The following is a 56,800-nucleotide window of genomic DNA, read 5'->3' on the forward strand; positions in this document are numbered from 1 at the left end:
GCTCTTATTTCACCATAAAACTGCTTTAACGTCTTACCGTCCGGTCTTACCCGGGATGTAGCATCCGTCGCAATGATTTCCGCTTTGGTTTCCATCAATGCATCAATTTCGGCCATGGTGGGAGTGATGTAGACATCGTTTTGTCCATACACCTGTTTAATGATCCCTATGACTGGAAGGTCCACATTTTTCTTGATTTCCATTATGTCAGCTACAGAGTTTGCGCGAATGCACTTCGCACCGCCTTCCTTGGCAGCAATGGCCATGCGCCCCATAATAAACGAGCTGTGCAGCGGCTCATTCTCCAATGCTTGACATGATACAATTAAGCTTTTGTGAATTTTATCCAGCACCTGTTGCATGTTTAACACGTCCTTATCGTTATCTATGTTCTTAATGACCCAAGTATTCTTCCACTTCATTTTTGATGATCGTCACTTGGGGACCGTATACTATTTGAATGCCATTTCCTTTTTTTACGACACCTTTTGAACCGGTTTGTTTAATGACGTCTTCTTTCACCAACGATTCATCCTTTACAGTGACGCGCAGACGGGTTGCACAGCAGTCGACTATATCGATATTTTCCTGTCCGCCTAAACCATTGACGATGGTTTGGGTTCTCTCTGATGCGGTTACTTGTGTAACGGCGGCCTGTTCATCATTTTCACGGCCGACCACTTTCAAATTCTTCTTCCTGATCAAGAATTTAAAAGTGAAGTAGTATAGGAAAAACCATGGAATGCCGACGAACAGTACATAAATCCAGTTTGTTTTACTGATACCCTGGAGTATCCCGAATAAAGTAAAATCAATAAATCCTCCAGAAAAGGTTTGACCGATCGTTATATTGAATATATCTGCCATCATGAAGGCAAGTCCGTCAAACAAGGCATGAATAACATAAAGGATCGGGGCGACAAATAGGAAACTGAATTCAAGCGGTTCGGTGATGCCTGTTAAGAAAGAGGTCAAGGCAGCTGAAAGAAGCAGGCCGGCCACGACTTTCTTATTTTTAGGTTTAGCGCAGTGATAAATGGCCAGTGCAGCGCCGGGTAAACCAAACATCATCGTGATGAACCGGCCGGACATGAACCGGGAAACACCCTCATAGTACTTGACGGTAGTCGGATCGGCCAATTGCGCAAAGAAGATATTTTGGGTCCCGCTTACAATCTGCCCTTTTATCTCCATCGTTCCGCCTAAAGCCGTTTGCCAGAAGGGAAGGTAGAAAATATGGTGCAACCCTAAAGGCCCGAGCATCCGTAATATGAATCCGTAAAAGAAAGTCCCGATTGTACCTGTGCTCGTTACCAGCGCACCTAATTGGTTTATGAAAAGCTGGAAATAAGGCCACACGATAAAAAGAACGGCTCCAACCAAGATGGACGCGAAGGAAACGATGATCGGAATGAAACGGGAACCACCGAAAAACCCTAAAACTTGCGGAAGCTGAATTTTATTATATTTATTGTGTAAAAGTGCGGCAACGATACCTACTACGATACCGCCAAACACACCGGTCTCCAGTGTTTGGATCCCGACCGCCATTCCCTGTCCGGCACCTGCCAAATTCTCTTTGGCAAGTTCGCCGTTTATTTGAAGCAGTGCATTTATTGAACTGTTCATGACGAAGTAGCCAATCATGGCTGCCAGCGCTGCGGTCCCTTTATCCGAACGTGCCAATCCTACTGCAACACCTACGGCAAAAATGACCGGCAAATTGCCGAATACGATGCTTCCTGCAGAACTCATGATCGTGAAAATGGCCTGCAGCCAAGCAAAGTCTAAAAAAGGATAAGCCTCAACTGTATTTGGATTGGAAAGAGCACCGCCAATTCCCAGCAATAAACCGGCCGCTGGCAAAACGGCAATCGGGAGCATAAAAGACTTACCGAATTGTTGCGCTTTCTCAAAAGCTTTCTTCATAATAATTCCTCCCTCATTTAACGAGCCTTTGATACTCTCTATTTTTGATCGCTCTATACTAGCTATATTAAATCCATATGATAGCGTTTTCAATACGGTGCAAGGTTATATCAATTGTTTTCAATCTTGCGCTTATTTCTCTGAAAAAGTTTTCATTAATAGAAGTGCTGGATTGGATATTAAGTTATATAAGTATATTGAAATTCCCACATGCTTATTTTTATAATTCGTGTATTGGAGAGTAAATGTGCTATTTAATTAAAAAAAACATTTTTTTTGTGTGAAATCCGAATATTATCTTGTGCAAAAAAGAAAAAGTATATATAATTACTTCAAACGATAGTTTGGCAGGTGATAGTCATCTTACCGATAAACTCTAACGAAACGAAGAAAGTGCTTTCTCATATGTATAATGAGGTATCGAAGGAATTGTTCGGCTTTGGTACGACGCTGCTGAAGGTCACTGTTGAGCAGAATGTGATTACATTCCAGGCCAAACATCGACGTGCCCCGCGCTCTGAAGCTTTGGAAGGGGAAGTTCCCAGCCTGAAGCAGGAGGTTGACTTCCATATGTCCCTGCTTTATAAAAAGAAACTGAAACAAAAGCTGGAAACGCAAACGAATTGGGATATTGAAGCTGTCCTGAGGGATTATGACTCAGCGACGCAGCTGGCATTCACCAATATTGTATTGAAGGAAAAAATCATCTAATCATATAAATGGATTTCACTTCGGATTTATCTGGAGGGAACGCCACTGGAGAACCAAAGGATAAGTTTTATCTTTGTTTACAAAGAAAAGACAATCTTGGGTAGAATTTCTATTCTATTTAAGATTGTCTTTTTTTTACATTTATATTAGTAAAAAGGAAAATTTAAACAATATAATTTTGGAGGTTTGAATGATGAAGAAAATATTGATGATGTTATCGCTTTTCACATTAGTTTTAGCTGCATGCTCTTCAAAAGAGGATGGTAAGGAAAAACCAGCCAAATTAGTCGTTTCCACTTGGGGATTCGCCGATGATTTCTTCCGTCCGGAAGTTTATGAGCCATTTGAAAAGAAGCATAATGTAAAGATTGTTGTTGATTCAGGAAATAATGCAGATCGATTGAACAAAGTACGCCAAGCGAATAGCGATGTGGATGTTATCTATTTATCCGACTACTATGCACAGCAGGGCATCGATGAAGGGTTATTTGAGAAAGTGGACCATAGCAAAATTCCGAATATTGATAAGATATACGACAAAGCAAAAGCGCCGAATGGCGATGACTTTGGACCAGCCTATACGATTGCACAATTTGGCATTGCCTATAATCCCGATGAAGTGAGTAAACCGATCACCTCTTGGAAAGATCTTTGGAGCAAGGATTTGGCAGGGAAGATCACGATCCCATCCATCACTTCAACAACTGGACCGATGTTTTTGGATGCCGCTTCAAAAGTTAGCGGAAGTGAAGAGTTCAATGAAGATAAAGCCTTCAATCAAATGAAAGAAATCATGCCGAATGCGGTTAAGGAATATGGGCAAACATCAGAGTTCGTCAACATGTTCTCACAAGGGGAAATCGCTGCAGGCCCGATCATGGAAATGTATTTTGGCGATTTACAGGAAGCCGTTCCCAATGCCAAGTTCATTTCCCCTGAAGAAGGCGGCTACGCAGTGATGAATACGGTGAATATTGTTAAAGCCAGCGATCAAAAAGAATTGGCCGGCGAATTCATGAATTACATCTTAAGCAAGGAAGTTCAGGAAAAATCAGCGAAAGCGAAAGTGGATTCTCCTGTCAATACGGAAGTCAAGCTCTCTGAAACGGAAGCGAAAGGCTTAACCTATGGAGATGACGTCATTAACAGCCTGCGTGTATTGGACATGAAGTTTGTAAATGAAGACTCTAAACAATGGATCGATCGTTGGAACCGTGAGCTTACACACTAAGAAAGAAACGAGGTGTGCTTGATGAAGAAAAAAATGATTCTTGATGTGGATACTGGAATAGATGATGCGATTGGGATCATCCTTGCTGTGAAAAGCCGTCAATTCGACATATTGGCGGTAACGACAGTGAACGGGAATGTATCACTTGATACGGCCACCTTGAATACATGCAAAATATTGGATTTATTGAGTGAACAGGACATTTCAGTCATAAAGGGGGCAGATAGCCCAATTATCAGGAGCCCCTTTTTTGAACACCGGGTCCATGGCGAAGACGGGATTGGCGGAGCCTTGAAGGATGTGCCAGTCAAAAAGCGGCCTGATGATGGATTTGCTTCTGATTTCATCATCAATTCCATTTTGAATTTTCCTGGTGAAGTGACGCTTGTCATGACGGGACCTCTTACGAATTTGGCATTAGCGGTGAAAAAATGTCCGCAAATCACCAAGCTCGTTAAAGAAGTCATTTTCATGGGCGGAGTCGTTCAAGGTGTCGGCAATGTCACGCCAACCTCCGAATATAACACGTATGTCGATCCTGAAGCAGCCAAAATCGTTTTACAGGCGGGATTCACGTCCATCACGCAAGTTGGTCTTGATGTCACGAGAAAGGTTCTATTGGGTGAAGAGCATATCCAATTGATTCAAAACCTTGAACTTGCCGACTATATAAGGGAAAGTACTTCAGATTATCGGAAAAGGTATTTTGAACGTAACGGTATATGGGCATGTGCGATGCATGATCCATTGGCTGTTGCCATTGCTTTGCAAGAAGATCTTGTCACCAGAGAAGAATATTATGTGGATGTTGAAACAAAGAGTGAGCTTTGTGACGGACAGATGGTTTGCGACTTTCAAAATAGGCTGATGAAGCCGCCAAATGCGCATGTTTGTCTGGATGTCGATGCGGAAGCGTTTTTCGACCTGTTCATTCGCATAATCAATTCATAAATCATACGAACAGGGGGTTCCGAGGTGAAAAAACGCTATCTATACCTGTTGCTGTTTCCAGGCGTTCTATTTTTAACGGTTTTCATGATCATTCCAATCCTAATGACGATTGGCACGACATTTTTTAATGAAAGCGGCGGCTTTTCCATACAAGGGTATCTTGATTTTTTCCAAGATCGATACTTTATTGAAATTCTGCTGACGACACTTAGGGTGAGTCTGTTCACGACAATCATTTGCATTCTATTAGGATTTCCAGCAGCTTATTATATTTCAAAACTGAAACAACGAAAAAAAGCCATCATGCTTTTGCTGACGATCTTCCCGCTATTGACAAGCCCTGTGGTCCGCTCATTCAGCTGGATGGTGATCATCGGTAAAAATGGTGTGGTGAATAAATTGCTCATGGGCATGGGCTTGATTGAAAAGCCGCTTGATATTTTGTACACCCCTACGGCCATCATCATCGGATTGGTCCATTTATTCCTGCCATTGATCATCGTGACGCTGGTGGGTGTGATGGAGAACATCGAAACGGACTTATTAAAAGCGGCGGAGAGCCTTGGAGCATCAAGGTTGGCCGTATTCTCAAAAGTGGTCATCCCGCTTTCGGTCCCAGGTTTGGTCATTGGCAGCATCCTTGTTTTTGTAGGGAGCTTCACGGCCTATACAACGCCTGCTTTATTAGGCGGGAAACAACGGGTCATTTCAACATTTCTTTATCAAAACGCGATTACATTGAACGAATGGCAAGTGGCATCGATTGTCGCTACCATCATGATTGCGGTGACAGTCCTTATCATATCGATCATGAATGGTTTGGCAAAAAAATTAAATCCAAAGGGGTAGAGGTGTATGCAGGAAAAAAATCGAGGATTGGCCCTGTTTACTCTCCTGGTGTTCCTTTTTTTACTAGGGCCTTTGCTTATCATATCCGTTACGTCATTCGAAGGCGGAAATATTTTGAAGTTCCCGCCAGAAGAGTTTTCTTTAAGATGGTATGAAAATATTTTTAATGTGGAAATGTTTTTGGTCGCTTTTAAAACGTCCATCCTTGTTTCACTGGCAGGCAATCTTCTGGCACTGTTACTGGGAGTGCCGGCTGCCTATGCATTAAGCCGGTTTGATTTCAAAGGGAAAAGCGTGATTAATGCATTTTTCGTTTCTCCCATTTTAATACCGGGAATTGTGCTCGGCTTTGCGTTTTTACGTTATATTGTGGGGGCTTATCAGCTTCCGATTTATGCGGCACTGTTTGTGGGACATACTGTTATCATGCTGCCGTTCATCATCCGCGTGATTTCTTCAAGCTTATCAAACTTTGACTTTTCCATTGAAGAAGCGGCGGAGAGTCTCGGCGCCAGTAAACTGGGCACATTCTTTACAGTCGTCCTTCCGAATATAAAATCAGGAATTCTTGCGGCAGTCATGATCGCCTTCTTGGAATCCTTCAATAATGTAGACATTTCAGTTTATATGACAGGCCCTGGAGTAAGCACGTTTCCGATTCAAATGCTGACGTATGTAGAGAACTACTTCGATCCTACCATTTCGGCCATTTCCGTATTACTCATGTTCATAACGGCTTTCTTCATGTTTATAGTAGAACGGCTCATGGGATTGTCTTATTTCACAAAACGATAAGGAGGTAATGATGGATGGCTTTATTCACTTTACAAGATATATCTGTAGCATATAACAAACAGAATATATTAAAAGATTTCAATCTTGAGATTGAAAAAGGGAAACTGGTATCCCTTCTTGGCCCGAGCGGCTGTGGGAAAACGACGACCCTGCGTTTAATTGCCGGGTTTTTACAGGCGAACGAAGGAAAGTTTTTATTCAAGGAAAAGGACTATACGAAAGTGCCCGTCAACAAGCGGAATTTTGGCTTTGTGTTCCAAAACTATGCATTATTTCCGCATTTGTCGATATTCGATAACATTGCATTCGGTCTCCGTCTCAGAAAGATTTCTAAAAGTGAAATCGAAAAAAAAGTAATGAATGTGCTTGAGATCGTTAATTTAAAAGGGTTTGAAAAGAGATATCCCCAAGAGCTTTCCGGAGGCCAAAAGCAGCGGGTTGCGATTGCAAGGGCGCTGGTGATTGAACCGGACATCCTATTATTTGACGAGCCATTGAGTAATCTTGATGCCAACTTAAGGGTGAATATGAGGGTCGAGATCCGCCGTATCCAACAAGAGCTGGGAATTACAACCGTATATGTTTCCCATGACCAGGAAGAATGCTTCTCGATATCCGACCAGGTGGCGATCATGAATAAAGGGATCATCGAGCAGCTTAGTGATCCTGCGACCATTTACAAATATCCTGAAACCAGATTTGTCGCAGACTTCATCGGCTTCAAGAACTTCATTGAGTTCGATAAGCGGACAGATCATGACGGTAAAATTGAACTGAACAAATCCGGATACTCATTTGTGCTGAACAAGGATGCCCAGATGACCAATGCAACGGGAAAAGTGGGCGCCATCAGGCCGGACGATCTGTTGATCAAGGAAAAAGATAACACTGGAGCTGTTCAGGAAAATAGTTTATCTGGCCGGGTTAAGGTAAGTACCTATCTGGGAAGAAGCTATCAATATGTCGTTGAAACTCCAATAGGGGATTTCACCGTGAACAAGGAAATGGCGGAATCCTATCTGACGGGTCAGGAAATCATCCTTGAAATTCCGAAAAACCAGATGGTGCTTGTTGACTAGCTTAGGAGGGTAAGTTATGCGAATGGATATGGTTGTAAGAGATATCAACGTGTTTAACAGCTATTTTAAAAGATTTATTAAAGGGAATGCTGCCATCAAGGATGGAAAGTTCTATTATATCGGAGACCGGGAATTGGATGCCTTCGAGTCGGATCGAATCGTCGATGGGCAGGGGAAGTATATGATTCCAGGCCTGATCGATATCCATCTCCACATTGAAAGTACGATGGTGACGCCTGCGACTTTTTCCTACGGGTTAATCAAGAATGGCGTGACGACGATCGTGCCGGAACCGCATGAAATGGCCAATGTTTTCGGAATTTCCGGTGTGAAGGAAATGATCAAAGCTAGTAAAGATTGCGTAGCGGATATGTTTTATGCCATCCCGAGTTCCGTTCCTGCCACATCGATGGAAACAACAGGCGGTTCTATCGAAATAGATGATATAGATGAATTGATGCAAACCGAGGACATTAAATGTCTTGGCGAGATCATGAATTACTATGAGGTCATAACCGATCCGGATTGCAAAACGAATCAGATTTTGTCCCATATCCGTTCTCGTTATCCAGATCTGATCATAGAAGGGCACGTTCCAAAGCTGCTCGACTTGGACTTGCAGAAGATTGTTTATGCCGGAGTGAATTCCGATCATACGCACCAGACCGTGGAAGGGATGGATGCGAGGATCGCTGCCGGGATGTTCATTGAGATCCAAGAAAAATCAATGACTGAAGAAGTAATAGATTACTTGAAGGAAAATCAAGTGGATGAGCATTTCTGCTTTGTCACTGATGATGTCATGACCGACTCTTTCCAAAACAGGGGACATCTGAATGTCCTTTTAAAGAAAGCCATTCAAATGGGGATGACACCGGAAAAAGCGATATATGCATGCACCTATACACCTGCACAGCGGATGAGGATGTATGACCGGGGTGCCATTGCACCTGGAAAAACGGCAGACTTCCTGCTGCTATCGGACTTGGAAACATTTGAAATTGAACAAGTATACAAAACAGGTGAGCTCGTTTATGAATCTTCACGGCCATATGTACAAGAAGTGAAAGAAAGACAATTTCCTGAGCATTTCTATCAAAGTGTGAAGCTTGCGGAACTTACGGAAAACGATTTTACCATCACAATCCCGGATAAGCTTGAACGCAGCAAGTGCAGGATCATAAACGTGCAGAATGGTTCTACTTTCACATCTGAAACCCATGATCATTTAGATGGGAAGAATGGTCAATTATGCTGGGAAGAAAGCCCTTATGGTTTAATCGCCACATTCGAACGATATGGGAAAAACGGTAATCGGGCGCACGGATTGATCACCGGCGATGTATTGAAGCGTGGAGCGGTCGCCACAACCTATTCGCATGATAACCATAATCTTTTGGTGATTGGCCATAATAAGCAGGATATGATGATGGCCGCTAACGAAGTCATAAGGAAGCAAGGCGGAGTCTGCTGCGTTGAAGACGGCAAGGTCCTATCCATGATTCCTCTTCCGGTAGGGGGAATCCTTTCCGAAGAGCCAATGGACATCGTATCAAGGCAAGTTCAGCACCTGACAGATGCACTAAAATCGTTAGGCTACGAACACTATAATGTCATCATGTCATTAAGCACCTTATCGCTTCCTGTCAGCCCGGCCCTGAAAATAACCGACCATGGATTGATTAACGTGAATGAAGGGAAAACAGTCCCTCTCATAATGAGTGATGAAGCTTAAACCGCGAAGGGGATTATCCACTGGATAATCCCTATTTTTAATGGCTAAAAGCCTTCTTTTTTTATTTGTATATAATTACCACTATAGGAAATGTGTGATAAAATAGAAGGACAACTGAGGATAGAGTGGTAGGTCACAGTTTTTCTTTTCCACCTAATGATAGATGGGAAAGGAGGTGACCGCTTGATTCATTTCTTATTGAACTTAATTACAGATATGGGTAAAGAGATATTTGTTGCTGTAGCAACCAGTCTTATCCTGTCTATGTTCGCCAAGAAACGGAAAAAGAACCACTCATCCTCCCAAGATGGCAATGGTTCTTCTTCTGACGATTAATTAAGTTAGTTGTGACCAACCACTCTTGCTAGTTGTCAGCCTCATGTTAGCGCATGGGGCTGTTTTCAGTTTATGTTAATATAAGGATAACATACCCCAATTTTAAAGTAAATATTCAGACAATGAAAAGGGGAGCTATTGAAGAGTGAAAAACATGGGCTTGGCTCCATTTTTTTTTGACTAGAATGATCCATTACATCACCACCCAAAATAAAACTTTGGAAAATGGTAAAAAGTAATTGACTCTTTCTTACTTATATGGTATGTTAATTCCAATCTAAGAAAAGGTGTGGTGTTTTATGTCGGGAGTAGGTATCAACTAATTTAGTTGAATAAGGTATTTAATCACTGATATGTCAGTGCATTAAGTATGCCTTTTTTTACAGTGCAATTCTGCATTGTGAATACCTACCTTAAGACTGCTTCCTTTTCCATAAATCGTGTAACATGCAGGTGTTACGGCGAAAAGCATGGTGGGATTTGTCCTATCATGCTTTTTTGTGTACGCAGGTCTATTCGAGCTGCCCAATTTGTTATCGATTTTAGGTCCTTATAAGGCCGTGCCCGCAGGAGCTTTCTACTCAAATGGCTTGTTCATTTGTAAAGGTAGGGGGACTATTGCGGGCATTTTTTGGATTCGGGAATTTATCACTCACTCATTCAAGGAGGATCATGAGATGAATACAATGACTTATGAAAAATTACAATATATCCAACTCAAGGAAATGGTGAAAAATCATTGCGTAAGCGGTTTAGGAAAAGCGTTATTGGATCAGCTTAAGCCGAGCAGCATTTTGAAAGTCGTTAAAAATCGTTTGAACGAGACAACGGAGGCAAGGAACTTACTGAATGCAGAAAGCCATATTCCCTTGAAAGGCATTTCACATATTGGACTCCATATCGACAAACTGGAAAAAGGAATGATTTTGGAGCCGTCAGAGTTAGTGGCGATAGCAGATTTTTTAAGAGGCTGCAGGAATATCAAGAAATTCATGACCGATAAAGAGTTCTTTGCACCAACATTGCATGCCTATGCCCGCTCCATGACTGAATTCAGGAGCATTGAAGAAGAAATCCAATTCACCATAAAAGGAAATGCTGTTGTTTCCGAAGCAAGCAAGGACCTGAAACGGATCAGGAACCAAATCATCAAGACAGAAAGTAAAATAGAGGAACGGCTGAATAAGTTCTTGAAGAGCGGAGCCAATAAAGAGTTCATTCAGGAATTTTTCATCAGTAAAAAGGATGATCGCTACACCATCCCGATCAAAGCCTCCTATAAAAATCAAGTGTCCGGAACGATCGTGGAAGTATCGGCAAAAGGGGCTACCGTGTTCATCGAACCTGCCTCGGTGACGAAATTGAATGTAGAATTGGCCAGTTTAAAAGCGGAGGAATCGATGGAAGAGTATCAACTTTTGGCCACATTATCGGGAACGGTTTTCGAACAGCTGAAACCGATCAAGATAAACATCGAGTTAATCAGTCAATATGACATGATCTTTGCAAAAGCCAAGTTCAGTAAAAGCATGGATGCCATCGAACCGAAAATCAATGATCATGGTCATATTAAATTAAAGGGCTGTAAACATCCCCTTTTGCCGCAGGACAGCGTACCTTTGGATTTTGAAATCGGGAAGGACTATCGCAGCTTGATCATTACAGGCCCTAATGCCGGGGGTAAAACAGTCGTACTGAAAACGATCGGCATCCTTACATTGGCCGTCATGTCAGGGCTGCATGTTGCCGGGAAAGAAGGGACGGAACTTGCTGTCTTCGATCAGGTATTCGTCGATATCGGTGACAATCAAAGCATTGAAAATGCACTGAGCACGTTTTCATCGCATATGAAAAACATCTCGGAAATCATGGGGGCATTAACCAATAACTCCTTGCTGCTGTTCGATGAAATCGGGAGCGGAACGGAACCGAATGAAGGAGCCGCATTGGCGATTGCCATCCTTGAGGGATTTTATCAGAGGGGCTGCATAACCGTTGCGACCACCCATTATGGTGAAATCAAGCGCTATTCGGAAATACACAGTGATTTCATGAATGCGGCCATGCAATTCAACAGTGAAACACTTGAGCCAAAATACAAGCTGCTGATCGGTCAATCCGGGGAAAGCAATGCCCTCTGGATAGCTAAAAAAATGAATGTTCATGAAAAGGTCCTGCAAAAGGCAAAGCTCTATATCGACAATAAAGACTACGACTTGGAGCGTGTCCAGGAAGGTAAAATCAAAAAAGCGAAGCCAGCAGCCGTTCCTAAGGAAGAAACTTATGAATATGAAGTCGGTGACAAAGTGAAGGTAAGCGATCTGAATGGCTATGCAATCGTTTATAAGAAAAAGGATGCATACAATAATGTCACCGTTCTTTTCGAAGATACCTTCAAGGAAGTTCATGCCAATAGGCTCGAGCTGGAAATAAAGGCCGCCGATTTATATCCTGAAGGCTATGATCTCAATACTTTATTTGTCAGCTACAAAGAAAGGAAATTGAACCACGACCTTGAACGGGGGTCAAAGAAAGCGCTAAAGAACGTAGCAGCGGATATCCGGAAGAAGCTTGGTGAATAACCTGATGTAAAAACCAACATCGGCAGGGTATGAGTTCTGTATATTTACAGGGCTCATGCTTTTTTTTGCCTTCCTTTCCCGTGTGGATTGTAACAAGTCAAATTATTACAAGAAAAGATTTTGGCAGGATGATCAATCGTTAGGTGAGGTGGAAAAGTTTGCGGTTTTTCGTAACATGAGTTACAATCAATTACGGATATTAAAAGTCTGTAATAGTTTTAATTATGAGGTGCATCCATGAAGTATTCAAAGGCAACCAATTATGCACTACATACAATGGTGCATTTAACGATGGAACCAAAAGGTCAAGCAGTAAGCGTGGATCAGCTGGCGTACATGCAGGATTTGTCTCCGACGTACTTGTCGAAGATTTTGACGAAGCTTGTGAAGGCTGGATTGATTGAATCCGTTCCAGGGGCAAAAGGCGGCTACAGCATTTCACGCCGCGCGCAGGACATTTCGTTTCTGGATGTTATTGAAGCGGTGGAGGGTCAGTCGGTATTGTTCAACTGTGCGTTTGACCATGAAGAAAGCGAGTGTTTAATTGAGCGCGTGATGGTCGAGGCGGAAGGCAACATGAAGAAAGAACTGGCTGGACGAACGATTCAAAGCATTGCGGAGCAGATAGAAAAAAAACATGGTCATGAGACAAAAAAAGAAAAATAAATTTTTTTTACACGAATTAAGGATATTAAGGGTCTTTAATAGATTCTATAAAGAGGGAGTGTTTCATATGTTGGATTGTGTAATTATTGGCGGAGGACCTGCAGGACTGAATGCCGCATTGGTCATGGGGCGTGCTGGACGGAAAACAATTTTGTTTGATGAGGATAAACCCCGTAACCGGGTGACACAGGAGTCGCACGGATTTATCACACAGGATGGGGTGAAGCCGTCAGAGTTCAAGAAGCGGGCAAGAACGGATGTCCAGAAATATCCGTCCGTCTCCATTAAGGAGGAGCGGGTGGAGAGTATTGAAAAAGCCAGTGGTGTGTTCCGGATTCAAACGAAAGGCGGAACGGATTACATGGCGAAAAAAGTGCTGCTCGCAACAGGTCTTCGGGATGTTTTGCCGGAGATTCCAAGCATAAAGGATGTATACGGAACGAGTGTTTTCAGCTGTCCGTTTTGTGACGGCTGGGAAATGCGGGACCAAGCATTGGCGGTGATTGCAGAAAATGAGCGGGCTTTTCATATGGGGAAACTGCTGTCAAACTGGAGCGGTGATGTAATTGTGTTTACAAATGGCTATCGGATGCTTGATGAGGAGAAGGATATCTTGGCTAGGCAGAACGTGACTGTCGTGGAAGAGAAGATTGAAGGTCTTGAAACGAGAGGAGGGCAGCTGACATCGATCCGGCTGCAAAACGGACAGGAAATCAAAAGAGAGGCAGGGATTGTGGTGACGGACTTGGTACAGTCTGCTCCTTTTGCGGAACAGCTTGGCTGCGAGATCACTCCAAACGGCGGGATAAAAGTGGATTCATTTGGACGAACAACGGTTGAAGGAGTATATGCATGCGGAGATACATCACTCAGCACGCCTTCTCAGCTGGTGATTGCGGCGGCGGAGGGCAATAAAGCGGCCGCTGGACTCATCATGGATTTGGTCGAAGCTGCATTTCTTTTGGAGGCATAGAATCCTTGACTGCATAAGGAAAAAGCTCTTTTCGTAAAGAGTGTTGTTTTTAAAACGAAACGATTTAAGGTTGATTGGAGCGGAAGTTCGAGACTCCTGCGGGAGCAGCGGGACAGGTGAGGAGACTCACCGCCCGCCCCGCGGAAAGCGAGCAATGGAGGGGAAATCAACCACACCGCATTACTTGGTGAATAGCAACAAAGTATGCGAAAACAGCCAAAGAAAAAGAGCTAATATTTGTAAAGGGGATTGAGGCATGACAGAATTCTGGGAAGCAAGTTTTATAGAAAATCAAATGATGTGGGGATTCGAACCTTCAGACTCCGCAATCTTGGCAAAGGACTTTTTCCTTGAGAATAAAGTTAAGGATATATTGATTCCTGGTATTGGATATGGCAGAAACGCAAAGGTTTTTATTGACAACGGAATACATGTAACAGGTATTGAGATTTCAAAAACAGCGATTGATTTGGCAAGGCAAAATGGGCTTAATAATAGTATTTTTCATGGTTCAGTAACCGATATGCCTTTTGATAACAAACGTTATGATGGTATATTTTGTTATGCACTTATTCACTTATTGAATAATCGTGAGAGAGATAAGTTTATTAAAGATTGCTATAAGCAGTTAAAGCCAAACGGATATATGATTTTTACTACTATTTCAAAAGAAGCGCCAATGTTTGGAAAAGGCAAACAACTGGATAAAGACTATTTCGAGATAATGGAAGGGGTAAAAATGTTTTTTTATGATTCCGATTCGATTAAACAAGAGTTTGGAAAATATGGATTGATAGATTCTTCGGAAATTGTCGAGCCTCATAAGAATATGGAACATAAACCTCCCTTTAAATTTATAATGATAAAATGTCAAAAGGAACTATCATAAAAAATCAAAAATAGTGAATTGTTAAGGCTTATGAAGTGATTACGTATTATCCATAAAAAGGGCATGTTTTGATCAATCAAAACATGCCCTTTTCTATTTGCTCCCGGACCGCCCTGCGTTCCAATCAGCGTTCAAATTGTCTACAGTCTGAAGCCTCTCTAAATGACAGGCTTTTTGCGTTATATCGCCAAAAGTCTATTTTACTTAATTCTTTTACTTCTATCATGATATAGATTAATTAGTTCTGCATTTTGCTCCTTCATCTTTTTCACATTCTTATTAATCGTGGCCAATTCCCACAGTACAGCTAATCCAAAGATTAGCATAAGCGTTAATAAATCCATCGTTGCCCTCCTATTGATGTTGTGTACCTTTAATTAAATGACCCTTTTCAATTTCCTTGGATTCAATTCCTCAACTTGGGAAGGCAAGTTTTTTCTTTGATAATAATTGTTTTGAATCAATGCATATATCACTAAAAAAGTTCCCAGTAATTCGAATGATGATAGTGATTTTCCTTGGATAAAAACGATGGCCAATGTGGTTATTGGAACTAAATTGATAAATAGGATCCCATTGATCGGCGTTAAAAGTTTAATGCCTGAATTCCAGCTTAAAAGGGCAATGGCACCGGGGAAAATAATCATGAAAATCATTTCGCCATAAATGGATTGCATAACCTCTGCTGTAGGGGCAGACAGGCCCATTGCAGTTGCGAGAAATGTTATGATTGCTGATACTGCAGTTCCTAAAATGCACGTTAAAGTCGAATATCGGAGTGTTGACCATCCATTGAATTGGTCGCCGCCCATCGTATATATAACCCAGCCTATAACCCCGATGAGAATGAAAAGGATAGGGATGAGGCTATCTTTCAATAAAAATAGGAATGATATGTCGCCATTGGTAATGACGAGAATGGCCCCTATCAGGGCAATGAACATACTGGCGATGGTATACTTCATGGGTCTGGTATTTTTGAAAACCCACAGAATTAAAATTGAAATCATGGGCATTAATGATTCCATGATGGAAGCGATAATTACCCCGTTATGCCCCAGTAAGTCTTGACCTGCGAAAATAAGGAAGTTGTATACAGTGAACGCCATCGTTCCAAAAAACAATAATTTCTTCCCTTTCCCTTCCAGGCTAAAAGACTTCTTTCCCTCCTTAATTAATAGCAATATCGCTAAAATTACACTAACAGCTAAATATCGCAAAAAAGAGAAATAAAATGGATCAATATATATTAAGGCCCTTTCTGCAACTGGAAACATCGCTCCCCAAGAAATGCTGGCTGTCAAACATAAAAGTGCACCGATTAAAACTTGATTTTTTTTCATAAAAGCTTCCCCTCAAAAATAATGATTGATTAAATTCCTATACACACCTTATGATAAAGTCATTATCATGTAAAATGACTTAAAATGAATATAATCATCATTATTAATGATAGTTAAGAAAGGGGGGGCACTTTTATGGAAATGCGGGATTTGCAAATATTCCAGTGCGTCGCTAAATATGGAAGCGTAAGTAAGGCGGCTGTTGAATTGAATTACGTCCAATCCAATGTAACGGCTAGGATTAAGCATTTAGAGCAGGAGTTACGGACGCCTTTATTCAATCGACATAAACGTGGCATGTCTTTAACTGCAGAGGCTAGAAAAATGCTTGAGTATGTAAACAAAATATTGCTTGATGTGGAAGAACTCAAGCAAGTATTCCTGGATAGTGAAACACCTACAGGGATATTGAACATCGGTACAGTTGAAACGGTCAGCGATCTTCCCAAGATCCTAGCCTCTTATTATAAACAGTATCCAAATGTCGATTTATCCATTAAGGCGGGGATAACCGAGGATTTAATTAAAGATGTCATCGAACATAGGCTGGATGGCGCTTTTGTTACAGGACCGATTAAACATCCGCTCATTCAGCCATACGATGTGTGTACAGAAAAACTTGTATTAGTTACAAGAAATGAAACATTTAACCTGGAAGAAATTATAACAGAACCATTTTTAGTATTCAGTCAGGGTTGTGGCTATCGCTCAAAACTGGAACAATGGCTGAAAGAAGAAGAAGTGATGCCCAAAAGGATCATGGAGTTCAATGTATTGGAAACGATCTTAACCAGCGTGACACTAGGCCTTGGCATTACCCTCGTACCACAATCAGCGGTAAATCACCTTACAGCCACTGAAAAAGTGCACGTGCATGCAATTCCGGAAGAATACGGCAATATTTCGACTGTCTTCATTCACCGTAAAGATGCCTATATGACAAACTCCATGCAAAGCTTCTTACAAACCATTGAAGCTCATCATGACAACCGATTTAAGCAAAAACTTGGATCCACTCCTGAGCTAATATGAAGGATATTCTTTACATAGAATGATGGACGATCGCTGAAACCGATTATTAGGCTGCGAAACTATTAGGGGTGGCGAAAACGTATGGATGAAAAAGACTGTTTAATTTTGCAATATTTATATAAGAGTGGTTCAATGAAAGGTTTCTTCTTGAGGAAGAAAATATATGCATCATTTCAAAAGATGTGATACCTGTTGTTAGCCTTCCGGAATTTCCAATGATTAATCGCAAAGAACCGAATGGTTTGCTGAAATATAGAATATATCGCAAATTCCCTCTGAAAAAGGTATTGATTATTGGTGGAATGAAAGGTTTGGATCGCCTCCTCTGGTAATGATGCAAGTGGATAGTTATGGGACATACAAGGAAATGGTCAAAAGAGGTTTTGGTATGCCATTATTCCTCGTGTTTTTTTGCAAAAAGATGATGACTTGTTTTCCCATGATTTTTAAAAATGGTGAAGAACTTAAAAGAAGAACATGGATGCTATACCGAAAATCATCTCTACAATTAGCTAGTTTTCCAAGTTTGTGAGTGAAATTAAAAAGCTATTTTGCTATAGTGAGAAAAACTAAAATGGTTGTTCGCCTTTCAGACTGTAGGCAAACTCGAAGAAAAGCGAGTTTGCCTATAGTTTTTTTCTTTTAAATCGTTCCTGTTGAATGGAATGGAATGTACGAGATTCCTGCGGGGAAAGAGTCCCGAAGAGGCTAGTAAAACCAATAGCCAAACTTTTTTGTTTAGCTAAAGAAAAATTGTATTACTTTTCATCAATTGGGAAAATATATAAGTAATAGCAAGAAGGAGGGAACAGAGATGGAAGTTAATATGAGTGTTGAAGAAGTCGTGAATCAAATTTCTCAATTAGTAGAAAAAGAAGGAAAGCCACCTCGAAAGAAAGAGGTAAAGAAGTCAGATCCGGAGTTAATGAAAAATGCATTGTATTATTTTCCTAATTGGGATACTGCAGTAGAACATAGCATTGGATCTTAACCATAAACGATACATAAATATTTATTTTTCAATTAGTATATATAAGGCAAGGGAAGTTATGAAGGCAGCCAATGGGCGGCCTTTTGAACGTGCGATTCTTTACATTGGAATATCATTTCCGGCAAGCCCGGGCAACGTAAATGAAATCAACTAACTTTGCATATTTTGATTGCTCCTTTATCGGGCGCTTTTCCTGAACCGGAAAGCGTCTTTGTTATGGAAAAAAGGGATATTAAATAATGCCTTATTGTGAAATGATACTTATTAACTTAAGGGTAGTATTTTCTTGAAATTAGTAAATGAATCAATTTCATATTTTCTTTTCGGAAAGAGAGGAGCATCGATCTTTTTTTGGTCTATATAGTCTGATACTTGCAAAGATGCATAGTGTAACTTTTTTACATATGGAGCCGTATAATAATGTGTTAAAACACATGAAAAGAGGGTTCCAATGAAAAAGATATTGTTTATTTTGGCAGCCGTTTTTTTGGTAACAGGACTTAGTGCTTGTAACGGAGTCCAGGAGGAAAATAAGGAATCTCCACCAATTTCAGAAAAGCCAAATGATAAACCTAAGCAAACCGGCGGGCAAGATGAAAATCTTCCAGGTGAATCGGTCGATGATCCGACAAAAGATCGGCCAAATGCGAAAACGGATATGATCATTTTAGAAGGTATGGAAGAATCATTTCAATTCAGGCTTCATCATAGTCAGGCACTGGGATTCTCAACCTACATCGTGGATGACATGGTCGTTGAAGAGGCTAGTTCTGGTGAAGGGGATGCAATGATTGTTATTGCAAATTTTGCAGGCAAGAGAAATGAGGATGCCAAAGTTCAGATATTCTCCAAAAGGGAGGGTACGAATGTGACAATAGAAGAAAAGAAGGAGTTTGCGAGGGAAGTGGTGATTAGCAACGACTTTGAAATTAAACAGCGATCTGATAATAGGCCTAACCGATTTGATTGGTCTGAGGTCGAATTTGACATTAGTCAGCAGGGCAGTAATTCAATATTGGGTACCGTGTCGGTTTTTCAACATGGCGACCGGGTTTACTATGCGATAGTTCAATACCCGGAAGAATATGAAGAAGGCTTCATACCGCGGGTTGTAAAAATGTTTGATGATATCGTTTGGTATGAAGCACCTTGATAAATGAGGATCCGGAATTGGGAATAATTATCGATTTTTCTGGGAGCAGCTCTATGGCTGTTCTTTTTAAGTAGTAGATTGTATGCTTTAAACCAGGTTAGGAAGGAAAAATGATTGGCTTAGAGAATAGTTATGGAAAGGTGACATACATCTCAAAAAAATGAATTTGATTGAAAATAGGTGAAGCAATTGGAGTTGGATACATTATATAAGACATATCAACCTTTTCTTTTTTCCATCGCATACCGGATGCTTGGATCTGTTACCGACGCAGAAGATATCGTTCATGATTTATTCCTGCAGCTTAAGCTTGATACCGAACAAATTAAGGACATGAAAGCATATCTTGCGAAAATGACGACTAATCGCTGTCTGAACTTCTTAAATTCAGCCCAAAAGAGAAGAGAGGTTTACACAGGACCTTGGCTGCCCGAACCTCGGGTAAACGAAACAGATCAGCCTTTAGATAAGGTTGTAACGGATGAAACGGTTGCATATGCCTTCCTCGTTTTGCTGGAACAGCTTTCACCTGTTGAAAGAGCGGTTTTCGTGCTTAGAGAAGCATTCGCTTACAGCTATGAAGATATTGCCGAAATGCTGGAAAAGAATGAAGTGAACTGCAGAAAGATCTACAGCCGGGCTAAGCAGAAATTACAGAATGATCTGCCAGTCCATCCGGGGGATACGAAACATGTCGATCTATTGGCACAAAAATTCATAAAGGCATCTACGACAGGAAACTTTGAGGAGTTTTTGGATATTCTTACAGAAGATGTTGTCCTTGTTACTGATGGCGGAGGAAAAGTGCTATCTGCCTTAAATCCGATTGTAAACAAACAGCGCGTATTCTCCTTTCTTACAGGAGTGTCTGCTAAAGGAAGTTTCATAGGAGAACTTCTTCCGGTGATGGTCAATGGTCAGGAAGGAATTTTGCAAATGAAAGAAGGAAAGCCTGTCAAAGTCATCTGCTTTGAATTGGATTCAAAGCAAAAAAATATCCGAAAAATCTTTATTGTTACCAATCCCGATAAATTAAAACATATTCCTGTTCCATAATAGGGTAGACGGAGGGCTCATAACGGGCTCTCTCTTTTTGTATGTCACAAATCAAAACCCTATTTTGTCTTATAAGTGGAACCAAAAAGATTTAATGGAGGAGATAGACATGGAACAACGCATTAACTACATGAAGACAAATCGGGAAGTGGTCAAATTAATGATGGGATTGGAGGAGTACAAGAAAACAACGGAAATCGATAGCAAATTAATTGAATTGATTAAAATTCGCGCATCTCAAATCAATGGCTGTGCGTACTGCTTGGATATGCATACAAAGGATGCCCGGGCAATGGGTGAAACGGAACAAAGAATTTACTGCTTGAGTGCTTGGCGTGAATCACCATTCTATTCTGAACCGGAAAGGGCAGCGCTGGAATTGACGGAAGCGGTCACGGCCATTTCTGCAAACGGTGTACCTGATGAACTGTATGAGCGGGTCCGCCTTCATTTTGATGAAAAACAATATATCGATCTCGTTACCATCATCATCACGATCAACGGCTGGAACAGATTGGCCATCTCAGCTCAAAACATCCCCGGGCACTATAAGCCCGTAATTCAAAAATAATTTTGGATTAAAATCCCTTGTATGCAACACAAATTAGGATATAAATTAGATGACCATCCGCGAAGCGATTTGGTCCCAGTTTTTACCCATGAATGCTGATTTAACGGGATTCATCTATAAAATCAGCATGAAGTTTAGCAAACTTTTGCGAAACAACCAATGGACATCAAGCATCATTATAAAAGGCCACGTTTTTGTATGAAACGTGGCTTTTTATAATCATTTTTCTTTTTTATAAAAGCGTTCACCTGTTTCAGGATTATAATACACTCTTGTTTTTTCTCCAGTCACAGGGTCCATATTTACTTCATCTGTCGGATGAAATCCATCAGGAACTTTTACACCGTGATTACGTTTAAACCGTTTATCATAGATAAAGTATCCAAGTAAAATGCATAAGATAACTATAACAATTTGTAATATATAGTACCCTATGATGAATTTCATTATATTGCCTCCACAATAACGGCAGTTCCATATGCAACAATTTCACTCATATTTTTACCGATTTCCCCAGAATCATATCTCATCATTACAATTGCGTTTGCGCCCATTTGATTGGCATTTTTAATCATACGGTCCATAGCTTCTTTTCTTGAATCTTCAAGCATAGCTGTATATTGCTTGATTTCTCCGCCTACTAAGGATTTTAACCCTGCCATGATATCGCCGCCAATCCCTCTGCTTCTTACAATTAGACCAAAGGCGGGTCCTTTCACTTCTACAATTTTGTAACCTTCAATATTTTCTGTGGTAACTACCAACATAATAATCGCCTCCATCTTATTTACTTTATTGAAAGTAAGCCCACAATATCTTTTATATCTATGTGCTGTGCAGCCCTATACTCTTTTTTAATATTTCTCCATAAACAGAAGGCATATCTTCAGCTATTGTGTTACCTCCATTTAATAATGATTACCTGTTTATCAAGCAAAAAAATTATACCATTCCTTTAAATTTTAACATAATACAAGCTTCATCCTGTTTAACACCTAGCATATTTCGAATAAACATAAAAAATCCCATTTCGCAGAAAAGAAATGGGATGAAATTTTAAGCAGATGAATTGTGATCTGGAGGTTATGTTATATCCAACTCTTCAAACCGTTTATTTATATAATTACGAACTGCAGAAACATTTATATGCAGATTATCAGGCTATTTCTTTATCCCCGAAGATTTGATTTTTAGTTTTTACAGTGGTATTTTGCAAGGCTGTTTTCGCATACTTTGTTGCTATTCACCAAGTAATGCGGTGTGGTTGATTTCCCCTCCAATGCTCGCTTTCCGCGGGGCGGGCGGTGAGCCTCCTGTGGGGTCTCACCTGTCCCGCTGCTCCCGCAGGAGTCTCGCACTTCCGCTCCAATCAACCTTAAATCGTTTCGTTTTAAAAACAACAATCTTTACGAAAAAAGCCTTTTGCAATAACATAAAACTAATGCACAGAGTCTGTCAGGAACTTCGAAAACCTTGATAAATATCTACATGAGGATGTTGATACTTAAAAAAGCCTTGGTATTCATAGGCTTTTTTTTGAATGATCATACCGGGATTGAACGAACCACTGTAAATGGAGGTTCCTCTGTTGTTTCCATGTTCTTGGATTATCGGTGTAAAAACAAAATTCGACAAGGATTTCATCGCTGGTGTAAGATGAATGAAAAAGCCAGAAATGGGGTGAATGTTTTGGTTGGTTTATTACCGTCGCTGTTTGAAAAAGTGGGAATCATCGTAATCGCCGCATTCCTGCTTTCCTATATGAAACCGTTTCGGCAAATGATAGGCCATGAACATGATTTGTCCAAGAAAATCATGTTTATTGCACTTTTTGGGACGTTCGGCATCATAAGTAACTATACAGGGATCGAAATCGGGAATCATGCCATGCCGGAGTGGGATTGGTCTGGGAATTGGCATGCTGAGATTGCTCCCGAGAACGCGATTGCCAACACAAGGATTATGGGCGTGGCTATCGGCGGTTTGCTGGGTGGACCCTTTGTTGGATTGGGAGTAGGTTTGATTGCGGGCATTCACCGTTATTTTCTCGGGGGTTTTACGGCGGGGGCATGTGCGATCGCTGCGATTTTGGCTGGGGTTTTATCGGGTTTTTTGGGGAAAAGGCGCCGAAAGCATGGGACGATCACCCCTTGGTTCGCCCTTCCCATTTGCATGGCATTGGAAGCGATCCAAATGGGCATCATCCTGATGACGGCCAAACCATTTGAAAGGGCGTGGGAGCTCGTACAAGTAATTGGACTTCCCATGATCATCATCAACGGGTTCGGGACTTTACTGTTCATGCTCATCATTCAGTCGATCACGAGGGACGAGGCACGGACGCGGGCTGTACAAACCAATCTTGCGTTCCTGATTGCGGATCAGACTTTGCCCTATTTCCGGCAAGGTCTGAATCAAACATCATGCAAGAGAATAGCCGAAATCATCTTGGGGCTGACTGAAGCCGACGCCGTGGCCATTACCAATGAACATAGCGTACTTGCCCATGTGGGTGCTGCATCCGATCACCATGTCCCAAAGGTGGGAATAGCGACAGGCTTAACGAAAAAGGCCCTTGAACAAGGGGAAATCATCGTGGCCAAAACAAAAAAGGACATTTATTGTTTCCATGATCAATGCCCATTGGAGGCGGCCGTGGTCCTGCCGTTGCAGGTCCAACAGAAAACGGTCGGGACTTTGAAGATGTATTTCAAGCATCCGGATAAATTAAGCCAAGTGGAACAAGAGTTAGCTGAAGGGTTGGCAAAACTATTTTCCACTCAATTGGAACTCGCTAAAGCGGAAATGCAAACGAAATTATTGAAGGATGCTGAAATTAAGGCCTTACAGGCACAGGTACATCCTCATTTTTTATTCAATGCAATTAATACGATATCCGTTCTATGCCGGACGGATGTCGAGAAGGCAAGAAATTTATTGCAGGAGCTCAGTGCCTTCTTTCGTTCTAATTTACAAGGGGCCCGACAAATTCTTGTGCCGCTGGAAAAGGAATTGGAGCATGTTAACGCTTATTTATCCTTGGAGCAGGCGCGTTTTCCAGATAAATATCATATCGACTACCGCATTGAGCCAAGGCTTAAGGAAGTTCTCATCCCTCCATTCACGTTACAGCCGCTAGTTGAGAATGCGGTACACCATGCATTTCCACCTGTGAAAGGTAAAGGTGAAATCATCATTCACGCATACTTTAAAGACCATTCATTGCAAATTGTTGTGGAAGATAACGGAAAAGGGATTTCGTGCGGGAGAATAGATGAGTTGGGTAAGCATGCTGTAGAATCGACTAAGGGTACAGGAACGGCCCTTCATAATATCAGTGAACGGCTGGAAGGGATCTATAAAGGACAGGCCAGCCTCTCGATCGCAAGTGAACCGGGGCACGGAGCACAAGTGAAAATATCAATACCACTCAACGAAAAAGGAGCATATGTCAACGATGATGAAAGCATTTATCGTAGAGGATGAACCACTGGCAAGAGACGAATTGAAATATCTATTGAAGAGAAGCAGGCAAGTTGAAGTCTTGGGTGAGGCCGAGGGGATAGAAGATGCCATGAGGGAAATCTCCCGCCTTAAACCCGAACTTGTCTTTTTGGACATTGAGCTTGCAGAAGGCAATGGCTTGCATTTGGCTAAGCAATTGGCGGAACTTGACCCTGCACCTTCGCTCATTTTTGCGACCGCTTATGATGAGTTTGCCCTCCAAGCTTTCGAGTTATATGCCTTTGATTATCTATTAAAGCCATTTAATGAAAAAAGGATTCGGCAAACATTGGATAAGCTCATGAAGCAGCGGCAAAGCGAGAAAGGTGAATCCAGGACAGCACCTCCGGCCAGCCATACGGCGGTGGAACAGACTGGTAAATTGGCTGTATCGATAGATGATCGGATCGTTTTGATCGACCGGGATCATATTTTGTTCATAGGACTCGTGGAAGGAAAGACGATCATTAAGACCGAAGAAAATGAATATAAAATCGGTGAGCCCCTCATCGTGCTTGAAAGGAAGCTCGATAATCGCTCATTTATACGGGTGCATCGTGGTTTTATCGTGAATGTCATCCATATATCTGAAATACAGCCTTGGTTCAACTCGACTTATAATCTCATTATGAGTGACGGATCGAACATTCCGGTAAGCCGCACATATGTGAAGGAGCTAAGGCAGCTTATCGGTTTTTAAAAATTTTCATAATTCTGCATTTTATCTTCTTCATAATGCAGTCCATCCCCCGATATCTGCATTATAACTTGAAAACCCATTGAAGCCGCTTTCATTGTGATATCATCATTTTACGATGTAAGAATAGAGGGGGTTCAAATATGAATGCGGTTACAATTGTCATAGGCTCCATTTGTATATTAATGATTGCCTACCGTTTATACGGGACATTCATAGCACTTAAAGTATTAAAACTCGATGATTCGAAGCCGACTCCGGCCCATAAATTAGAAGATGGAAAAGATTATGTTCCAACAAATAAATGGGTGGCATTCGGCCACCATTTTGCAGCCATCGCAGCGGCCGGTCCATTGGTGGGTCCGATCCTTGCTGCACAATTCGGTTATTTGCCAAGTTTATTATGGCTATTAATCGGGGCTGTAATCGGGGGAGCCGTCCATGATGCCGTCGTGCTTTTCGCGTCGATGCGGAAAGACGGCAAATCCCTTTCGGAAGTTGCGAAAGAGGAACTTGGACCTGTAGCAGGTTTCTGTACAGGACTCGCGATGCTTTTTATCATTACGATCACGATGGCAGGACTATCAATGGTCGTGCTGCATGCTTTGGAAAATAATCCATGGGGGACGTTTGCAGTCGGGATCACCATTCCCATCGCCATGGGAGTAGGGCTTTACCATAAAAAAACCGGCAATCTGAAAGGTGCGACCATCGTCGGGTTTGCGCTTATCATGGCCGCGATTTTACTTGGCCCGAACATTCAAGGAACGGCACTTGGTGACTTATTGACACTTGAGGCAAGCACACTTGCCATCATCTTGCCGATCTATGCTTTCTTCGCTGCCGCATTGCCTGTTTGGCTGCTGCTGGCACCACGTGATTACTTGAGTACATTTATGAAAATCGGTGTTTTTGCCGCATTGATTATCGGCGTTTTCGTGGTAAATCCAGAAATCCAGTTTCCTGCGTTTACCGAATTCATTAATGGCGGGGGCCCGATTGTAGCCGGACCCGTTTGGCCATTCATTTCAATAACGATCGCCTGTGGGGCGATTTCAGGATTCCATGCATTTGTCGGATCGGGCACAACCCCCAAAATGTTAAACCGTTGGAGTGATATCAAATCCGTCGGTTTCGGAGCGATGCTTGTGGAATGTGTCGTTGCCATCATGGCACTGATTGCTGCGGTCTCGCTGCAGCCAGGAGATTATTTTGCGATTAACTCTTCACCTGAAGTATTTCAAACATTAGGTATGGAAACCGTGCACCTTAACGAACTTAGTGAAGAAATCGGCATTAATCTGGAAGGACGTACAGGCGGCGCAGTTACACTTGCTGTCGGCATGACCTATATTTTTACCGAAATTCCCTTCTTTGACAAACTGGCTTCGTTTTTCTTCCAATTCGTCATCATGTTCGAGGCGGTGTTCATACTAACCGCAATCGATTCAGGGACACGTGTTGCCCGTTACTTAATCCAGGACTTCTTCGGAGAGTTCTATAAACCATTAAAAAGGGTCGACTGGCTGCCGGGTAACATCTTCGCCAGCGCGTTAGCCTGCTTTATATGGGGATACCTGCTTTACTCTGGGGACATTAGTTCGATCTGGGCACTCTTTGGCGTATCCAACCAGCTCATGGCCTCGATTGGACTCATCATCGGTGCGACCGTCGTATTGAAAATTGCAGACAAACGCTGGTATATGTGGACATGCCTCGTACCCCTTGCCTACTTATATGTAACGGTTAATGTAGCAGGGTATTGGATGGTCAGAAACGTATACCTGAACCCGGACTCTGCAGGATTCAGCATCTTGAACGGAATTTTATCGATCACCATGTTAATCCTGGGCTTGATCATTCTGGTTGCCGCCTTGAAAAAATGGCGGGAACTTTGGAAAATACCACAAGCAGAACTACTGAAAAGAACAGCATGAGCATAAAAAAATCCGGGTGGAAACTGCCCGGATTTTTGTTCGTTGCGAGTGTTAGAAAACCCCCTCAATTTCGTTTGCCTTAACAAAAACCTGAAAAAGGAAAGTATCAATAATCTCAACTTTGTTAATGATAGCAAATGAGGAGGTGTGATAAGATGGCAAAAGATGTTCTATGTGAAGTGAATAATTGTAAATATTGGGATTCTGGAAACAAATGCAGTGCAGATGCTATTTATGTTGTCAGCCATAAAGGGAATCAAGCAACAAATAGCAAAGAAACGGATTGCAAAACATTTGATCCAGAAATTTAAATCATCGAGGGTAACCATCAACTGGTTACCCTTCTTTCTTTTTATTATTGATAATAAAAATCATTTTCATTCAAGATTATAGAAATTCATTTCATTTTTCTTCATGAAAAGGATATTTAGGCGATAAATATGATAGTTTGGGCGATAGTTCGCAACTTTACTCGTGAATTTAGCTGTTTTACTCGTGAAATTGTGCACATTACTCGTGAATTTGGCTGTTTTACTCGTGAATATAGCTATTTTACTCGTGAGATTGAGCACTTTACTCGTGAATTCGCCCATTTCTCGTGAGATTGGGCAATTTACTCGTGAGATTGGGCAATTTACTCGTGAATTTGGCTGTTTTACTCGTGAGATTGAGCACTTTACTCGTGAATATAGCTATTTTACTCGTGAAATTGAGCAATTTACTCGTGAATTTGGCTGTTTTACTCGTGAGATTGGGCAATTTACTCGTGAATTTGGCTGTTTTACTCGTGAATTTGAGCATTTTACTCGTGAGATTGGGCAAATTACTCGTGAATATAGCTATTTTACTCGTGAATTCGCCCATTTCTCGTGAGATTGGGCAATTTACTCGTGAGATTGGGCAATTTACTCGTGAATTTGGCTGTTTTACTCGTGAATTCGCCACTTACTCGATTAGCCCATTACTCGTGAGTTGAGCACTTACCTTTGAAAGAGTCAGCCCATCACCGATCGGAATGAGCACGGATTCCAGTTGAGGGTGTTTGGCGACCGTTTCATTGAATGCCTTCATGAATGCAGTGTGACGTTCAGGTTCAGCATCCGGATATGCGACACTGCCCCTCGCAAGTACGTTATCCATGACGATCAAAGCACCAGGTTCCGCCAGCTTAATGCAATATTGCAGGTAATTTTCATAATTGTCCTTGTCGGCATCTATAAAGAAAAAATCAAATTTCTTGTTATCCTGAACGAGTTTTTCAAGGCTTTGCAGAGCTGCCCCGGTCATATATGATACTTGATCGCCAAAGCCGGCTTTGGATAGATTGCCATAAGCTAACTTTGCGTAATCCTCTTTTAATTCAAGGGAGGTTAATGTTCCTTCGCTGCCGAATCCCCTGGCAAGGCAAATCCCGCTATAGCCCCCAAGAGCCCCTATTTCCAAAACATTTTTAGCCCCTGAAATGGATACAAGCATTGTAAGAAGTTTCCCGGATGAGGGGGATACCGATATGGACGGCATTCCGTTTTCTTGTATGGATGTAATGACTTCTTCCAATAGGGGATCTTTTGTATAAAATACTGAATCGATATAACTGTTAATTTGTTTCATTCATTTCCAATCCTTTCTCATCATTATTGGAGGTTTCTCTTTCTTCACTTTTCTTATCGGTTGTTTCATTTTCTTGTATTTCAAATAATTGAATGAATTCGTTGATTAACATATCAATGGCCTTCAATTCACCGACTAAGATTTGATTAATGGATTGAAACTCTGGTTTATCTAACTGTTCCTTAATGGTTGAACGTTTAATATTCATCATTTCTAAAAAAGCAATGGCCCTTCCGCGGCGAAATGTTTTTGGTCCACGATGGTGTGAGCCGTGGTCTTTTCCTTTGTAATGGCCTTCTTTTTTGAGTTTTTCCTTTCTCATGTTAAAACCCCCTTTTGTGTATACACATGTATACAAAGTGTCGACTGATAATAGAATAGAAAAATTAAAATACCGTTTATAAAAAGTTTGTCTAAATTGTGAATTCGTTATTTAGAGAGTCAAAAAAGTACTTACATTCAAAGAATTTTTTTTGTTATAGTAACAAATAGACCGGTTGGTATGGTGGGGGTGTGCTACGGAAATGGATACAAAATCGTTGATAATCGAGAATGCGACGATTCTTTTCCAGCAAAAAGGATATAAAGGTGTTGGACTAAGCGAAATCTTAAAAGTATGTAATGTTACGAAAGGTTCGCTTTATCACCATTTCCCTAATGGAAAAGAAGAATTATTAATCGCTTGCCTTCATTCCTTGAATGAAGTAATTACGACGGATATCGTGGAAATTTTTGAACGGTATCCGACAACGTTAGAAGCGACAAAATACATGATTGAAAAGTTAATCGTCCATTTAGAAAGGGAAGGGACGATTACGGGTTACACATTTAGCAGCATGGTAAGTGAAATGGCCACATTAAGTGATCCTGTACGAAAGGCTTGCGCCGAACTTTATGTGAAAATTCAAGGGATTTATTTTAATAAGCTTATAGAAGATGGATTTTCAAAAGAGTTAGCTTCCAATATTGCATTGATGATGACAGCCTCCATCGAAGGGGCAATGATGCTTTGTTTGGCCGAAACATCGGCAAAGCCGCTAAAAGTAATTTCGCAAATGTTACCCAATATATTGAAGGAGTTTTAACAAGTGGATAATAAAAATATTAAAACAGGACCGATAATGGCTGCCCTTTTGGTAGCAGGCTTTGTTGGACTATTTAGTGAAACCGCATTGAACATCGCCTTAGGTGAATTGAGCCATATTTTTGGCGTGGATGCGACGACTATACAGTGGCTTGCAACAGGCTACTTTTTAACGCTTGGTATTTTAGTGCCAGTAACAGGAATTTTAATGCAAAAATTCACTACACGCCAAATGTTCATGGCGTCTTTATTTTTTTCGATCATCGGAACGGCCATCGCTGCAGTAGCACCGGTTTTTAGTGTGTTATTGACGGCCCGTGTCATTCAGGCAGCTGGCCTGGCGATCATTTTGCCATTGACGCAAAATGTCATTTTCACGATTTTCCCACCTAATAAACGCGGCGGGGCAATGGGTGTGATGGGCTTAGTCATTTTGGCGGGTCCAGCATTCGGTCCTACATTGGCAGGAATGATTTTAGATACGTTATCATGGCATTGGATATTCTGGTTTACAATTCCATTCTTGCTATTCTCGCTTATCTTCGGCTATCTCTATATCCCGAATGTCAATGAAACTCGACAAGTATCAATCGATATCTTATCAGTTGTGTTATCGACGATTGGCTTTGGTGGGGTTGTATACGGTGTAAGTGTAGGCGGGGATCATGGTTGGGCGAGCATGACGGTAATTGGCACGATAACCGTTGGATTGATTGCCCTAATCCTCTTTGCAATCCGTCAGACAAAGATGGAAAACCCGATGTTGAATTTAAAAGCATTCAAATACCCACTATTTGTGCTAGGTCTTGCGATGAACATGATTACATTCCTCAACATGTTATCGATGCTGGTCGTTTTACCGATGTATATGCAAATGGCGTTATTGGTTTCTGCGTTCGCCACGGGGCTGATCATGCTGCCAGGAAGTCTATTAAACTGCGTTTTTGCTCCGATAATCGGCAGACTGTTTGATAAATATGGGCCTCGTACCGTAATCACACCAGGAACGATGCTGGTTGTCATTGGCTACGGGCTATATGCAATGTATGGAACAGAAACAGCACTATGGATCATGGTTGTTACGCATATCGTGATGATGCTTGGCATTGGCATGGTACTCGCTTCAGTACAAACGAATACATTGAATGCATTGCCAAAACGATTCTATCCGGATGGCATCGCGATTACGCAAACATCACAGCAAGTATCAGGGGCAATTGGGATAGCGGTCATGGTTTCGCTATTCTCTGCGAAGCAAAATGGCTACTTGATAGATGTGGCAAATGATTTACCAGCAGCAGCTGCCTCCGGTTCATCACTTGTATTTAAAATCAGTTTGATCTTCGCCATCGTGAATGTGGTGCTTTCACTGTTCATGAAAAAACCGAAGTAACAAAGGTAAAAAAAACAGATCACCATTCTAGCAGGTGATCTGTTTTCATTTTTGAACTTTACTAAGTAAAGCTAAAAGCTGCTGCTTTTCTGCCTCATTCAAGTTGGCAAACTGTGATGCTTGAAAATGTTCTTGTTTTGGAACAACTTCATGAAAAAACTCTTTTCCTTCCTCTGTCAATGAAAGGTATTTTGTTTTCCATTCCTGTTCCCGTTTAATCAATCCCAACTCTTCCATTTTCCTTAATAATTGAGTGATATTGCCTTTTGTCACAAAAAGCTTGTTTGCCAGTTCTTGCTGAGACAATCGTTCATGTGAACCCACTTGAACCAGGATATCGAATTGGGCTGCCGATAGATTCCATTCCTTTAAATGTTGATTGGATTCCCGGATGCTCTGGTTATATATTCGTGTTATTCGGAACCATAACATTAAACCTAGTCGTTCCTCATTAGATGCTGAGGGATTCGTTGTGTTTTCTTTCATGAATGTCACCTCATTCTTTCTTCGTCACAATCAGTTTATGAATAAACCAATAGGGTGTCAAATGCAAAAACTTCCATCCTCGAATTAAAGAAACCAGTATGATCAATTGATACTGGTTTCTTTGATTCCTTCATTATGTAGTCGTTAGTTTAGCAAAGATGATAAAAAACAGTGTTAATTCGCCTATTATCACAATATTCGGTACCCCGACAAACAAATTAAAAATAAAAAAGATAGCTAAAATCCCTAAAAATAATCCTAAATGATAGATTTGCAACCGCTGGTGCTTATGTCTATATTGATGGAAAACAAAAGTGGTTGACATGAAATAGAGCAATACGGAACCGAAAACAAAATATAAGATAAATGAATAATGGACTTCATGTAAAAACAATAATCTGATGGCTGCTGCAATCATGCTTATGGACATTAAAATAAACAGATGACCGTAAATGATGATTTGGCCGGAAGATTGTACAGACTTGTCGACCTTTTTTTCCATGTTATCGAAATATTGCCACCACATAGCTATTATCAGGGCAAATGAAATGATGGAAAAGGCTATCGAATCCCAATTTCCTTGTTTAGGCTGAATGACCGCAAGAGTGCTCACAAGAGCTTCCCCAAAGAGAATGATGGTAAATAGACCAAAGCGCTCCAACAAGTGGGCCGTATTTGTAGGGACCTTTTCTAAGCACTTTCTTCCAAGGATTGGGATGATGATATCGATCAGGATGCCCAAATACAGCACAGCATATCGAAGCCAGGAATCAAAAAGGACGGAGAACAATGAAATGGCGATTCCAATCCAAAAATACCTTCCCAAAAAGAGTGCTGCCTTTTTTCGAACTCCCTCTTCTATCCGCTGTACAACAAGGTATTGGATGGCAGTCACGGCTCTTAAGCCAATATAACCAATTAAAAAAGAAAGATAATAAGGATCAAAATCAACAGATAAGCTTGATGTCATAATGAGGACAAAGAACATTTGCAATATCAAAAATAGCCGTTGATGAAATACATCCTTACCAAACCGGTTAATAAATATGGTTTGCCCTACCCAAGCCCACCAGATAGGAATAAAAATCAACATGAACTTAAATAAATACTCTGGATGGATATATCCATCTTCAACATGCAGTAAAACATGAGTGGCGCCCGCAACGGCTGCCACAAATAACAAATCATAAAAGAGCTCTAACCATGTAACTTTCTTTTCATCCATTTCCGCACTCCTCCCGATCGCCTTATAGTTTATAGTATGTTGTAAATATTCAGGAAATGGAAGAGGGACTTTGGTGCATTCAATTTAGAATTCATGTTTATTTTAGGAAGTTCTTTTTACCCAGCTATTATGTTTTGCCATATTTAGTGATTAGGAATAACGTCACTTTTTCGACTTTGGTATATTATGGTACTATAGGAGATGATTTCAAAATGGGAGGGAAGTAGATGACCAGAACCATCGGCCTTATTTGTGGCAGTTTACGGGAAAATTCTTATAATCGAATCATTGCTCAATCATTGACAGGGATGGTTGATTCTTATCAATTTCGCTGGATCGAAATTCATGATCTGCCGTTGTTTAACGAAGACTTGGAAATAAGCGGCATTCCAGAAACAGTGCCGTCATTTAAATCAGCCGTTCAGGACGTTGACGGTATCATTATCGTAAGCCCAGAGTATAATTCCGGAATACCAGGCGTATTAAAAAATGCATTGGACTGGGCATCAAGACCACGGGAGTCCGCTGTACTTACCAAAAAACCAGTTGGCCTGATCGGGGCAACTCCTGGGGGAATGGGCACTGCATTTGCTCAAATGCAAATCAGGCAAATACTGGAGGCCATGCAAGTTCATGTTCTTCCATTTCAAAAAATGCTGATATCTCAAGTACATAAAAAGATTGATTCTGATCGGAAAGTTCTTACTGACGATCAAACAAAACGTTATCTTGAGCGTTATTTACAACAATTCATTCATTGGATCGATCACACTCCAGTTCTAGATTAATTAGCCATAGTCAATGAATCTTATTATATATATGATTGACAGGCTATAAGTATATAGATAAACTTATAAATAACAATCAGTTAAGTTATAAACTGATTGCAACCAACGAAGGAGTTGGGGGAATTTCCCTACATATGAACTTTCTTCGATAGCTTTAATAAAAGGGGGACTTTAAAAATGTCTGATCTCTATTCTCGTATTTCCAAAGATGATGCTGCCGTTCTGCTAGTGGATCATCAAACCGGTCTTATTTCAGGGCTAGTGCGTGATTATGGTGTTGATGAATTCAAGAACAATGTTATGGCTCTTGCCAACACCGCCAAGTTTTTTGATTTGCCAGTCATTTTAACAACGAGCTTTGAAAACGGACCGAACGGACCCCTCATGCAAGAATTGGAAGAACTCTTTCCTCACGCACCAAAAATAGCTCGCCCTGGACAAATTAACGCATGGGATAATGAAGATTTTGTTAAAGCAATCGAAGAAACTGGAAAAAAACAACTAATCATCGCGGGCGTTGTTACGGATGTCTGCGTTGCTTTCCCGGCACTTTCCGCTTTGAACGCTGGTTATGAAGTATTCGCTGTCACGGATGCTTCTGGAACAGTCAGCAAACAGGTAGCTGATGCAGCCTTAGCACGTATGGCCCATGGCGGTGTGCAGCTTATGAATTGGTTTAGCGTAGCGTGCGAATTACAACGTGATTGGCGCAACGATGTCGAAGGTTTTGGTGCTTTACTTTCCAGCCAGCTTCCAGGTTATCAAAATATAATCGGAAGCTATAGGGGAGCTCAGCGTGATTTCAGCAAGATATAAAGAATGAAGGAAGGGACATTTTTCCCTTCTCAGACTGTAGGCAAACTTGATGAAAATCGAGTTTGCCTACAGTTTTTTTATGATTAGTAGAATTTTGTCCTCTCCAGGCACTCGCTTTCCGCGGGCGGTCCGGGAGGCTTTGTTTTAAAACTTGGATGGGAATGGACTATGATTTTAAAAACAAGATTCCTTAATGGTTTTTGACTGTTTTATGAAACCCTCAATGGATTTCTGAAATCAACTCCGAACGTTTTTTGAGGGTTTTGTAAAATATGCCATTTTGATTGGCTGAAGAATGCGTATTCCTAATTCCATCGCCAAAGTTTAGCCCCTTTAAAACGGCTCATCATTCCAAACCCTCAGCTACACCCCGCCCCTGACTTCACTATCATGCATTCCAATCTGCCTCGAATTTTATTGTAAATCGCTTACGAAATAAAAAGATGCGGTATTGTGCACAATTGTTTAAAGAGTATATTATTGTGCAGTACTAATGACAACATTCGGACTTAGAAACGCTACATTTTTAATAAGAAGTGAGATATCGTAGAAGCAGGGAGAGGGATTTAGAATGTTTTTAGATGAAAGAAGCGCCAATTTACTAAAACTATTACAGCATTCGCCCATTTCAAAAATGAAAGAACTTGAAGCCCAAACAGGTCTGACGAGAAGGCAAATCCAATATGGTCTGAGCAAAGCGAATGACTGGCTCCAATTTCATGGATATCAACCGATTCAATATAATCGTGAAATGGGCTACTCCTTTTCTGAAACGATCAGGGATGAAGAATTGAATGTAAAACTGACAAAACGCAATTATATATTTTCAGAGACAGATAGGGAAAAAGTATTTTACCTCATGATCCTGTTAAGCCGAGAAGAATTGTCCGTCTATCATTTCCAGGCGATCACCGGGCTTTCACGTAATACGGTGTTGAAGGATTTAAAAAGACTTAAAGAGAAAAACAGGGACATATCGCTCAAAGTCCAGTATTCCAAACAAGATGGCTATGTGGTGATTGGGGAAACCCGAGTAAAGAGATATATCATTGAACGTCTCGTGCATGATGTACTGAACAGTCCCAATAGTGAGTTGATCATGGAATGCATATGGGGAAATCATGAAAAGCAAATCAGCCCGATCCGGATACAGCTTGAAAGGATCGAACGTAAATTGGGCATCACCTTTACGGATGAACGGCTTCATGAACTGAGCTATTTATTTCTATGTACAGATCAGCTCATAGGAAAAGGGGAAGAGTTACAGGCAGACCATAGCTGGGCGCCGTTTGTTGCGACGGAAGAATACAAAATGGTTGAGGAAATGACCAGAACGAATGCCTTTCAATCAGTATGGAGCGAAACGGAAAACTTATACGCAACCTTACATTTATTGAGCATGAATCGAACGAAGGATATTTCTCCTCTTAAGGATGATGAAGCCATTCAACATCTTTTGCAGGAAATCGTGGCAGAGTTCGAGAGGCTGGCATTTGTTCACTTGAAAGACAAAGAACAGCTATGCCAACAATTATACGTTCATTTTAAACCGGCATATCATCGCCTGCGGTATGGTCTCCCGCAAATGAACCCGATGACGGGAAGGGTGCAGAAGGTCTATCCTGAATTGCATCATTTGACAAAAAAATCCCTGTGGGTGCTGGAGAAAGAAATTGGCTGTCCGGTATCGGAAGAGGAAGTCGCATACTTCACCGTCTATTTTGGCGGCTGGCTGCGCAGGCAAGGGACGACATTGGATGATCGAAAACGGGCAATTGTCGTATGCCCGAATGGCATTGGCATCAGCAATATCCTCATTTATACATTGAGGGAATTATTTCCGGATATATTGTTCCTGGACGTTCTGTCCGTTAGAAATGCGGCTGAATACCCACTGTCGTACGATCTTGTTTTTTCAACGGTGCATATGAGAACAAAAGCGGCATTATTCGTTGTACCGCCCATTTTGGAAATGCAGGACAAACATACATTGCGCCAGCAGGTCATGCAGGAATTGTATGGATATACGACGGAAAGTGTGGATGTTGCAGCTTTATTAAAGATCATATCCAAGTATGCAACCATCCATGAACAGGATCAACTTGAAAAGGCTTTGAAGTCGAATGTGTATACCCATACACAAAAAATAACCCAATTTTCTTTAAAGGAGGCAGAGAAGCCTGTGTTAGAAGAACTGCTCAATATGCAAACGATTCAATTACAGCGGCATGTTTCCGATTGGAAAGAAGGCATTCAAGTCGCGGCCAAGCCTCTCGTGGACTTAGGAACCGTAGAGGAACGGTATGTGGATGCCATGATCGAGGCGATAGAAACGAATGGACCATATGTAGTGATAACGCCAGGAGTGGCGATTCCCCATGCACGTCCGGAGCAGGGGGTCAGGTCTTTATCCATGAGTTTGCTGAAATTGGATGAAGCCGTGGACTTTGCGCCGGATAAACCGGTACGCCTGATAATCATTTTGGCGGCCGTGGATAACGATTCGCACCTGCGGGCATTGATCCAGCTCACTCAATTATTGAATGAACCAGCCAATATAGAAGAAATTTTAAGGACTTCAGATAAATCGGTCCTTATGGAGTACGTTCATAAATATTCGAAGGAGGAAGCGGAATGAAAATCATGGTAGTATGCGGAAACGGATTGGGGAGCAGCTTCATCATGGAGATGAATGTGAAGAAAGCATTGACGGAAATGGGTAAGACAGCCGAGGTGGATCATACGGATCTGGCATCCGCAAAAACGGTTCAGGCGGATATTTACCTGGGAGCGGCGGATATTGTCGGTCAGCTGGATGATGGAACCCGGACGATCGTCACACTGGAGAACATGATGAGCATCCCTGAAATCAAATCTAAATTGGAAATGCATGTAGGATAAAAAAAGGAGAGATTGATATGAAGAAAATCATGGTAGTATGCGGAAATGGATTGGGAAGCAGCTTCATCATGGAGATGAATGTGAAGAAAGCGTTGACGGAAATGGGTAAGACAGCCGAGGTGGATCATACGGATCTGGCATCCGCAAAAACGGTTCAGGCGGATATTTACCTGGGAGCGGCGGATATTGTCGGTCAGCTGGATGATGGAACCCGGACGATCGTCACACTGGAAAACATGATGAGCATTCCTGAAATCACATCGAAATTGGCTTCACATCTATAAGAAGTAAACATAAGAAGAGGGGGAGAGGCAATGCTGGAACTTATCATGAATGACATCTTGGGTACACCTTCCATACTTGTGGGGCTGTTTGCCCTCATCGGCCTGCTGTTACAGCGGAAATCCAGTGCGGATGTTGTATCTGGAACGCTAAAAACCGTCATGGGCTTCATTATCATTGGAGCGGGGGCGGCAGTGCTCATTGGTGCCCTTGATATATTCAGTAAAATGTTCGATCATGCATTCAATGTACAAGGCGTCATACCGAATAACGAAGCCATTGTCGCAGCCGCCCAAAGTGATTTTGGGACTTCGACTGCACTAATCATGGTTTTTGGTATGGTTGTCAATGTTTTGCTGGCTCGTTTCACGCCATTTAAATATATATTCTTAACGGGACACCATACCTTATTCATGGCTTGTTTACTTGCAGTCACGCTTTCGGTCGGCGGGCTCAATGGTTTTCCGCTTATCTTGGTCGGTTCCATTCTATTGGGAGTATGCATGGTGATGTTCCCGGCCCTCCTTCAGCCATACGTACGGAAGATTACCGGAAGCGATGATTTTGCCATCGGCCATTTCGGGACAATCGGATATTTTGTATCCGCGACTGTTGGAAAATGGTTTGGAAATAAGGAAAAAACGACAGAGCAAATCAAGGTTCCAAAATCTTTAGGATTCCTGAGGGACACATCAGTCGCTGTATCGCTTACAATGACGATGTTCTTCGTGATCGTCGCATTATTTGCCGGACAGAACTATATTGAAACGGAATTATCCGGCGGTTCGAACTTCATCGTATTCTCTTTCATCCAGGCGATAACATTCGCTGCAGGAGTCTATATCATCCTTGCAGGGGTACGGATGTTAATTGCTGAAATCGTCCCTGCATTCAAAGGGATTGCCGATAAAGTCGCGCCGAATACAAAACCTGCATTGGACTGTCCGACCATTTTTCCATTCGCTCCAAATGCAGTGATCATCGGGTTCCTATTCAGTTTCTTGGCTGGACTATTATCCATGTTCCTCCTTCCGGCACTTGGATTGAAAGTAATCGTTCCTGGGCTCGTACCGCATTTCTTCACCGGTGCTGCAGCAGGAGTATTCGGAAATGCCACAGGAGGCAGACGCGGAGCGATGCTTGGATCCTTTGCCAACGGGCTCATCATTAGTTTCCTGCCGGCAATTCTCCTGGTCTTCTTGGGGGATGTAGGGTTTGAAGGCACCACATTCGGTGATTCGGACTTTGGCGTGGTCGGTCTCTTGATCCTAAGCGTCATGAAACTTTTAGGATTATCCTAAACTGTTATACTGATAAGGTAAAGAAACAAAAATAAATGAATGAATGAAACCAACAGCCTAAGATCTTTATAGATAATGGGCTGTTGGCATTTTCATATCATTCGGATTTTTGAGGTGATTTGCATGACCAACAAAGCAATTGTGCTCGATTTGGATGGCACGACATTGAACGAAAGAAATACTGTGAACGAGACGCTGGAACAATACATAGGCGAACTCAGGGAAAGAGGGAAGCTGATTTTCATTGCAACAGGAAGGACGCTTGAAGAAATGAGGGACGTTTTGCCGTCCGGCATGGAAGTAGATGGAGTGGTGACTGCCAATGGAATGTCCGTATTCATCGGAAAGAAGCAGATAGCCGAACACGCCCTGCCGCTGGATCTTGTGGGAGAATTGGTAGCCAAAGCAGGAGCGGAAGAGATTTTTTACGAAGTTCATCCGAACGATGGAACACGGATGGCATTACTTAAAGATAAAGACTATATGGTTAAACAAGGTTTGATGCCAAAGCCTGAGACAGTCGATGAAAATGAATGGCTATCAAGACAGGATGCAGTGGAAGAAAAAATAAGATGGTCAGAACAACTGGATATAAGCAGCGTAGCCAAAATCTACTTCTTCAGTAATGAAATGAATGCGATTCGAAAATGGAAAGCGGAGTTGGGGGAAATCAAGCAGTACAATGCCTTTACCACAGCTTCCTCCACCCATCATAATGTAGAAGTGACCGTGGAAGGCATCACAAAAGCAACAGGCGTTCAACTTCTGCTGAAGCATTTCCAGCTAGCGCCGGAAAATATCCTGGCAGTAGGCGATGGCGAAAATGACCTCCCGCTATTCCAACTCGCCGGACATTGCGTTGCCATGAAAAACGCCACAGACCTGGTCAAAGAACAGGCCGATGAAGTGACGGAGCATTCATATCGAGAAGATGGACTGTATCGCTTTTTAAAGGGAATGTTTCACTAAGATAACCTGGAAGGCAAAAGATGATCCAATTATGTTTGTGGAATTTGAATGTTGATTGGATGCATTTAGAGTCAGACGATCGGAAGCAAAAAAACATCAGGGGGATTTCACATCCCCCTGATGTTTTTTGTTTATCCATTTATCCTATTTATTCCCTGGAGCAGGTTGGTCGACCCCTTTAATTCTATGGCTATGCCCATCTTCTTCCGTTGTGTAAAAATCGTAATAGTGAACGTGCATTCCATTTCCAACCGGAATGGGTGGTCCCGAATAAGCCTTATAATAATGGGTATGTCCATCCTCAAATAACACATATCCTTCAGTATAATGAATATGTTCTCCCTCTTGTGATGGAATTGGCGGGGAAGTTACATCTAAACATTGATGGACATGGCCGTCCGCTACGGAAGTATAATCAACAGATCCATGATTATGATGTGGTACGAACCCTGATACAAAATCATCTTTTCCTACTTTATTCAATCTCTTCACCCCTTGTATAAACAAACGTTTTATAAACCATATGAAATAAGAAGATTCATAACGTCAAATTTATGTAAAGGGGATTAACACGTGAAAAACCACAATACATGAACGTAAATCCAGAGTTAAAAGCGCTTTAAGTGCCAGGTGGGATCAGTTTAAATGATAAAATAGAAAGACTAATGAATTGAAGGAGGCTTATCATCTTGGAAGCCAAATGTGTTAAATTCTATGAATTCGGGAATCCGCAAAAGGTTTTAAAAGTTGAAAATAAGTGTATTCAAAAACCTTTCGAAGGGGAGGTCCTCGTTCGGATGACTACAAGTCCCATTAACCCGTCTGATTTGCTGCCCATTCGCGGTGCATATTCCCACCGAATTCCCTTGCCTTCCATACCCGGTTATGAAGGGGTCGGCATTGTAGAAGAGGTGGGTCCTTCAGTTTCGAACGAGCTGATAGGCAAGCGTGTTCTGCCTTTGCGCGGTGAAGGGACCTGGCAGGAATATGTTAAAACATCTGCGGATCTGGCCATCGTCATTCCCGATTCGATCGAGGATCATATTGCAGCACAATTATATATAAATCCGATAACCGCATGGCTAATCTGTACAGAAGTATTGGCATTGAAACCGGATGATGTATTACTTGTAAATGCTTGCGGATCTTCCATTGGCCGTATCTTTGCCCAGTTATCCAAGATACTTGGATTTAAGCTGGTTGCTGTAACGAGAAACAGTAAGTATACGGAGGAACTGCTTAAACTTGGTGCTTCATATGTGATCGATACGTCCCGATCATCCTTGCATGATACCGTGATGGAATGGACGAATGGGCGCGGAGCGAAAGCGGCCATAGATTCAGTGGGCGGCATCGATGGTTCAGAGCTAGCTTTTTGTGTTCGGCCTAATGGCATCTTATTAACGATCGGCCTTTTATCAGGACAGTCTGTAAATTGGGCGGAAATTTCACAAAGGACAAAAGTGGATGTTAAAATGTTTCATCTTCGGCATTGGAATCAGCAGGCTTCCGTACAAACTTGGCATGAAACGTTTAACCTTTTGATGGGTTTCATTAATGATAAAAGATTGAAGTTCATGATGCCGGGTTCCTACTACAGCCTTCAAGGTGTGCAAGAAGCCATTCAAGTCGCTAGCAATGGAGGGAAGATTTTCTTAAACAACTGATTTCGCATGAGTCATGCATCTTGGAGCTCTTCCAATAGGTTCCTAAGGTAAATGGAAATGGCCCCTGATAATATGAAATTACTTGATTACCTGTAAGGTGCTAGTTTAGAATGCGGAATAGAACATGTTGCTACATGATACGACTTTGGAGGAACTACTTATGAAAACAATATATGTGAATGCTACATTTTTTACTATGGACAAGGAAAATCAAATCTTTGAAAACGGCATGATGATTGTACAAGATGATACCATATCCTACGTCGGCCAGCATGATGAACAACAATTGGCTGATGCAGACCAAGTGGTCAACCTTGGCGGGAAATGGATCATGCCAGGCCTTGTGAATGCCCATTCGCATATTGTAATGACCCTTTTACGCGGTATCGGGGACGATATGCTGCTGAAGCCATGGCTTGAAACGAAAATATGGCCACTTGAAAGCCAGTTTACAACGGAAATCGCTTCTGTAAGCACTCAGCTTGGCATTATGGAAATGATGAAATCAGGAACCACGACATTTTCGGATATGTTTAATCCTAATGGAATAGATGCAGGTGCTGTCATGGAGACAATAGGCGAAACAGGAATGCGCGGAGCCTTCTCCTACACGATCTTCAGCTTGGGTACCGAAAAAGACCAAAAAGCGAACCTCATGGGGGCAGAAATGTTTTCAAAAAACTATAAAACGTTTGCCGATGGCCGCCTGACTGCCATGGTCGCACCACATAGCCCTTATGCCTGCACACCTGAAGCGATCATGGAAAGTGCACGGATTGCAAAAGAGAATGATTTGATGGTGCACATCCACGTATCGGAAACGGACTTTGAAATCCTCGACATCGAAAAACGTTACGGATCCCGTCCTGTCGAGCACCTTCGCCGTCTAGGTCTGTTCGACCAGCCTACCGTGATGGCACACGGTGTGGTTCTTAATGACGAAGAGCGGGCGATACTAAAACAGCATGATGTTCGCGTAGCCCACAATCCAATCAGTAACCTGAAGCTCGGATCTGGAATTGCCGATGTCGTCAGCCTTCTTGATGCAGGCATTAAAGTGGGAGTGGCAACTGATGGCGTCGCCTCCAATAACAACTTCGATATGTTCGAGGAAATGAGGACAGCTGCATTATTGCAAAAAGGAATCTATAAGGATGCCACTAAATTCCCTGCCCAAACAGCACTCGCCATGGCCACAAGAATGGGCGCAGAAGCGATAGGCATGAGCCATACAGGATCACTGGAAGCTGGTAAAAAAGCAGATTTCATCACCATTTACCCATATGACAAAGAACATCTGCAGCCGCTGAGTGAAGCCTATTCGCACCTGCTCTATGCAGCACGCGGAAATGATGTATGTGATGTGTACATCGATGGCAAAATGGTCGTGAAAGAAAGGCACTGCTTAACGATCGATGAAGAAAAAGTAATCGCCGAATCGAATCGCCTGCAAGGTACACTATCACGTTAACCTGATGGGAAAACAAACGGATGCACAGAAAAAGGAGCTGCCATTTGCAGCTCCTTCTTTTTATGGACTCAATGATGAAGATGTGGGAGGACCAGTAAGGAATAGTACGCAGCGAATGGCCGTCAAAAAGGAATGACCGCTAGTATTGTAGAATAAATTGTAACTAACACTCTGAAATCCGTCCTGAGTCCAGGTTCTGGAAATATGGAAACAAAGTAGGTATGCAAAAACGGTTAAATACAAAAAAATGCTGCTGACCGCAAAATATTAACCAACTTGATAAAAAATCTTTGCCACCATGGATCATGAATTTCACCAATAATTGAAAAAGGAGGACAAGATGAATGGATGGTGAATCTTCATTATTAAAAGAACAGTTGTATCAACTGGAGGAGAAATTGTTAAAGTCTGAAGTCCGTAAATCTCCAGAAGAGCTTTCATTATTATTGAAAGATGATTTCTTTGAGTTCGGCAGTTCGGGTAACATATGGTCAAAAAACGATTTTATGGGGCAAGAGGGAGCCGGAGCGGTGAAGATGACACTAAGTCAATTTGATATGCATCCATTGTCTGAGGATACCGTTTTAACGACGTACCGGATTTTTGATGAAGATAAAGTGGAACATACCTTAAGGAGTTCAATCTGGAAATGTACGAATGGAAGATGGCAAATGTTTTTTCATCAAGGCACAAAAACGAAAGGGCCCCGCTAAGCCTATTATTTATGAAAAAGAAAAAAATTAATATCATAAAAATGCGTAAGTAAAATGAGATTTGATTTTTGAAAAAACTATTTCACTAAAATGATAGGGGTGGGTGAAGCTGATCTTTCGTACCATTGATACCGATAAAGATAAAGAGATTATCATTAAATTCAGGAAAGATTCCTATGTTGTAAGTTTTGGATCTGAAGATGGTTTTGGAGATGAGAATACATATCTGCAACGAATGAAAGAACGGATCCGCAAATTTCCGGATGGACAGGTGATCATTGAAAAGGACCAAGAACCGATTGGCCAAATGGAACTTCAAATTCGTGAGTATGAAGGAATGGAAATCGGCTATGTGAATCTTATTTATCTTATTCCCGATTACCGCAGTAAAGGCCTTGGCAAGGAATTGGTTCGCTACGCAGAAAACTTTTTCAGGCAATTTAATGTATCCGAATATCATTTAAGGGTTTCTCCGGATAATGGAAGGGCGATTCGTTTATATACGAATTCAGGCATGAAGAAGATAAGCGAAGAAAATGAAAAATACCTTGTATGGAGAATGAGCAAATCAATTTGAAGTTATGTCAATATAATTAAAAGTTATCAATTCACTATACTATAAAAATATCTAGCGTGAGGAAAAATACGGTTGACTTTAGAGAAATTAGAATATATAGTGAAGGACATAATTAAATATAACGTTAATTCTTATCAAGAGATGTGGAGGGACTTGGCCCTATGATACCTCGGCAGCGGGTTTTTACTTTTGTAAAAATACTGTGCTAATTCCAACGGACGAAAGTTTGAAAGATAAGAAGGAGCTTTTCTTAGATAATTAATTTAAGAGTTTACTCTTTTTGATGTCTAAAAGAGGCCTCTTCTGTCTGATGACGGAAGAGGCCTCTTTTGTTTATTCAAAATGTATATGGTTATTTGGAGAATTGGTGCAATTACTCGTAAGTTTGGCAGATTTACTCGTGAGTTTCACGCATTTACTCGTGAATTTGGCAGATTTACTCGTGAGTTTCACGCATTTACTCGTGAATTCCAAAAATTTAACCCTATCATTATGAAACTTGGCAAAGCTCTTCTCTAGATAATGAATTGGTACAAATAAACAGCATGGGGGGAGATTGGATGATTGAGTTTCAACATGTCAAAAAGGTTTATCAAACAAAGAAACAGACTGTCGAGGCTTTGAAGGGCATCAATTTGACAGTGGAAAAGGGGGATATATTCGGTGTAGTCGGTTATAGCGGGGCCGGGAAGAGTACGTTGATCCGGTTGGTCAATTTGCTTGAACATCCTTCAGGTGGTTCAGTGATTGTTGGGGGCAAGGATTTAACCAAATTGAACCCGAAGGAATTGCGGGCAGAAAAGAAAAAAATCGGGATGATCTTTCAGCATTTCAATTTGCTGAACTCAAAGACCGTTTTTGATAATATCGCCATGCCGTTGATTTTATCGGGAATCCCCGGTAAAGAAATCAAAAAGCGGGTAGGCGAGCTGTTGGAGTTCGTTGGCTTATCGAGCAAAGCAAAGAGTTATCCGGAACAATTATCCGGCGGTCAAAAGCAGCGGATCGGCATTGCGAGAGCATTGGCTACCAATCCATCGATCTTATTGTGTGATGAAGCTACCTCGGCATTGGATCCACAAACAACTAGTGCCGTTCTTCAGCTCTTAAAGAAAATCAATAAAGAATACAATATCACCATTCTGCTAATCACTCATGAGATGTCTGTCATTAGGGAAATTTGCAATAAGGTAGCAGTCATGGAGGGCGGATGCGTCGTTGAACAAGGTTCGGTTTTCGAAGTTTTTGCGAAGCCGCAAACGGATATTGCAAAAAACTTCGTAAGAACGGTCATACATGACGAAATTCCACAAAGTTTCCTAAAAAGCATAGGGTCCCATATCCCGATTATTTGGAAAATTAATTTTATTGGGACTACTTCGGGTACTCCTTTACTTTCAACGATCTCGAAGAAATATGATGTTCATTTAAGTGTTTTATCAGCCAATATTTCTGAAATTCAGGAAACGCCTTTCGGGAATTTGATCATCGAAGTGACCGGGAACAAAAATGAGGTGGACAAAGCTTATCAATATATTAAAGATGAGGGGATTCTCGTCCAGGAGGTGCAGATTTAATGGGTAATACGCTTTGGGGAATGGAAATAACGGCAGATCAGCTGTCGACAGCTTTCGGTGACACACTTTATATGGTAGCCATCTCATTGGTATTTTCCGGATTGATTGGGCTTCCGCTCGGTATCCTGCTTGTCATTACAAGAAAAGGTCACATCCTGGAGAATAAATGGGTCTTTAATGTATTGAACCCGATCATCAATATATTGCGGTCGGTTCCTTTCATCATCTTGCTTGTAGCACTTATTCCGTTTACAAGAATGATTGTAGGCAGTGCAATCGGAACGAATGCGGCGATTGTTCCGTTAATCTTTTACGCGGCTCCTTATATTGCCCGGCTTGTGGAGAACTCCCTGTTGGAAGTGGACAAAGGGATCATCGAGGCAGCTCAGGCGATGGGGGCGACGACATGGCAAATCATTTACCGCTTTTTGATTCCCGAGGGACTTAGTTCGTTGATCCTTACATTTACAACAGCGACAATCGGGCTTGTTGGTTCTACGGCCATGGCAGGTGCCGTCGGTGCAGGCGGGGTCGGAGATCTAGCTTTGGCTTATGGTTATCAAAGGTTCGATACGATGACGATGATTGTCACAGTGGCGGCGCTCGTGATCATCGTTCAATTATTGCAATCCACTGGGAATTTCGTTTCAAGAAAAATCAGAAGAAGATAAACATAACAGGAGGCAGGAGAAATGAAGAAAATCTTATTAACGATCATCGTATTGGCATTGGCCATCGTGTCAGCAGCATGTGGGAAAAAAGAAGGTGCATCAGGCGGTTCGGATGATGTGAAAACAGTGAAAGTCGGTGTCAGCAGCGGGGATACGAGAACATGGGAATACATTGTCGATATAGCGAAAGAGGAAGGGCTTAATATCGAACTGGTCACTTTCAATGATTATATCCAACCAAACCTTGCGTTAAGTGAAGGTGAAATCGATGCCAATTCATTCCAAACAGTCGCTTACTTCGATGAATTCGTTCAAGATCAAAACCTGAAATTAGAGGCCATCGGGTCGACTGTCATTGCGCCTATGGGCCTTTATTCGAAAAAACATAAAAGTCTTAAGGATCTTCCGGATGGTGCTACGATTGCCGTTCCGAATGAAGCGACAAACTTCGGCCGTGCACTGCTCCTTCTTCAGGAAGCCGGATTGATTACATTGAAAGAGGAATTCAATGGATCGGGATCATTGGAAATCATTAAGGATAATCCGAAAAAATTGAAAATCCAGCCTGTTGCTGCCGGCAATACGCCTCGTCTATTGGATGATGCCGATGCTTCAGCCATCAATAATAACTTTGCCGTCGAAGCGGGCCTTACTTTAAAAGATTCATTATTCCATGAAAGTAAAACGGCGAAACCATATATTAATATCATTGCAGTTAAAAAGGGCAATGCCGATCGTCCTGAGCTGCAAAAATTAGTGGAGCTTTATCAATCGAAAAAAGTGGAAGCGTTCATTGAAAAAACGTTTAAAGGAAACACCATTCCTGCTTATGTTTCTGTAGATGAATTAGTCAATTACCAGGATGCTTGGACAAAACCAGCTAATGAAAAATAATGCTTGAGAACAAGTGCCGGATGGATTCAAGATGCCTATCCGGCTCCTTAAACCAAAAAGGGGAGATACGAATATGGCGAGAGAATTAGTGCAGAAGCGGCATCAGCAGATCATTGAAGATCATATCGACCTTCATTCCAAATTATATATCGAAACGAGTCAGGCCATTCATGCCAAACCCGAGATTGGGAATCAAGAATTCTTCGCTTCGGATACATTAACCGGAATACTTCGGAATGAAGGATTTGAAGTGACCCGCAATATTGCCGGACATGAAACAGGATTCATCGCTAAAAAAACCTCTTCAAAGAAAGGTCCCACAATTGCCTTTTTAGCCGAGTATGATGCATTGCCGGGTTTAGGTCATGCTTGCGGCCATAATATCATCGGCACAACGAGTGTTGCAGCTGGCATTTCCTTGGCTCAAGTACTGGAGGAAACGGGCGGAGAGGTCATTGTTTTCGGAACACCGGCAGAAGAGGGCGGGCCGAATGGAAGCGCAAAAGGCAGTTTTGTGAAGCACAGTCTATTTGATGGGGTGGATGCGGCCATCCTTATCCATCCTGCCGGGAAAACGGGTGTCACAAGTCCGTTTCTGGCTGTCGACCCCCTTGATTTTCATTTTTACGGGAAGTCAGCGCATGCAGCAGCTGCGCCTGAAGAAGGCGTGAATGCACTTGACGCGGTGATTCAGCTGTTCAATGGCATTAATGCTTTGCGCCAGCAGCTCCCAGCCGAGGTCAAAATCCACGGAATCATCACCAATGGCGGGGAAGCGCCTAACATCATTCCTGAATATGCTTCCGCCAGATTTTACATTAGAGCCACAACATGGAAACTTTGCCAAGAAGTGTCCAAAAAAATACGTGCTGTTGCTGAAGGTGCAGCACTTGCCACAGGAAGTAACGTAAAAGTTGAACGCTTCCAAAATGAAGTGCTCGATTTTGTCATTAATCCAGTCCTGGATGAACTGTTAAAAGAAGAACTGGCTCAATTAGGGGAAGCGGTGGCTCCCCGAAAAGAGAGCGGCTATGGTTCGACGGATGCAGGTAATGTAAGCCATGTAGTGCCGACAGCACATCCTTACATAAAAATTGGCCATGATGAGCTGATTGCCCATACGAATGAATTCCGCGACTGTGCCAAATCTCCTGCTGGAGACAAAGCCATCCTGACCGGAGCAAAAGCCCTTGCACTTACAGGGTATAAATTGATTTCGGATCAAGACCTGTTGGATAAAGTGAAAGCAGCATTTCATGAAGCGAAGCAAAAATAAATAAGATGCAGGAAAAAAATTATTGACTGCGGATTACAGAGTTAGTATCATTAAAAATAACAATACCTAGTAATTAAATAGGAATTATAAGTTAATTGACCGGATAACCGGAGACTTTTCTTTCATGTAAAGAGGTGTCTCCGGTTTTTTTGAATGGGCAAGCAGAAAGATTATCTTTCAATACGTATAAAAAAGGAGGATTTAACTTGGGGATATTATTACGTAAAGCGATTGAGAAAAAAAGAAACTTCCTGATAAACAAGTTAATTAACGAGGGGGTTTATAAAAAGAATGACAGCCATCTATTTGAATTGACTTTAACCGATTTAGAGAATGAATATATGAAAATAAGTAAAATCGGGGAGAAGGAATCCGACGATCATTCCCCCTGTCTAAGGATACATTTCATATAATATCAGAATAAAAGGAGAGGGAGAAATGAGGAAGGGCGTAGAAGAAAGGCGGAAGGCATTGATCTATAAACTGATGATCCATACTGTAAATAAGAGTTTGGAACAGTTGATGAAGTTAACTTTAAAAGAATTGGAAACAGAGTATAAAAAGGTTCAAAATGACTGTCATCCCCATAGTGATGCGGGTTCGATACATTGGATCAATGCAAAACGGCATTAGGCCGAAGTTCATGATCCATAAAAAATTTCATCATTTTGCTAACGGCTTTCTGTGCTGATTCTGCATGATAGTTTGAGCTGTAAGGGTCGCTGAATCCGTGTTTTCCATTGAATTTATGAATTTCGACATTCTGTATTTCTAAAGCTGAAATTAACTCGTCCACATTAAATGAAGGCTCTTCCAGTGGGAAAAATAGCAATGCAGGGCATTGTGGTGCTAACTCTGCATAATTCCTAATACGCGAACCGTAGTATCCAACTATTCCATCGACACATTCTTCCTCACTGCACAGCCATGCTACAGTTGCCCCCGCACTGAATCCAAGGATAAAAATCTTTTGGTATTCATCTTTAATATCCGATAATATATCCTTTATTTTATGTAAAGCGCCCGTGAAACCTACGTTCTCCATAAAATGCCGATACGCAGCCTCCTCTTGGGAATAATCAAAAGGAGTCTCCCGTTCTAACAAATCCGGACAAATCACATCAAAACCCTGTTTTGATAATAACTCACAAAAACCGTGCATATGCTGGTTCAGTCCATATATTTCGTGAATGACAATGATGACAGTATCGGAATTTTTCTGAATGTGCAGCATTTTTACCCCTCCAAAACTAAACTATATATAAAAGCCAACCAGTTCTTTCATCCTTAACCATTACAAATCATAAGTACATTACCATCAGGATCTTGAAAGTTAAAATATGCAAAATCCCCAATACGCTCTATTTCTTTAACAATAGATATGTTATTACTCTTAATGAATTTATAGGCTTCGTCTATATCATTTACGTAGAAATTAAACAATACATGGCTGGAGGGTTCGTATCTAAAATCAGGATCAAATGTATGGTCGTCTAACGTTAATCCAGTTTCATATGTTATAGGAATATTGTAAACCGGCGATTCTACAGAATCACTATTATGAGGAATGCCAAGGAGATTACAATACCATCCAGCTGATTTTTTTAAATCTTTAACATGAATGAAAACATTGTTAACTTTAGGGTAAATAGGAGAATTTATTGATTTCATACTTTACCACCTTTCGTTGAACCTTACCTAAGAATTCAACGAGTCTCCATAAAAACCTTTTTTTCTCAACGAGTAGACTTACATATTCAACCGCTGCACAGAAACGTCCATTTTTTTATGCGTGTCAGCCTTTTCCCCTGTATAATACGTAAAGAAAAAGCCCCCATAAAGACAGCTTGTAAATAGTCTATTTAAAAATGAATTCAGACAAAGCCCGCCCACTTCTTTGTTACGAATTTCTGAAGGAATTTGATTTTAAATAAAGTAAAATTAATGCACAATACTACAACTAGAACGCATATCATTTGAAGCCAAAAAGAAATACCTACAATGAATAGTGTAATCCCATACGCAACACTTTCCCATTTCAATTTTTTGCCACCTTAGGATTTAAGTTTTTCCCTTCGGGTCATTGTTCCATTAACATGCCGCGTCCATTAAAAAATCTAGCCTACCATTGTGTTATCGTGAAAAAAATAATGGTAATCAGCAGTAAAATAAAGTGCAGCCAAACTATGAATTTAATAATTAATGCTGCCCAGACTTTTTGGCGTTGACCATAGTGGAAGACAATCAAAGAAAAAAAGAGACAGGCCATTCCCCTAAAAATATCTCCATCCATAAAGAATGAAATCAGGTTTATCAAGGAAGCCATGATAAATAAAACTAGGTACCCCTTGAATATCTTTTGTTTCCTTTGTATCTCGTGTTCGAATTGATACATTCCTATTACCTCTGAATCACCTTTAATTTACCACTATATTATACCAAGTACTCAACTATCCTGCCCTGTTATCACATAAAGAAAAGACTGCCTAAAGAAAGCCCTGATCGTTAGCTATATTCCAGATGCGTAGTACTATTTAAAAATCTTATTAGTTTGTATGGATGATCCGTATACTCAAGAAGATGTATTCCTGTATTATGAGAATTGAACCACACATCATTAATTGCGGGTGGTAATTGAAGAAAGCTTTCAATAATTTTAGTAATCATCCCTCCATGGGATATAATAGCAATTCGTTTATAATTTGCACTGTTTTCTCTAATATAAGAAAGTACACTTTGAGCCCGTAATCTAAAATCCAAATGATTCTCCCTATCCTGCATCTCTCGTAAATCATCCAGGAATGTTACTGGACATTTAATAGTAGTTGATAAAGTTTCGGCAGTTTCACTAGCCCGAAGCAAGGTACTCGACCATATGAATTCTGGTGGAAACTCTTCGGATACACGTCTGCACATTTTTTCTACTTGTGCAACTCCCTTAATGGTTAGGGGTAAATCAGTAGTTCCTTCGTAATTTTCTTCTAGAAAATCGTCTTCTGACTCACCATGCCGAATTATTAGTATCTGCAAGATATCACCTCTATTTTGTTTATTCATCCCAATTAATAATTCTATTCAACTTTAGTAAAACCTTTAAATGAATAAAAATTGAACTATTTGGTATAACTCCATTAAAGTTTATAAAATCGTATCATGTCTTTTTTATATAGATATGGTGCAACCATGTGACAAAATTGTTAGATAATGGATCAAACTGTTAGGAAGAACGATGGAGAGATACTTCCTTTCTCTTTTAATATGTAAGAAAAAGAGGAAGGTTGGGTAAGGAATGGATTTTTTTGAGCTGAATATCAATGTATTTAGAATGATCAATGACCTAGGGAAACAATATGATTATTTAAACCCTTCTGCCATTTTCATTGCCGAGTATATGGTTTTTTTCTTAGCATTAGCTGTCATCGTAATATGGTTCACTCGAAATGAGCAGAGTAGAATGATGATTGTTTGTGGGATGATTACATTTGTAATAGCAGAAATGATGGGGAAAATGGCAGGGAAATTGCATTCAAACAATCAGCCATTTGCTGAATTGACCAATGTTAATAAGTTAATTGAAAAGGCAGTGGATAATTCATTTCCAAGCGATCACACCATTTTGTTTTTCTCGTTTTGTGTATCCTTTTGGCTTTTCAAAAGAGGATGGTGGCTGTTATGGATCATGCTGGCTTTCCTTGTTGGCATTTCCCGTATTTGGGTAGGCGTCCACTTTCCGGCGGATGTGCTGGCAGGAGCTATCCTGAGCACCATTTCAGGCTTGGCGGTTTACGTTGTTGTTCCTAAAATAAGCCTGATTCATAAATTATTAGGGGCTATGAGAGGTGTGAACAAATGATTCTATCCCCGTTAACAAAAGCGAAGGAAAAAAGATCAAAGGATTTGTAGGCGGAATCAAAAAACAGGTTGCTCAGGCAGCCTTTTTTTGTTGAACGAAGTGCAGTGTGATAAATACAAAAATATCCACATCATGTTGTTGGATGGTAAAATAAAGAAAAAAATCGATTGCAATGGGGGACCTAATATTGATTGATATCCAGGAAATCAAAGATATAATCAGGCATCGCTATCCATGTCTTTTAGTTGATAGAGTACTGGAATTGGAAGAAGGAAAGAGAGCGGTGGCCATTAAAAATGTTTCAGCAAATGAAGAGTTTTTTACTGGCCATTTTCCAAATTATCCAGTGATGCCAGGCGTATTGATCGTTGAGGCTTTAGCACAGGTAAGTGCTGTTGTCATGCTTACAATAGAAGAAAATAAAGGGCGGATCGGGCTTTTGGCTGGAATCGATGGATGTCGTTTTAAAAAGCAAGTAAGGCCAGGGGACCAGTTACGTTTAGAAGTAGAGATTACTCGCTTGAAAGGTCCCATCGGTAAAGGAAAAGGAAGAGCTACTGTCGATGGAGAAACTGTATGCGAGACAGAGCTCATATTTGCTTTTGGTGATTGATCTAACATGTGCAATAACGGGGGAATGATGGTGATACCGATAAAAAAAGCTTACGGGTATGTGACAAGAATCAATAATGGAGAAACACAGGTATTGGTTTTTCAACATCCCATTAAGGAAGCGGGCATACAGATCCCCAAGGGAACAGTGAGGCCTCAAGAAGATGCTTGCCAAGCAGTGATTAGGGAAATGAAAGAAGAAACAGGTCTGGAAAATTTTCATGTGCAGAAATTAATTGCAGAAGATTTTTGGGAGAACGCCGACGGTGCCGTACATAATAGATATTTTTACCAAATACATGTATGCGATGTTCCTGATGAATGGGACCATCAACCAACGGGTGGAGGAGATGAAGAAGGGCTGACATTTCATTTCTTCTGGATTTCATCCGAACATGAAGTGCAACTTAGTAAAGGGCATGGAGATTATTTAAACCTGATATTCAATTAGCACATCAGTGCGCAGCAGTTCATCACAACCGGCCAAGGTCATTATTGATCTTGGCCGGCTGTTTTTTATGATCAGGTTTGTTTTTCGGTAATGAAAGTTTTTACGCTTGGCGGTTCATATGTATTAAATTGATCAAGAAGTCCATTTGGTTCAACATCTACCAGCGCCATGGAACGGAATTTTTCATGCAGGAACTGTTCGTCGGACATATGATTGAATAAAGCGACCAAAGGATCATAATAGTGATTGATATTCAAGAGTCCGCAAGGTTTTTGGTGAAGTCCGAGCTGAGCCCAAGTGAAAATCTCAAAGAATTCTTCCAATGTTCCTGGCCCGCCTGGCAAAGCCATGAACCCATCTGCAAGCTCAGCCATTTTTGCTTTTCTTTCATGCATGGATTCCACGACGATCAATTCAGTTAAGTTCTTATGCGCTATTTCCTTTTTTTCTAGAAAATCTGGCATGACTCCAACTACTTTTCCGCCTGCTTCCAGAACGGAATCTGCAACTGCGCCCATGATTCCTACACTTGAGCCCCCGTAGACAAGGGTAATATTACGTTTTGCCAATTCCGCACCCAGTTTTTTAGCCTCATCTACATACACAGCAGATGCACCTTTGCTTGATCCACAAAATACAGCTAGACTTTTCAAAATATCACATCTCCCACTTAGTAATCTTCCTTTCTTATCATACAAAATTCAGGAAGATTTGTTAAACTTGAATTAATCTAACTGAAAGGTGGATGAATATGAACGTCACTGAATTTCAACAATGGGTAAAAGATTATTATGAATCACGAGGATGGTCAGAATTGGACATTTTCATTCGCATCGGCTTTTTGGCAGAAGAAACTGGCGAGGTGGCACGAGCCATTCGCTCCCTTGAAATTGGCAGGGATAGACCTGATGAGGTTATTGGTTCGTATGAAGAAAACAAACAGGAGTTAACCGAAGAATTGGGAGATGTGCTAGGAAACTTGATTGTGATTGCGAACAAGTACAATATCCCATTGGAAGAAGTGTTCAATGCCCATAAAAAGAAACTATCTGAACGCTATCATCATGCATAAGAACCTTTGATTCAATTGATTAACATGAAAATCATCCTGTTTTAAACTTGAAGAGCTGTGACTAACAGCTTTTTTTATTCGCAAACGATAGTTCGTATTACCCGTTTAATTCCTCTAAAATAAAAAAATCCAGACTTTCATCCCCCTTTGTTAACAAATAATTCACAAAATCTGGGTAGTATGCGCGATTGAGATGGGATTTTATTGGGTATACACTTACACTGAAAGGAATGAACATTCATTCCGCATCTTGAAAAAAAGGGGTGAATCATTATGATCACTGCAGTAAATAAACGAGACAGTATAGTATCCAGCGCTTTAGAGCTATTCGCAGAACGGGGATATGATGCGACGACGATTCCGATGATTGCTACATCGGCTGGAGTTGGAGCGGGTACCATTTATCGTTATTTCGAGAATAAGGAAGTGCTGGGCAACAAGATTTTTCAAGAGTACTTGGATATTTTTACTGAAACGGTCAAGAGTGGATTTCCTCATGATGATTCAATTCGCAATCAGTTTCACCATATTTTTAAATCAATGGTTCACTTTACAACCGAGCAGGACCAAGCAATTTATTTTATTAAAATCCATAGTGGAGCCCATTTTTTAAATGAAGATAGTCATGCTAGCTTTCAAGGGCTATTGGATATATTTAGAAATTTTTTTGAGTCAGGAAAAGAGAAAAAAGAAATAAAGGAGCTTCCTTCTTCCGCTTTGATTGCCATCATTTATGGAGCTTTTCTTGAGCTTGAGCGACTTGTTCGCATCGGGGAGTTAGATCCTGACCCAAAACTTTTAGCAGATGTGGAAGAAAGCTTTTGGGATGCAGTCCGATTGCACGCTTGATGAATTTTTAACATGTAAACGGAATGAACGTTCATTCCGTATTCTAAACTATTGTAAAGAGGTGCTAATAAAATGGAAAACACAACTCAGTTTCCACAGCCAAAGACATATGGCCCCCTAGGCAGCCTGCCTATCATTGATAAGGATAAGCCGCTTCAGTCCTTCATGAAGCTAGCACGAGAACTTGGGCCGGTTTTTCAGTTTCAATTTCCGGGTCGAATCGCTACATTCGTATCCAGTGCTGCCCTCGCAAAAGAAATTTGTGATGAAACAAGGTTTGATAAGAAAGTCGGTCCAGCCCTGCAAAAAGTGAGAGCATTTGGCGGCGATGGCCTTTTCACAAGTGAAACGACGGAGCCGAATTGGAAAAAGGCCCATAACATCCTGCTGCCAAGCTTTAGCCAGCAAGCAATGAAGGGATATCATGCCAAAATGGTGGATCTTGCTACCCAACTCATTCAAAAATGGGCCCGCCTGAATCCGGCTGATGGGATAGATGTTCCTGAAGATATGACACGATTGACCTTGGATACGATCGGACTCTGCGGGTTCAATTATCGTTTTAACAGCTTTTATCGGGAGACCACCCATCCATTTGTCAACAGTATGGTGCGTGCGTTGGATGAAGCGATGAGCCAAACGCAGCGGCTTGGCATCCAAGATAAACTGATGATCAAATCTAAAAAACAATTCAGGGAAGACATTCAATATATGTTCTCTCTAGTGGATGAAATGATTGCTGACCGAAAACAAAATGGTGATCAGGGAGAAGATGACCTTCTTTCCCATATGTTGAAAGGGGTCGATCCCGAAACGGGCGTATCACTTGATGATGAAAATATTCGCTTTCAAATCATTACCTTTTTAATAGCTGGGCATGAAACGACGAGCGGTCTCCTATCGTTCGCCATCTATTTCCTCATGAATAACAGAGATAAGTTAAAAAAAGCGCAGCAGGAAGTCGATGAAGTGCTAGGTGATGATGTTCCTGATTACAAACAAGTGAAAAAGCTGAAATATGTAAGGATGGTGCTGAATGAAACGCTTCGTCTGTGGCCGACAGCTCCGGCGTTTTCCGTTTATGCGAAAGAAGATACCATGCTGGGCGGAAAATATAATGTGAAGAAAGGTGATGTGTTCTCGCTGCTCATTCCCGAACTACACCGTGATCCATCCGTTTGGGGTGATGATGTTGAATCGTTCATTCCAGAGCGGTTCGAGGATTTGGATTCCATCCCTTATCATGCTTAT

General features: G+C 41.3%; 64 protein-coding genes, 1 pseudogene and 1 riboswitch (2 of these 66 only partly in view). Of the genes and pseudogenes, 50 read left to right on the plus strand and 15 right to left on the minus strand.

What is annotated here, in order from left to right:
- Positions 1-362: the 5' portion of an N-acetylmannosamine-6-phosphate 2-epimerase gene (locus tag ACQKFG_RS09750; protein ID WP_369619535.1), read on the minus strand. 331 nt of this gene lie to the left of the window's left edge; only the first 362 of its 693 coding nucleotides appear in the window; its start codon is at positions 360-362; its stop codon lies beyond the left edge, outside the window.
- Between the two features lie 31 nt (positions 363-393).
- Positions 394-1,929 (minus strand): maltose/glucose-specific PTS transporter subunit IIC, encoded by a 1,536-nt coding sequence (locus ACQKFG_RS09755; protein WP_427558358.1) that lies wholly within the window; start codon positions 1,927-1,929, stop codon positions 394-396.
- A gap of 405 nt (positions 1,930-2,334) precedes the next feature.
- On the opposite strand from ACQKFG_RS09755, the gene ACQKFG_RS09760 reads away from it, so the two are divergent.
- From ACQKFG_RS09760 to ACQKFG_RS09815, 12 genes are all read left to right on the plus strand, one after another.
- Entirely contained in the window at positions 2,335-2,640 is a 306-nt protein-coding gene (locus ACQKFG_RS09760; RefSeq protein ID WP_081113038.1) for a DUF2294 domain-containing protein, read from the plus strand.
- A 193-nt stretch (positions 2,641-2,833) separates the two neighbouring features.
- On the plus strand, positions 2,834-3,871 hold the full coding sequence (locus ACQKFG_RS09765) for an ABC transporter substrate-binding protein (RefSeq protein WP_427558361.1): 1,038 nt from the start codon (positions 2,834-2,836) through the stop codon (positions 3,869-3,871).
- A 21-nt stretch (positions 3,872-3,892) separates the two neighbouring features.
- Positions 3,893-4,822 (plus strand): nucleoside hydrolase, encoded by a 930-nt coding sequence (locus ACQKFG_RS09770; protein WP_342614545.1) that lies wholly within the window; start codon positions 3,893-3,895, stop codon positions 4,820-4,822.
- 24 nt (positions 4,823-4,846) lie between these two features.
- The gene (locus tag ACQKFG_RS09775; protein WP_427558364.1) at positions 4,847-5,671 is read left to right on the plus strand and encodes an ABC transporter permease; all 825 of its coding nucleotides are present in this window, start codon (positions 4,847-4,849) and stop codon (positions 5,669-5,671) included.
- 6 nt (positions 5,672-5,677) lie between these two features.
- On the plus strand, positions 5,678-6,466 hold the full coding sequence (locus tag ACQKFG_RS09780; protein ID WP_192206492.1) for an ABC transporter permease: 789 nt from the start codon (positions 5,678-5,680) through the stop codon (positions 6,464-6,466).
- 14 nt (positions 6,467-6,480) lie between these two features.
- Positions 6,481-7,545 carry an ABC transporter ATP-binding protein gene (locus ACQKFG_RS09785; RefSeq protein ID WP_427558368.1) on the plus strand — a complete coding sequence of 355 codons (1,065 nt, stop codon included), beginning with the start codon at positions 6,481-6,483 and terminating at the stop codon, positions 7,543-7,545.
- A 16-nt stretch (positions 7,546-7,561) separates the two neighbouring features.
- Positions 7,562-9,280 (plus strand): adenine deaminase, encoded by a 1,719-nt coding sequence (locus ACQKFG_RS09790; protein ID WP_427558370.1) that lies wholly within the window; start codon positions 7,562-7,564, stop codon positions 9,278-9,280.
- Positions 9,281-9,463: 183 nt separating this feature from the next.
- Positions 9,464-9,616 carry a hypothetical protein gene (locus ACQKFG_RS09795; protein ID WP_153246156.1) on the plus strand — a complete coding sequence of 51 codons (153 nt, stop codon included), beginning with the start codon at positions 9,464-9,466 and terminating at the stop codon, positions 9,614-9,616.
- 677 nt (positions 9,617-10,293) lie between these two features.
- Entirely contained in the window at positions 10,294-12,198 is a 1,905-nt protein-coding gene (locus tag ACQKFG_RS09800) for an endonuclease MutS2 (protein WP_427558374.1), read from the plus strand.
- A 237-nt stretch (positions 12,199-12,435) separates the two neighbouring features.
- Complete coding sequence (locus tag ACQKFG_RS09805; protein ID WP_260286951.1) at positions 12,436-12,864, plus strand: Rrf2 family transcriptional regulator; 429 nt, start codon at positions 12,436-12,438, stop codon at positions 12,862-12,864.
- A gap of 67 nt (positions 12,865-12,931) precedes the next feature.
- Entirely contained in the window at positions 12,932-13,837 is a 906-nt protein-coding gene (locus ACQKFG_RS09810; RefSeq protein WP_427558379.1) for an NAD(P)/FAD-dependent oxidoreductase, read from the plus strand.
- 256 nt (positions 13,838-14,093) lie between these two features.
- Positions 14,094-14,726 carry a class I SAM-dependent methyltransferase gene (locus ACQKFG_RS09815; protein WP_427558382.1) on the plus strand — a complete coding sequence of 211 codons (633 nt, stop codon included), beginning with the start codon at positions 14,094-14,096 and terminating at the stop codon, positions 14,724-14,726.
- Positions 14,727-14,926: 200 nt separating this feature from the next.
- Here the strand turns inward: ACQKFG_RS09815 and ACQKFG_RS09820 are convergent, their stop codons facing one another.
- On the minus strand, positions 14,927-15,070 hold the full coding sequence (locus ACQKFG_RS09820) for a hypothetical protein (protein WP_192206484.1): 144 nt from the start codon (positions 15,068-15,070) through the stop codon (positions 14,927-14,929).
- Positions 15,071-15,103: 33 nt separating this feature from the next.
- Positions 15,104-16,069: a DMT family transporter gene (locus ACQKFG_RS09825; protein ID WP_342614540.1), complete on the minus strand. Its 966-nt coding sequence runs from the start codon at positions 16,067-16,069 to the stop codon at positions 15,104-15,106.
- A 135-nt stretch (positions 16,070-16,204) separates the two neighbouring features.
- Between ACQKFG_RS09825 and ACQKFG_RS09830 the strand changes: the two genes are divergently transcribed.
- The 6 genes from ACQKFG_RS09830 to ACQKFG_RS09855 all read left to right on the plus strand — a co-directional run bounded on the left by ACQKFG_RS09830 (position 16,205) and on the right by ACQKFG_RS09855 (position 21,074).
- Positions 16,205-17,101: a LysR family transcriptional regulator gene (locus ACQKFG_RS09830; protein WP_427558386.1), complete on the plus strand. Its 897-nt coding sequence runs from the start codon at positions 16,205-16,207 to the stop codon at positions 17,099-17,101.
- An 814-nt stretch (positions 17,102-17,915) separates the two neighbouring features.
- A complete protein-coding gene (locus tag ACQKFG_RS09835; protein WP_340454928.1) occupies positions 17,916-18,092 on the plus strand; it encodes a hypothetical protein in 177 nt (58 codons plus the stop codon).
- 451 nt (positions 18,093-18,543) lie between these two features.
- Positions 18,544-19,245, plus strand: coding sequence for a hypothetical protein (locus ACQKFG_RS09840; RefSeq protein WP_427558390.1), 702 nt, complete (start codon positions 18,544-18,546; stop codon positions 19,243-19,245).
- Positions 19,246-19,434: 189 nt separating this feature from the next.
- Positions 19,435-20,301 carry an RNA polymerase sigma-70 factor gene (locus ACQKFG_RS09845; protein ID WP_349730591.1) on the plus strand — a complete coding sequence of 289 codons (867 nt, stop codon included), beginning with the start codon at positions 19,435-19,437 and terminating at the stop codon, positions 20,299-20,301.
- 109 nt (positions 20,302-20,410) lie between these two features.
- Positions 20,411-20,872: a carboxymuconolactone decarboxylase family protein gene (locus ACQKFG_RS09850; protein WP_427558393.1), complete on the plus strand. Its 462-nt coding sequence runs from the start codon at positions 20,411-20,413 to the stop codon at positions 20,870-20,872.
- 49 nt (positions 20,873-20,921) lie between these two features.
- Complete coding sequence (locus ACQKFG_RS09855; protein WP_349730590.1) at positions 20,922-21,074, plus strand: hypothetical protein; 153 nt, start codon at positions 20,922-20,924, stop codon at positions 21,072-21,074.
- A 17-nt stretch (positions 21,075-21,091) separates the two neighbouring features.
- Here the strand turns inward: ACQKFG_RS09855 and ACQKFG_RS09860 are convergent, their stop codons facing one another.
- Both ACQKFG_RS09860 and ACQKFG_RS09865 read right to left on the minus strand, forming a co-directional pair.
- The gene (locus ACQKFG_RS09860; protein WP_427558396.1) at positions 21,092-21,319 is read right to left on the minus strand and encodes a hypothetical protein; all 228 of its coding nucleotides are present in this window, start codon (positions 21,317-21,319) and stop codon (positions 21,092-21,094) included.
- Entirely contained in the window at positions 21,319-21,639 is a 321-nt protein-coding gene (locus ACQKFG_RS09865) for a YbjQ family protein (RefSeq protein ID WP_144528821.1), read from the minus strand. The genes ACQKFG_RS09860 and ACQKFG_RS09865 overlap by 1 nt, the downstream gene beginning before the upstream one ends.
- Before the next feature lie 727 nt (positions 21,640-22,366).
- Between ACQKFG_RS09865 and ACQKFG_RS09870 the strand changes: the two genes are divergently transcribed.
- The 6 genes from ACQKFG_RS09870 (at position 22,367) to ACQKFG_RS09895 (ending at position 27,883) form a co-directional block, all read left to right on the plus strand.
- Positions 22,367-24,358 carry a LytS/YhcK type 5TM receptor domain-containing protein gene (locus ACQKFG_RS09870; protein WP_427558399.1) on the plus strand — a complete coding sequence of 664 codons (1,992 nt, stop codon included), beginning with the start codon at positions 22,367-22,369 and terminating at the stop codon, positions 24,356-24,358.
- A complete protein-coding gene (locus ACQKFG_RS09875; protein WP_427558402.1) occupies positions 24,330-25,076 on the plus strand; it encodes a LytR/AlgR family response regulator transcription factor in 747 nt (248 codons plus the stop codon). The genes ACQKFG_RS09870 and ACQKFG_RS09875 overlap by 29 nt, the downstream gene beginning before the upstream one ends.
- Before the next feature lie 140 nt (positions 25,077-25,216).
- Complete coding sequence (cstA, locus tag ACQKFG_RS09880; protein ID WP_192206473.1) at positions 25,217-27,010, plus strand: carbon starvation protein CstA; 1,794 nt, start codon at positions 25,217-25,219, stop codon at positions 27,008-27,010.
- A 155-nt stretch (positions 27,011-27,165) separates the two neighbouring features.
- Positions 27,166-27,321 (plus strand): DUF1540 domain-containing protein, encoded by a 156-nt coding sequence (locus ACQKFG_RS09885; protein ID WP_192206472.1) that lies wholly within the window; start codon positions 27,166-27,168, stop codon positions 27,319-27,321.
- Positions 27,322-27,450: 129 nt separating this feature from the next.
- Complete coding sequence (locus ACQKFG_RS09890; RefSeq protein WP_427558406.1) at positions 27,451-27,612, plus strand: hypothetical protein; 162 nt, start codon at positions 27,451-27,453, stop codon at positions 27,610-27,612.
- Positions 27,590-27,883, plus strand: a complete 294-nt coding sequence (locus tag ACQKFG_RS09895) for a hypothetical protein (protein ID WP_427558409.1) — start codon at positions 27,590-27,592, stop codon at positions 27,881-27,883. Before ACQKFG_RS09890 ends, ACQKFG_RS09895 begins: the two co-directional genes overlap by 23 nt.
- A 72-nt stretch (positions 27,884-27,955) precedes the next feature.
- Here the strand turns inward: ACQKFG_RS09895 and ACQKFG_RS09900 are convergent, their stop codons facing one another.
- Both ACQKFG_RS09900 and ACQKFG_RS09905 read right to left on the minus strand, forming a co-directional pair.
- The gene (locus tag ACQKFG_RS09900) at positions 27,956-28,621 is read right to left on the minus strand and encodes an O-methyltransferase (protein WP_427558412.1); all 666 of its coding nucleotides are present in this window, start codon (positions 28,619-28,621) and stop codon (positions 27,956-27,958) included.
- Entirely contained in the window at positions 28,608-28,943 is a 336-nt protein-coding gene (locus tag ACQKFG_RS09905) for a hypothetical protein (RefSeq protein ID WP_427558415.1), read from the minus strand. The genes ACQKFG_RS09900 and ACQKFG_RS09905 overlap by 14 nt, the downstream gene beginning before the upstream one ends.
- A 202-nt stretch (positions 28,944-29,145) precedes the next feature.
- Between ACQKFG_RS09905 and ACQKFG_RS09910 the strand changes: the two genes are divergently transcribed.
- Entirely contained in the window at positions 29,146-29,706 is a 561-nt protein-coding gene (locus ACQKFG_RS09910; RefSeq protein WP_427558418.1) for a TetR/AcrR family transcriptional regulator, read from the plus strand.
- A 36-nt stretch (positions 29,707-29,742) separates the two neighbouring features.
- The gene (locus tag ACQKFG_RS09915) at positions 29,743-31,098 is read left to right on the plus strand and encodes a DHA2 family efflux MFS transporter permease subunit (RefSeq protein WP_427559681.1); all 1,356 of its coding nucleotides are present in this window, start codon (positions 29,743-29,745) and stop codon (positions 31,096-31,098) included.
- Between the two features lie 45 nt (positions 31,099-31,143).
- On the opposite strand, the gene ACQKFG_RS09920 is transcribed toward ACQKFG_RS09915, so the two are convergent.
- A complete protein-coding gene (locus ACQKFG_RS09920; protein ID WP_427558421.1) occupies positions 31,144-31,584 on the minus strand; it encodes a MarR family winged helix-turn-helix transcriptional regulator in 441 nt (146 codons plus the stop codon).
- A 133-nt stretch (positions 31,585-31,717) separates the two neighbouring features.
- Positions 31,718-32,809 carry a low temperature requirement protein A gene (locus tag ACQKFG_RS09925; RefSeq protein ID WP_427558424.1) on the minus strand — a complete coding sequence of 364 codons (1,092 nt, stop codon included), beginning with the start codon at positions 32,807-32,809 and terminating at the stop codon, positions 31,718-31,720.
- Between the two features lie 227 nt (positions 32,810-33,036).
- Here ACQKFG_RS09925 and ACQKFG_RS09930 point away from each other — a divergent pair, with 227 nt between their 5' ends.
- The 7 genes from ACQKFG_RS09930 (at position 33,037) to ACQKFG_RS09960 (ending at position 39,866) form a co-directional block, all read left to right on the plus strand.
- Entirely contained in the window at positions 33,037-33,597 is a 561-nt protein-coding gene (locus ACQKFG_RS09930) for an NADPH-dependent FMN reductase (RefSeq protein ID WP_427558427.1), read from the plus strand.
- Between the two features lie 177 nt (positions 33,598-33,774).
- Positions 33,775-34,413 carry an isochorismate family cysteine hydrolase YcaC gene (gene ycaC / locus ACQKFG_RS09935; RefSeq protein WP_076372250.1) on the plus strand — a complete coding sequence of 213 codons (639 nt, stop codon included), beginning with the start codon at positions 33,775-33,777 and terminating at the stop codon, positions 34,411-34,413.
- Positions 34,414-34,984: 571 nt separating this feature from the next.
- On the plus strand, positions 34,985-37,051 hold the full coding sequence (locus tag ACQKFG_RS09940; protein WP_427558431.1) for a BglG family transcription antiterminator: 2,067 nt from the start codon (positions 34,985-34,987) through the stop codon (positions 37,049-37,051).
- Entirely contained in the window at positions 37,048-37,314 is a 267-nt protein-coding gene (locus tag ACQKFG_RS09945; protein WP_347940452.1) for a PTS sugar transporter subunit IIB, read from the plus strand. Before ACQKFG_RS09940 ends, ACQKFG_RS09945 begins: the two co-directional genes overlap by 4 nt.
- 17 nt (positions 37,315-37,331) lie before the next feature.
- Positions 37,332-37,598 carry a PTS sugar transporter subunit IIB gene (locus ACQKFG_RS09950; RefSeq protein ID WP_076372257.1) on the plus strand — a complete coding sequence of 89 codons (267 nt, stop codon included), beginning with the start codon at positions 37,332-37,334 and terminating at the stop codon, positions 37,596-37,598.
- Positions 37,599-37,628: 30 nt separating this feature from the next.
- Complete coding sequence (locus tag ACQKFG_RS09955) at positions 37,629-38,897, plus strand: PTS ascorbate transporter subunit IIC (RefSeq protein WP_076372259.1); 1,269 nt, start codon at positions 37,629-37,631, stop codon at positions 38,895-38,897.
- Between the two features lie 123 nt (positions 38,898-39,020).
- Complete coding sequence (locus ACQKFG_RS09960; protein ID WP_427558436.1) at positions 39,021-39,866, plus strand: HAD family hydrolase; 846 nt, start codon at positions 39,021-39,023, stop codon at positions 39,864-39,866.
- Positions 39,867-40,010: 144 nt separating this feature from the next.
- On the opposite strand, the gene ACQKFG_RS09965 is transcribed toward ACQKFG_RS09960, so the two are convergent.
- Positions 40,011-40,349, minus strand: coding sequence for a YmaF family protein (locus tag ACQKFG_RS09965; RefSeq protein WP_427558439.1), 339 nt, complete (start codon positions 40,347-40,349; stop codon positions 40,011-40,013).
- Between the two features lie 206 nt (positions 40,350-40,555).
- Here ACQKFG_RS09965 and ACQKFG_RS09970 point away from each other — a divergent pair, with 206 nt between their 5' ends.
- The 11 genes from ACQKFG_RS09970 (at position 40,556) to ACQKFG_RS10020 (ending at position 49,345) form a co-directional block, all read left to right on the plus strand.
- Complete coding sequence (locus tag ACQKFG_RS09970; protein ID WP_427558442.1) at positions 40,556-41,533, plus strand: zinc-dependent alcohol dehydrogenase family protein; 978 nt, start codon at positions 40,556-40,558, stop codon at positions 41,531-41,533.
- A 160-nt stretch (positions 41,534-41,693) separates the two neighbouring features.
- Entirely contained in the window at positions 41,694-43,004 is a 1,311-nt protein-coding gene (locus ACQKFG_RS09975) for an amidohydrolase family protein (RefSeq protein ID WP_427558445.1), read from the plus strand.
- Positions 43,005-43,008: 4 nt separating this feature from the next.
- Positions 43,009-43,140 (plus strand): hypothetical protein, encoded by a 132-nt coding sequence (locus ACQKFG_RS09980; RefSeq protein ID WP_286182344.1) that lies wholly within the window; start codon positions 43,009-43,011, stop codon positions 43,138-43,140.
- 208 nt (positions 43,141-43,348) lie between these two features.
- Positions 43,349-43,717 (plus strand): DUF4440 domain-containing protein, encoded by a 369-nt coding sequence (locus ACQKFG_RS09985; RefSeq protein WP_349727550.1) that lies wholly within the window; start codon positions 43,349-43,351, stop codon positions 43,715-43,717.
- 103 nt (positions 43,718-43,820) lie between these two features.
- The gene (locus tag ACQKFG_RS09990) at positions 43,821-44,294 is read left to right on the plus strand and encodes a GNAT family N-acetyltransferase (protein WP_427558448.1); all 474 of its coding nucleotides are present in this window, start codon (positions 43,821-43,823) and stop codon (positions 44,292-44,294) included.
- 128 nt (positions 44,295-44,422) lie between these two features.
- Positions 44,423-44,534: riboswitch (SAM riboswitch) on the plus strand.
- A 320-nt stretch (positions 44,535-44,854) separates the two neighbouring features.
- Positions 44,855-45,871, plus strand: coding sequence for a methionine ABC transporter ATP-binding protein (locus ACQKFG_RS09995; protein ID WP_349727553.1), 1,017 nt, complete (start codon positions 44,855-44,857; stop codon positions 45,869-45,871).
- Positions 45,872-45,891: 20 nt separating this feature from the next.
- Positions 45,892-46,542 (plus strand): methionine ABC transporter permease, encoded by a 651-nt coding sequence (locus ACQKFG_RS10000; protein ID WP_053537357.1) that lies wholly within the window; start codon positions 45,892-45,894, stop codon positions 46,540-46,542.
- 21 nt (positions 46,543-46,563) lie between these two features.
- Positions 46,564-47,436 carry a MetQ/NlpA family ABC transporter substrate-binding protein gene (locus ACQKFG_RS10005; protein WP_192206454.1) on the plus strand — a complete coding sequence of 291 codons (873 nt, stop codon included), beginning with the start codon at positions 46,564-46,566 and terminating at the stop codon, positions 47,434-47,436.
- A gap of 73 nt (positions 47,437-47,509) precedes the next feature.
- Positions 47,510-48,712, plus strand: coding sequence for a M20 family metallopeptidase (locus ACQKFG_RS10010; RefSeq protein WP_427558452.1), 1,203 nt, complete (start codon positions 47,510-47,512; stop codon positions 48,710-48,712).
- A 206-nt stretch (positions 48,713-48,918) separates the two neighbouring features.
- A complete protein-coding gene (locus tag ACQKFG_RS10015) occupies positions 48,919-49,125 on the plus strand; it encodes a Fur-regulated basic protein FbpA (RefSeq protein WP_349727556.1) in 207 nt (68 codons plus the stop codon).
- A 25-nt stretch (positions 49,126-49,150) separates the two neighbouring features.
- On the plus strand, positions 49,151-49,345 hold the full coding sequence (locus ACQKFG_RS10020) for a Fur-regulated basic protein FbpA (RefSeq protein WP_192206451.1): 195 nt from the start codon (positions 49,151-49,153) through the stop codon (positions 49,343-49,345).
- Here the strand turns inward: ACQKFG_RS10020 and ACQKFG_RS10025 are convergent.
- The 3 genes from ACQKFG_RS10025 to ACQKFG_RS10035 all read right to left on the minus strand — a co-directional run bounded on the left by ACQKFG_RS10025 (position 49,326) and on the right by ACQKFG_RS10035 (position 51,769).
- Positions 49,326-49,946, minus strand: a complete 621-nt coding sequence (locus ACQKFG_RS10025; protein ID WP_427558456.1) for a dienelactone hydrolase family protein — start codon at positions 49,944-49,946, stop codon at positions 49,326-49,328. The genes ACQKFG_RS10020 and ACQKFG_RS10025 overlap by 20 nt on opposite strands.
- Positions 49,947-49,999: 53 nt before the next feature.
- The gene (locus tag ACQKFG_RS10030) at positions 50,000-50,383 is read right to left on the minus strand and encodes a VOC family protein (protein WP_427558459.1); all 384 of its coding nucleotides are present in this window, start codon (positions 50,381-50,383) and stop codon (positions 50,000-50,002) included.
- A gap of 834 nt (positions 50,384-51,217) precedes the next feature.
- Positions 51,218-51,769, minus strand: coding sequence for a histidine phosphatase family protein (locus ACQKFG_RS10035; protein WP_192206448.1), 552 nt, complete (start codon positions 51,767-51,769; stop codon positions 51,218-51,220).
- Between the two features lie 232 nt (positions 51,770-52,001).
- On the opposite strand from ACQKFG_RS10035, the pseudogene ACQKFG_RS10040 reads away from it, so the two are divergent.
- The 3 genes and pseudogenes from ACQKFG_RS10040 to ACQKFG_RS10050 all read left to right on the plus strand — a co-directional run bounded on the left by ACQKFG_RS10040 (position 52,002) and on the right by ACQKFG_RS10050 (position 53,628).
- Positions 52,002-52,615 (plus strand): annotated as a pseudogene (locus ACQKFG_RS10040) (undecaprenyl-diphosphatase).
- Between the two features lie 137 nt (positions 52,616-52,752).
- A complete protein-coding gene (fabZ, locus tag ACQKFG_RS10045; RefSeq protein ID WP_427558462.1) occupies positions 52,753-53,178 on the plus strand; it encodes a 3-hydroxyacyl-ACP dehydratase FabZ in 426 nt (141 codons plus the stop codon).
- Between the two features lie 27 nt (positions 53,179-53,205).
- On the plus strand, positions 53,206-53,628 hold the full coding sequence (locus tag ACQKFG_RS10050) for an NUDIX hydrolase (RefSeq protein ID WP_427558465.1): 423 nt from the start codon (positions 53,206-53,208) through the stop codon (positions 53,626-53,628).
- A gap of 71 nt (positions 53,629-53,699) precedes the next feature.
- Here ACQKFG_RS10050 and ACQKFG_RS10055 read toward each other — a convergent pair whose 3' ends face one another.
- Positions 53,700-54,281 carry a TIGR00730 family Rossman fold protein gene (locus ACQKFG_RS10055; RefSeq protein ID WP_192206446.1) on the minus strand — a complete coding sequence of 194 codons (582 nt, stop codon included), beginning with the start codon at positions 54,279-54,281 and terminating at the stop codon, positions 53,700-53,702.
- Between the two features lie 98 nt (positions 54,282-54,379).
- Between ACQKFG_RS10055 and ACQKFG_RS10060 the strand changes: the two genes are divergently transcribed.
- The 3 genes from ACQKFG_RS10060 to ACQKFG_RS10070 all read left to right on the plus strand — a co-directional run.
- Complete coding sequence (locus ACQKFG_RS10060) at positions 54,380-54,700, plus strand: MazG nucleotide pyrophosphohydrolase domain-containing protein (RefSeq protein ID WP_427558468.1); 321 nt, start codon at positions 54,380-54,382, stop codon at positions 54,698-54,700.
- A 273-nt stretch (positions 54,701-54,973) separates the two neighbouring features.
- Positions 54,974-55,549 carry a TetR/AcrR family transcriptional regulator gene (locus ACQKFG_RS10065; RefSeq protein WP_349727563.1) on the plus strand — a complete coding sequence of 192 codons (576 nt, stop codon included), beginning with the start codon at positions 54,974-54,976 and terminating at the stop codon, positions 55,547-55,549.
- A 72-nt stretch (positions 55,550-55,621) separates the two neighbouring features.
- On the plus strand, positions 55,622-56,800 hold the 5' end (the start) of the coding sequence (locus tag ACQKFG_RS10070) for a bifunctional cytochrome P450/NADPH--P450 reductase (protein WP_427558472.1). The gene runs 1,989 nt beyond the window's last position; 1,179 of the gene's 3,168 nt are visible here — the first part of the coding sequence; the start codon lies at positions 55,622-55,624; the stop codon falls past the right edge of the window.

Origin of the sequence: Peribacillus sp. NPDC076916 (assembly GCF_050269675.1) — a bacterium.
Taxonomy (GTDB): Bacteria; Bacillota; Bacilli; order Bacillales; family DSM-1321; genus Peribacillus; species Peribacillus aracenensis.

Excerpts from the sequence above, each read along its gene's own strand:
- ACQKFG_RS09755 (WP_427558358.1), bottom strand. The coding sequence starts at position 1,929 with ATGAAGAAAGCTTTTGAGAAAGCGCAACAATTCGGTAAGTCTTTTATG.
- ACQKFG_RS09760 (WP_081113038.1), top strand. The coding sequence starts at position 2,335 with ATGTATAATGAGGTATCGAAGGAATTGTTCGGCTTTGGTACGACGCTG.
- ACQKFG_RS09765 (WP_427558361.1), top strand. The coding sequence starts at position 2,834 with ATGAAGAAAATATTGATGATGTTATCGCTTTTCACATTAGTTTTAGCT.
- ACQKFG_RS09770 (WP_342614545.1), top strand. The coding sequence starts at position 3,893 with ATGAAGAAAAAAATGATTCTTGATGTGGATACTGGAATAGATGATGCG.
- ACQKFG_RS09780 (WP_192206492.1), top strand. The coding sequence starts at position 5,678 with ATGCAGGAAAAAAATCGAGGATTGGCCCTGTTTACTCTCCTGGTGTTC.
- ACQKFG_RS09785 (WP_427558368.1), top strand. The coding sequence starts at position 6,481 with ATGGCTTTATTCACTTTACAAGATATATCTGTAGCATATAACAAACAG.
- ACQKFG_RS09790 (WP_427558370.1), top strand. The coding sequence starts at position 7,562 with ATGCGAATGGATATGGTTGTAAGAGATATCAACGTGTTTAACAGCTAT.
- ACQKFG_RS09800 (WP_427558374.1), top strand. The coding sequence starts at position 10,294 with ATGAATACAATGACTTATGAAAAATTACAATATATCCAACTCAAGGAA.
- ACQKFG_RS09805 (WP_260286951.1), top strand. The coding sequence starts at position 12,436 with ATGAAGTATTCAAAGGCAACCAATTATGCACTACATACAATGGTGCAT.
- ACQKFG_RS09810 (WP_427558379.1), top strand. The coding sequence starts at position 12,932 with ATGTTGGATTGTGTAATTATTGGCGGAGGACCTGCAGGACTGAATGCC.
- ACQKFG_RS09815 (WP_427558382.1), top strand. The coding sequence starts at position 14,094 with ATGACAGAATTCTGGGAAGCAAGTTTTATAGAAAATCAAATGATGTGG.
- ACQKFG_RS09820 (WP_192206484.1), bottom strand. The coding sequence starts at position 15,070 with ATGGATTTATTAACGCTTATGCTAATCTTTGGATTAGCTGTACTGTGG.
- ACQKFG_RS09825 (WP_342614540.1), bottom strand. The coding sequence starts at position 16,069 with ATGAAAAAAAATCAAGTTTTAATCGGTGCACTTTTATGTTTGACAGCC.
- ACQKFG_RS09830 (WP_427558386.1), top strand. The coding sequence starts at position 16,205 with ATGGAAATGCGGGATTTGCAAATATTCCAGTGCGTCGCTAAATATGGA.
- ACQKFG_RS09835 (WP_340454928.1), top strand. The coding sequence starts at position 17,916 with ATGGAAGTTAATATGAGTGTTGAAGAAGTCGTGAATCAAATTTCTCAA.
- ACQKFG_RS09840 (WP_427558390.1), top strand. The coding sequence starts at position 18,544 with ATGAAAAAGATATTGTTTATTTTGGCAGCCGTTTTTTTGGTAACAGGA.
- ACQKFG_RS09850 (WP_427558393.1), top strand. The coding sequence starts at position 20,411 with ATGGAACAACGCATTAACTACATGAAGACAAATCGGGAAGTGGTCAAA.
- ACQKFG_RS09855 (WP_349730590.1), top strand. The coding sequence starts at position 20,922 with ATGACCATCCGCGAAGCGATTTGGTCCCAGTTTTTACCCATGAATGCT.
- ACQKFG_RS09860 (WP_427558396.1), bottom strand. The coding sequence starts at position 21,319 with ATGAAATTCATCATAGGGTACTATATATTACAAATTGTTATAGTTATC.
- ACQKFG_RS09865 (WP_144528821.1), bottom strand. The coding sequence starts at position 21,639 with ATGTTGGTAGTTACCACAGAAAATATTGAAGGTTACAAAATTGTAGAA.
- ACQKFG_RS09870 (WP_427558399.1), top strand. The coding sequence starts at position 22,367 with ATGTTGATACTTAAAAAAGCCTTGGTATTCATAGGCTTTTTTTTGAAT.
- ACQKFG_RS09875 (WP_427558402.1), top strand. The coding sequence starts at position 24,330 with ATGATGAAAGCATTTATCGTAGAGGATGAACCACTGGCAAGAGACGAA.
- cstA (WP_192206473.1), top strand. The coding sequence starts at position 25,217 with ATGAATGCGGTTACAATTGTCATAGGCTCCATTTGTATATTAATGATT.
- ACQKFG_RS09885 (WP_192206472.1), top strand. The coding sequence starts at position 27,166 with ATGGCAAAAGATGTTCTATGTGAAGTGAATAATTGTAAATATTGGGAT.
- ACQKFG_RS09890 (WP_427558406.1), top strand. The coding sequence starts at position 27,451 with ATGATAGTTTGGGCGATAGTTCGCAACTTTACTCGTGAATTTAGCTGT.
- ACQKFG_RS09900 (WP_427558412.1), bottom strand. The coding sequence starts at position 28,621 with ATGAAACAAATTAACAGTTATATCGATTCAGTATTTTATACAAAAGAT.
- ACQKFG_RS09905 (WP_427558415.1), bottom strand. The coding sequence starts at position 28,943 with ATGAGAAAGGAAAAACTCAAAAAAGAAGGCCATTACAAAGGAAAAGAC.
- ACQKFG_RS09910 (WP_427558418.1), top strand. The coding sequence starts at position 29,146 with ATGGATACAAAATCGTTGATAATCGAGAATGCGACGATTCTTTTCCAG.
- ACQKFG_RS09915 (WP_427559681.1), top strand. The coding sequence starts at position 29,743 with ATGGCTGCCCTTTTGGTAGCAGGCTTTGTTGGACTATTTAGTGAAACC.
- ACQKFG_RS09920 (WP_427558421.1), bottom strand. The coding sequence starts at position 31,584 with ATGAAAGAAAACACAACGAATCCCTCAGCATCTAATGAGGAACGACTA.
- ACQKFG_RS09925 (WP_427558424.1), bottom strand. The coding sequence starts at position 32,809 with ATGGATGAAAAGAAAGTTACATGGTTAGAGCTCTTTTATGATTTGTTA.
- ACQKFG_RS09930 (WP_427558427.1), top strand. The coding sequence starts at position 33,037 with ATGACCAGAACCATCGGCCTTATTTGTGGCAGTTTACGGGAAAATTCT.
- ycaC (WP_076372250.1), top strand. The coding sequence starts at position 33,775 with ATGTCTGATCTCTATTCTCGTATTTCCAAAGATGATGCTGCCGTTCTG.
- ACQKFG_RS09940 (WP_427558431.1), top strand. The coding sequence starts at position 34,985 with ATGTTTTTAGATGAAAGAAGCGCCAATTTACTAAAACTATTACAGCAT.
- ACQKFG_RS09945 (WP_347940452.1), top strand. The coding sequence starts at position 37,048 with ATGAAAATCATGGTAGTATGCGGAAACGGATTGGGGAGCAGCTTCATC.
- ACQKFG_RS09950 (WP_076372257.1), top strand. The coding sequence starts at position 37,332 with ATGAAGAAAATCATGGTAGTATGCGGAAATGGATTGGGAAGCAGCTTC.
- ACQKFG_RS09955 (WP_076372259.1), top strand. The coding sequence starts at position 37,629 with ATGCTGGAACTTATCATGAATGACATCTTGGGTACACCTTCCATACTT.
- ACQKFG_RS09960 (WP_427558436.1), top strand. The coding sequence starts at position 39,021 with ATGACCAACAAAGCAATTGTGCTCGATTTGGATGGCACGACATTGAAC.
- ACQKFG_RS09975 (WP_427558445.1), top strand. The coding sequence starts at position 41,694 with ATGAAAACAATATATGTGAATGCTACATTTTTTACTATGGACAAGGAA.
- ACQKFG_RS09980 (WP_286182344.1), top strand. The coding sequence starts at position 43,009 with ATGGGAAAACAAACGGATGCACAGAAAAAGGAGCTGCCATTTGCAGCT.
- ACQKFG_RS09985 (WP_349727550.1), top strand. The coding sequence starts at position 43,349 with ATGGATGGTGAATCTTCATTATTAAAAGAACAGTTGTATCAACTGGAG.
- ACQKFG_RS09995 (WP_349727553.1), top strand. The coding sequence starts at position 44,855 with ATGATTGAGTTTCAACATGTCAAAAAGGTTTATCAAACAAAGAAACAG.
- ACQKFG_RS10000 (WP_053537357.1), top strand. The coding sequence starts at position 45,892 with ATGGAAATAACGGCAGATCAGCTGTCGACAGCTTTCGGTGACACACTT.
- ACQKFG_RS10005 (WP_192206454.1), top strand. The coding sequence starts at position 46,564 with ATGAAGAAAATCTTATTAACGATCATCGTATTGGCATTGGCCATCGTG.
- ACQKFG_RS10010 (WP_427558452.1), top strand. The coding sequence starts at position 47,510 with ATGGCGAGAGAATTAGTGCAGAAGCGGCATCAGCAGATCATTGAAGAT.
- ACQKFG_RS10020 (WP_192206451.1), top strand. The coding sequence starts at position 49,151 with ATGAGGAAGGGCGTAGAAGAAAGGCGGAAGGCATTGATCTATAAACTG.
- ACQKFG_RS10025 (WP_427558456.1), bottom strand. The coding sequence starts at position 49,946 with ATGCTGCACATTCAGAAAAATTCCGATACTGTCATCATTGTCATTCAC.
- ACQKFG_RS10030 (WP_427558459.1), bottom strand. The coding sequence starts at position 50,383 with ATGAAATCAATAAATTCTCCTATTTACCCTAAAGTTAACAATGTTTTC.
- ACQKFG_RS10035 (WP_192206448.1), bottom strand. The coding sequence starts at position 51,769 with ATGAATAAACAAAATAGAGGTGATATCTTGCAGATACTAATAATTCGG.
- ACQKFG_RS10050 (WP_427558465.1), top strand. The coding sequence starts at position 53,206 with ATGGTGATACCGATAAAAAAAGCTTACGGGTATGTGACAAGAATCAAT.
- ACQKFG_RS10060 (WP_427558468.1), top strand. The coding sequence starts at position 54,380 with ATGAACGTCACTGAATTTCAACAATGGGTAAAAGATTATTATGAATCA.
- ACQKFG_RS10065 (WP_349727563.1), top strand. The coding sequence starts at position 54,974 with ATGATCACTGCAGTAAATAAACGAGACAGTATAGTATCCAGCGCTTTA.